Source organism: Clostridium aestuarii (genome assembly GCF_026735135.1).
Taxonomy (GTDB): Bacteria; Bacillota; Clostridia; order Clostridiales; family Clostridiaceae; genus Clostridium_H; species Clostridium_H aestuarii.
In genome coordinates, this window is the sequence record NZ_JAPQER010000006.1 from 1 (window position 1) to 57,671 (window position 57,671).

The 57,671-nt window shown below is 28.1% G+C and carries 52 protein-coding genes and 1 pseudogene (1 of these 53 running past the window's edge); 6 read left to right on the top strand and 47 right to left on the bottom strand.

Annotation, left to right across the window (positions count from 1 at the left end; translation table 11 throughout):
• Both OW763_RS12735 and OW763_RS12740 read right to left on the bottom strand, forming a co-directional pair.
• Nucleotides 1-157: pseudogene (locus OW763_RS12735) on the bottom strand (methionine gamma-lyase); the annotation flags it as partial.
• Nucleotides 158-422: 265 nt separating this feature from the next.
• Nucleotides 423-1,994, bottom strand: a complete 1,572-nt coding sequence (locus tag OW763_RS12740; RefSeq protein WP_268041529.1) for a sigma 54-interacting transcriptional regulator — start codon at nt 1,992-1,994, stop codon at nt 423-425.
• A 301-nt stretch (nt 1,995-2,295) separates the two neighbouring features.
• Between OW763_RS12740 and OW763_RS12745 the strand changes: the two genes are divergently transcribed.
• Nucleotides 2,296-2,874 (top strand): GDSL-type esterase/lipase family protein, encoded by a 579-nt coding sequence (locus OW763_RS12745; RefSeq protein WP_268041530.1) that lies wholly within the window; start codon nt 2,296-2,298, stop codon nt 2,872-2,874.
• 138 nt (nt 2,875-3,012) lie between these two features.
• Here the strand turns inward: OW763_RS12745 and OW763_RS12750 are convergent, their stop codons facing one another.
• The 9 genes from OW763_RS12750 to OW763_RS12790 form a co-directional block, all read right to left on the bottom strand.
• On the bottom strand, nt 3,013-3,294 hold the full coding sequence (locus tag OW763_RS12750; protein ID WP_268041531.1) for a DUF503 domain-containing protein: 282 nt from the start codon (nt 3,292-3,294) through the stop codon (nt 3,013-3,015).
• A 245-nt stretch (nt 3,295-3,539) separates the two neighbouring features.
• Entirely contained in the window at nt 3,540-5,141 is a 1,602-nt protein-coding gene (locus tag OW763_RS12755; protein ID WP_268041532.1) for a DEAD/DEAH box helicase, read from the bottom strand.
• Nucleotides 5,142-5,316: 175 nt separating this feature from the next.
• Entirely contained in the window at nt 5,317-7,059 is a 1,743-nt protein-coding gene (locus OW763_RS16925; protein ID WP_268041533.1) for a methyl-accepting chemotaxis protein, read from the bottom strand.
• Nucleotides 7,060-7,173: 114 nt separating this feature from the next.
• Entirely contained in the window at nt 7,174-7,743 is a 570-nt protein-coding gene (locus OW763_RS12765) for a hypothetical protein (RefSeq protein WP_268041534.1), read from the bottom strand.
• Nucleotides 7,744-7,935: 192 nt separating this feature from the next.
• Nucleotides 7,936-8,154, bottom strand: a complete 219-nt coding sequence (locus OW763_RS12770; protein ID WP_268041535.1) for a helix-turn-helix domain-containing protein — start codon at nt 8,152-8,154, stop codon at nt 7,936-7,938.
• A 177-nt stretch (nt 8,155-8,331) separates the two neighbouring features.
• Entirely contained in the window at nt 8,332-9,186 is an 855-nt protein-coding gene (speB, locus tag OW763_RS12775) for an agmatinase (protein ID WP_268041536.1), read from the bottom strand.
• Nucleotides 9,173-10,027, bottom strand: coding sequence for a polyamine aminopropyltransferase (speE, locus tag OW763_RS12780; protein WP_268041537.1), 855 nt, complete (start codon nt 10,025-10,027; stop codon nt 9,173-9,175). Before speE ends, speB begins: the two co-directional genes overlap by 14 nt.
• Nucleotides 10,028-10,080: 53 nt before the next feature.
• Nucleotides 10,081-11,535: an aminotransferase class I/II-fold pyridoxal phosphate-dependent enzyme gene (locus OW763_RS12785; RefSeq protein WP_336296897.1), complete on the bottom strand. Its 1,455-nt coding sequence runs from the start codon at nt 11,533-11,535 to the stop codon at nt 10,081-10,083.
• Nucleotides 11,536-11,646: 111 nt separating this feature from the next.
• Nucleotides 11,647-12,309 (bottom strand): HD domain-containing protein, encoded by a 663-nt coding sequence (locus tag OW763_RS12790; protein WP_268041539.1) that lies wholly within the window; start codon nt 12,307-12,309, stop codon nt 11,647-11,649.
• A gap of 171 nt (nt 12,310-12,480) precedes the next feature.
• Here OW763_RS12790 and OW763_RS12795 point away from each other — a divergent pair, with 171 nt between their 5' ends.
• The gene (locus tag OW763_RS12795; RefSeq protein ID WP_268041540.1) at nt 12,481-13,446 is read left to right on the top strand and encodes an AEC family transporter; all 966 of its coding nucleotides are present in this window, start codon (nt 12,481-12,483) and stop codon (nt 13,444-13,446) included.
• Nucleotides 13,447-13,502: 56 nt separating this feature from the next.
• Here the strand turns inward: OW763_RS12795 and OW763_RS12800 are convergent, their stop codons facing one another.
• The 21 genes from OW763_RS12800 to OW763_RS12900 form a co-directional block, all read right to left on the bottom strand.
• Complete coding sequence (locus tag OW763_RS12800) at nt 13,503-15,515, bottom strand: complex I subunit 5 family protein (protein ID WP_268041697.1); 2,013 nt, start codon at nt 15,513-15,515, stop codon at nt 13,503-13,505.
• Nucleotides 15,516-15,535: 20 nt separating this feature from the next.
• Nucleotides 15,536-15,706, bottom strand: a complete 171-nt coding sequence (locus OW763_RS12805) for a hypothetical protein (protein ID WP_268041541.1) — start codon at nt 15,704-15,706, stop codon at nt 15,536-15,538.
• Between the two features lie 63 nt (nt 15,707-15,769).
• A complete protein-coding gene (locus OW763_RS12810; RefSeq protein WP_268041542.1) occupies nt 15,770-17,785 on the bottom strand; it encodes a complex I subunit 5 family protein in 2,016 nt (671 codons plus the stop codon).
• 16 nt (nt 17,786-17,801) lie between these two features.
• Nucleotides 17,802-19,262, bottom strand: a complete 1,461-nt coding sequence (locus OW763_RS12815; protein ID WP_268041543.1) for a proton-conducting transporter transmembrane domain-containing protein — start codon at nt 19,260-19,262, stop codon at nt 17,802-17,804.
• A gap of 10 nt (nt 19,263-19,272) precedes the next feature.
• On the bottom strand, nt 19,273-20,745 hold the full coding sequence (locus OW763_RS12820) for a complex I subunit 5 family protein (RefSeq protein ID WP_268041544.1): 1,473 nt from the start codon (nt 20,743-20,745) through the stop codon (nt 19,273-19,275).
• A gap of 1 nt (nt 20,746) precedes the next feature.
• Nucleotides 20,747-21,112, bottom strand: coding sequence for a sodium:proton antiporter (locus OW763_RS12825; protein ID WP_268041545.1), 366 nt, complete (start codon nt 21,110-21,112; stop codon nt 20,747-20,749).
• Nucleotides 21,113-21,114: 2 nt separating this feature from the next.
• Nucleotides 21,115-21,534 (bottom strand): MnhB domain-containing protein, encoded by a 420-nt coding sequence (locus OW763_RS12830; protein WP_268041546.1) that lies wholly within the window; start codon nt 21,532-21,534, stop codon nt 21,115-21,117.
• Between the two features lie 20 nt (nt 21,535-21,554).
• On the bottom strand, nt 21,555-21,839 hold the full coding sequence (mbhE, locus tag OW763_RS12835) for a hydrogen gas-evolving membrane-bound hydrogenase subunit E (protein ID WP_268041547.1): 285 nt from the start codon (nt 21,837-21,839) through the stop codon (nt 21,555-21,557).
• Nucleotides 21,836-22,075 carry a hydrogenase subunit MbhD domain-containing protein gene (locus tag OW763_RS12840; RefSeq protein ID WP_268041548.1) on the bottom strand — a complete coding sequence of 80 codons (240 nt, stop codon included), beginning with the start codon at nt 22,073-22,075 and terminating at the stop codon, nt 21,836-21,838. Before OW763_RS12840 ends, mbhE begins: the two co-directional genes overlap by 4 nt.
• Nucleotides 22,062-22,382, bottom strand: coding sequence for a monovalent cation/H(+) antiporter subunit G (gene mnhG, locus OW763_RS12845; RefSeq protein WP_268041549.1), 321 nt, complete (start codon nt 22,380-22,382; stop codon nt 22,062-22,064). Before mnhG ends, OW763_RS12840 begins: the two co-directional genes overlap by 14 nt.
• Nucleotides 22,379-22,648: an MrpF/PhaF family protein gene (locus OW763_RS12850; RefSeq protein WP_268041550.1), complete on the bottom strand. Its 270-nt coding sequence runs from the start codon at nt 22,646-22,648 to the stop codon at nt 22,379-22,381. The genes mnhG and OW763_RS12850 overlap by 4 nt, the downstream gene beginning before the upstream one ends.
• 7 nt (nt 22,649-22,655) lie before the next feature.
• A complete protein-coding gene (locus tag OW763_RS12855) occupies nt 22,656-23,126 on the bottom strand; it encodes a Na+/H+ antiporter subunit E (protein ID WP_268041551.1) in 471 nt (156 codons plus the stop codon).
• A 259-nt stretch (nt 23,127-23,385) separates the two neighbouring features.
• The gene (locus OW763_RS12860; protein ID WP_268041552.1) at nt 23,386-25,380 is read right to left on the bottom strand and encodes a sigma-54-dependent Fis family transcriptional regulator; all 1,995 of its coding nucleotides are present in this window, start codon (nt 25,378-25,380) and stop codon (nt 23,386-23,388) included.
• A gap of 24 nt (nt 25,381-25,404) precedes the next feature.
• Nucleotides 25,405-25,587: a hypothetical protein gene (locus OW763_RS12865; RefSeq protein ID WP_268041553.1), complete on the bottom strand. Its 183-nt coding sequence runs from the start codon at nt 25,585-25,587 to the stop codon at nt 25,405-25,407.
• A gap of 96 nt (nt 25,588-25,683) precedes the next feature.
• Nucleotides 25,684-26,115 (bottom strand): SMI1/KNR4 family protein, encoded by a 432-nt coding sequence (locus OW763_RS12870; RefSeq protein ID WP_268041554.1) that lies wholly within the window; start codon nt 26,113-26,115, stop codon nt 25,684-25,686.
• A gap of 116 nt (nt 26,116-26,231) precedes the next feature.
• The gene (locus OW763_RS12875; RefSeq protein ID WP_268041555.1) at nt 26,232-26,924 is read right to left on the bottom strand and encodes a response regulator transcription factor; all 693 of its coding nucleotides are present in this window, start codon (nt 26,922-26,924) and stop codon (nt 26,232-26,234) included.
• Entirely contained in the window at nt 26,902-28,395 is a 1,494-nt protein-coding gene (locus OW763_RS12880; RefSeq protein WP_268041556.1) for a HAMP domain-containing sensor histidine kinase, read from the bottom strand. Before OW763_RS12880 ends, OW763_RS12875 begins: the two co-directional genes overlap by 23 nt.
• 53 nt (nt 28,396-28,448) lie before the next feature.
• Entirely contained in the window at nt 28,449-29,561 is a 1,113-nt protein-coding gene (locus OW763_RS12885) for a TolC family protein (protein ID WP_268041557.1), read from the bottom strand.
• Complete coding sequence (locus tag OW763_RS12890; protein WP_268041558.1) at nt 29,554-30,975, bottom strand: TolC family protein; 1,422 nt, start codon at nt 30,973-30,975, stop codon at nt 29,554-29,556. The genes OW763_RS12885 and OW763_RS12890 overlap by 8 nt, the downstream gene beginning before the upstream one ends.
• 152 nt (nt 30,976-31,127) lie before the next feature.
• On the bottom strand, nt 31,128-34,244 hold the full coding sequence (locus OW763_RS12895; RefSeq protein WP_268041559.1) for an efflux RND transporter permease subunit: 3,117 nt from the start codon (nt 34,242-34,244) through the stop codon (nt 31,128-31,130).
• Nucleotides 34,244-35,623, bottom strand: coding sequence for an efflux RND transporter periplasmic adaptor subunit (locus OW763_RS12900; RefSeq protein WP_268041560.1), 1,380 nt, complete (start codon nt 35,621-35,623; stop codon nt 34,244-34,246). Before OW763_RS12900 ends, OW763_RS12895 begins: the two co-directional genes overlap by 1 nt.
• A 602-nt stretch (nt 35,624-36,225) precedes the next feature.
• Here OW763_RS12900 and eam point away from each other — a divergent pair.
• A complete protein-coding gene (eam, locus tag OW763_RS12905) occupies nt 36,226-37,485 on the top strand; it encodes a glutamate 2,3-aminomutase (protein WP_336296898.1) in 1,260 nt (419 codons plus the stop codon).
• Nucleotides 37,486-37,598: 113 nt separating this feature from the next.
• On the opposite strand, the gene OW763_RS12910 is transcribed toward eam, so the two are convergent.
• Nucleotides 37,599-38,912, bottom strand: coding sequence for a sodium-dependent transporter (locus tag OW763_RS12910; RefSeq protein WP_268041561.1), 1,314 nt, complete (start codon nt 38,910-38,912; stop codon nt 37,599-37,601).
• 348 nt (nt 38,913-39,260) lie between these two features.
• The gene (locus OW763_RS12915) at nt 39,261-40,778 is read right to left on the bottom strand and encodes a BCCT family transporter (RefSeq protein WP_268041562.1); all 1,518 of its coding nucleotides are present in this window, start codon (nt 40,776-40,778) and stop codon (nt 39,261-39,263) included.
• Between the two features lie 347 nt (nt 40,779-41,125).
• Between OW763_RS12915 and OW763_RS12920 the strand changes: the two genes are divergently transcribed.
• Nucleotides 41,126-41,752 carry a GntR family transcriptional regulator gene (locus OW763_RS12920; protein WP_268041563.1) on the top strand — a complete coding sequence of 209 codons (627 nt, stop codon included), beginning with the start codon at nt 41,126-41,128 and terminating at the stop codon, nt 41,750-41,752.
• A gap of 42 nt (nt 41,753-41,794) precedes the next feature.
• Here the strand turns inward: OW763_RS12920 and OW763_RS12925 are convergent, their stop codons facing one another.
• The 13 genes from OW763_RS12925 to OW763_RS12985 form a co-directional block, all read right to left on the bottom strand.
• Nucleotides 41,795-43,669 (bottom strand): hypothetical protein, encoded by a 1,875-nt coding sequence (locus tag OW763_RS12925; protein WP_268041564.1) that lies wholly within the window; start codon nt 43,667-43,669, stop codon nt 41,795-41,797.
• Nucleotide 43,670: 1 nt separating this feature from the next.
• On the bottom strand, nt 43,671-44,732 hold the full coding sequence (locus tag OW763_RS12930; protein WP_268041565.1) for a S1C family serine protease: 1,062 nt from the start codon (nt 44,730-44,732) through the stop codon (nt 43,671-43,673).
• Between the two features lie 198 nt (nt 44,733-44,930).
• Nucleotides 44,931-45,899 (bottom strand): aromatic acid exporter family protein, encoded by a 969-nt coding sequence (locus OW763_RS12935; RefSeq protein WP_268041566.1) that lies wholly within the window; start codon nt 45,897-45,899, stop codon nt 44,931-44,933.
• 212 nt (nt 45,900-46,111) lie between these two features.
• Nucleotides 46,112-47,986, bottom strand: coding sequence for a molecular chaperone HtpG (gene htpG, locus OW763_RS12940; RefSeq protein ID WP_268041567.1), 1,875 nt, complete (start codon nt 47,984-47,986; stop codon nt 46,112-46,114).
• A 664-nt stretch (nt 47,987-48,650) separates the two neighbouring features.
• Nucleotides 48,651-49,814 (bottom strand): TolB family protein, encoded by a 1,164-nt coding sequence (locus OW763_RS12945; protein WP_268041568.1) that lies wholly within the window; start codon nt 49,812-49,814, stop codon nt 48,651-48,653.
• Between the two features lie 87 nt (nt 49,815-49,901).
• Complete coding sequence (locus OW763_RS12950) at nt 49,902-51,353, bottom strand: sensor histidine kinase (protein WP_268041569.1); 1,452 nt, start codon at nt 51,351-51,353, stop codon at nt 49,902-49,904.
• Nucleotides 51,343-52,038: a response regulator transcription factor gene (locus OW763_RS12955; protein WP_268041570.1), complete on the bottom strand. Its 696-nt coding sequence runs from the start codon at nt 52,036-52,038 to the stop codon at nt 51,343-51,345. The genes OW763_RS12950 and OW763_RS12955 overlap by 11 nt, the downstream gene beginning before the upstream one ends.
• A 223-nt stretch (nt 52,039-52,261) precedes the next feature.
• On the bottom strand, nt 52,262-52,741 hold the full coding sequence (gene rlmH / locus OW763_RS12960) for a 23S rRNA (pseudouridine(1915)-N(3))-methyltransferase RlmH (protein ID WP_268041571.1): 480 nt from the start codon (nt 52,739-52,741) through the stop codon (nt 52,262-52,264).
• Between the two features lie 116 nt (nt 52,742-52,857).
• Complete coding sequence (locus tag OW763_RS12965; RefSeq protein WP_268041572.1) at nt 52,858-53,361, bottom strand: SEC-C metal-binding domain-containing protein; 504 nt, start codon at nt 53,359-53,361, stop codon at nt 52,858-52,860.
• Nucleotides 53,362-53,488: 127 nt separating this feature from the next.
• On the bottom strand, nt 53,489-54,055 hold the full coding sequence (locus OW763_RS12970) for a GerMN domain-containing protein (protein ID WP_268041573.1): 567 nt from the start codon (nt 54,053-54,055) through the stop codon (nt 53,489-53,491).
• A gap of 15 nt (nt 54,056-54,070) precedes the next feature.
• A complete protein-coding gene (locus OW763_RS12975; RefSeq protein WP_268041574.1) occupies nt 54,071-54,859 on the bottom strand; it encodes an MBL fold metallo-hydrolase in 789 nt (262 codons plus the stop codon).
• Nucleotides 54,860-54,888: 29 nt separating this feature from the next.
• Nucleotides 54,889-56,145, bottom strand: coding sequence for a UDP-N-acetylglucosamine 1-carboxyvinyltransferase (locus tag OW763_RS12980; protein ID WP_268041575.1), 1,257 nt, complete (start codon nt 56,143-56,145; stop codon nt 54,889-54,891).
• A gap of 337 nt (nt 56,146-56,482) precedes the next feature.
• Complete coding sequence (locus OW763_RS12985) at nt 56,483-56,641, bottom strand: DUF1540 domain-containing protein (protein ID WP_268041576.1); 159 nt, start codon at nt 56,639-56,641, stop codon at nt 56,483-56,485.
• Between the two features lie 184 nt (nt 56,642-56,825).
• On the opposite strand from OW763_RS12985, the gene OW763_RS12990 reads away from it, so the two are divergent.
• Both OW763_RS12990 and OW763_RS12995 read left to right on the top strand, forming a co-directional pair.
• On the top strand, nt 56,826-57,368 hold the full coding sequence (locus tag OW763_RS12990; protein WP_268041577.1) for a 2'-5' RNA ligase: 543 nt from the start codon (nt 56,826-56,828) through the stop codon (nt 57,366-57,368).
• A gap of 158 nt (nt 57,369-57,526) precedes the next feature.
• Nucleotides 57,527-57,671, top strand: partial view of a dUTP diphosphatase gene (locus tag OW763_RS12995; protein ID WP_268041578.1) — the 5' end (the start) only. The gene runs 341 nt beyond the window's last position; the window shows 145 of its 486 coding nt (coding positions 1-145); the start codon lies at nt 57,527-57,529; its stop codon lies off the right edge, out of view.

Sequence of the window (57,671 nt, forward strand, 5' to 3'; positions counted from 1 at the left end):
CTGCAAATCTTCTTCCACCTTGTTCTGCTGAATCAAATATAAATGTAGATGTTTGGAATATTGGAGTAGCTAATGATCCAAATTGCTTGTCTCCTGCATGTCCTCCGTGTATAGCTTGTGTTGCAACACCCATTTTTGCCATATGTTCTTTATTCATTTATATTGCCTCCTTAAAATTTATTCATAATATAATTCATCACTATATTAGGTAGCAAGTAATATGCCAATTTTTTTATATATATTCGTTCGTAAAACAAAAAAATTCAATATTATTTTTTAATCTTTATGTATAGCTAATAAAACTATTAATTTTACTGATAAATTAATTTGATAATTACACAATATATGTCTTTATATGAATTTTTTAAATGTTTTCAACCACATTTTGACGATTTATGTAAACTTTTTTTTACACCTGTAAATTATTCTTTCCACTTTATATTGTATTTCTTAATTTTATTTATTATAGTAGTATGAGAAACTCCTAGTGCTTTAGCTACCTTTCTACAACTTTTATACTTTTCCAAACCATTTATTATCGCTTCTTTTTCATGTATTTCAACAATTTCTTTTAATTTTAGCTCTTTTGGAGGTTCATAATTGTTACTCTTAACTTTAGATTTATGTTCAAAATTTATAATTAAATTATCTAGTATTAAAATACGCCCTTCACATAAATTCATAGCTCTCTCTACAACATTCTGAAGTTCTCTAATATTCCCTGGCCAATCATAGTTCATAAGTTCCTTAATAAACTGTAAATTTGCACCAGAGATATTTTTGTTAGTTGTTTTATTTAACTTATTTATAAAAAATGATACCAAAGCAGTAATATCTTCTAATCGTTCTTTTAATGGTGGAATATATATAGGTATTACATTTAATCTGTAATATAAATCTTCTCTAAATTCACCGTCTCTAATCATTTTTTCTAAATTTCTATTTGTAGCAGCTATTATTCTAACATCAACTTTTTCTTCTTTTGTACTACCAATTTTTCTAATAACCCCTTCTTGCAAAACTCTTAAAAGTTTTGCCTGCAAAACTATAGAAAGTTCCCCTATTTCATCTAAAAATAGAGTTCCTTCATTAGCCTCTTTAAAAAGTCCATCCTTTCCGGTATTACTAGCCCCAGTAAAACTTCCTTTTTCATAACCAAATAGCTCACTCTCAATTAAATTATCCGGAAGAGCTGCACAGTTTATAGTAACAAACTTTTTATTCTTTCTATTGCTTAAACTTTGAATAGCTCTTGCAAACACTTCTTTACCAGTACCACTATCTCCTCTTAAAAGTATTGTTGAATTACTTTTAGCAACAGCCGTAGACATTTTTTTTACTTTTTCTATAGCAGGACTATTACCAATAATTCCACTAAAAGCACCTTCTTCAGTAGAAGAAACAACATTTGCAAGTTCTATAGCCTTTTTAATATCTCTTATTGAAGCAACTGCTCCAATAGTATGACCATTATCATCATTTATCGGTCTTCCAGTAGTTAAATAATGACTTTCTCCTCTACTATTTTTTAAGTATACTTCAATGTTGTCGTATTTTTCCCCAGTTTTCATCAAAGTAATCATTGGTGAATCTGATTTTAAAAGTTTTTTCACATTTTCACCTAATACTTCTTCTCGTTTACAATGAAACATTTCCTCACAGTAACTATTAAATATTTCTATTTCTAGATTTTTATTTACAGCTAATATTCCCTCATCTACAGAATCAATAAAAGCAAGAGTTTTTCTTTCATTTTTTTCATATTCTAAAAGTCCAACTTCTCTAATATCAATAACACCATCTAACCGTTTTATATTCGCTATTAATTGTTCCTTTTTATCATTATCTACTTGTTCAATTTTAACTATTGTTTTTGCAAAAAATACTTCCAATGAGTCAATATCTATCTTATACTTACAAATTTCATTTAATATCTGTAATGCCATACCTACTTTATTTATTGTAGTTACTTCAAACCTAATCCATTCTTTCATACTTTCCCTCACTTATAATAATAATTTAATTTGAAATAGCTTAACTGAAAATTTGACATTAACCATATAATTATGTTATTTACTTATTTATATGCTACTCTAAAAAACATATTATATCAAGTAAAGACTTATTATCCTACATTAACACCAATCAAATTTTAAAATAATATATAATCATAAATTTTCAGACTTTAAAGTTTCATATAACTATAATTAAAAAAACATTTTACTAACACAAAGCTTTAATTAAGTTAATTTTTAATATAACAAAACTATATATTAAAATTGGAGGATTTTTTTAATGAAAATTGTATGTATAGGAGATAGTTTAACTTTTGGATATGGAGTTAATAAAAATTATCGTTGGACTACATTAATAAATAACAGTTTAAATAATGTAGAGCTAATAAACAAAGGGGCAAATGGTGATTCTACTGCTGGAATGCTTATGAGATTTCATACTGAGGTTGTTTTAAACGCTCCATCTAATGTTATTATAATGGGAGGAACTAATGATTTTCTTATAAACTCTTGTTTAAATAATGTAAAGGAAAACATTAAATTAATGATTAAAGAAGCAACTACCTATAATATACAACCTATTATAGGTATACAAATACCTATCAAGCCAGACATAGCAAAACAACTTTGGGTTTCCAATATTAATTATTCATTAATAAATGAAAAACTTAAAGAGTACAGAGCCTGGGTAATAAATTTTTCAAAAGAAAACAATATACAATATATAGATTTTTATAGTGCATTTATATATAGTGAAAATACAGCAGATCTTTATGTAGATGGAATCCATCCAACTTCTGTGGGTCATACACTAATGGCTGAAATTTTACTTAAAGTTTTAAATAAAATTAGGAACTAAAAATATTATAGTATATACTTTTCTATTGATACAATTAGAAATTATAACGAATATTAAAATAATGAAAGTCTAAATACAAAACTGTATTTAGACTTTCATTATTTTAAATTAAATCTTATATATATCATTTGAACTTTTTCATAAGATTTCTATATCAACTTTTTCTACAAATGCTTCTGTATTTGTTTCAACATATTCTATTACATTTTGTATAATACTATTAGCTTGTCTAGTAGAATTACTTACACAACCAACTCCTATTACAATTGATTGATGATAATCTTGATTTTCAACTTCTGCAATAGATACATTAAATCTATGTTTAACCTTAGCTATAATACTTTTTACAACCATCCTTTTTTCTTTGAGTGAATGAACCCAATTTGCATATAAATAAATTTTTGCAGTTCCGACAATCATAATTCACCACTCCTAATAATCTAATATACTATTATATTATTAATATATTTGATATTTATACATATGTTTTTTATGTATACTTCAAATAGTAAAATTAAGTTTGGATAATGATTTCTTATATATAAGTTGTCTAAAATTATATGATTATAATTACAGAAGGATAAAAGTTAATATATTTTAAGTTTTGCCAAAACATCCTTTATTGTCAGTAATATAGAACTTCACTTTTAAATTTTATGATTATATTATTTTGAATTAGCTGGCTCTATATTGATTTTTTTACCTTTTATAGTATTATTTTTCATTATATTTAATACTTCTCTTGCATTTTCCTTAGGAACTTCTACAAAAGTATATTTATCATAAATATCAATTTTTCCAATAACCTTACCTGCAATACCCGTTTCACCAGCTATAGCTCCAATAACATCTTTAGCTCGTATTTTGTTAATACGACCTGCATTTATAAACAATCTAACCATACCTGTTTCCGCACCAGTTGTTCCTGTATCAAATTCACTAAAATCATCTCTTAAATCTACTACTTCTTCTTTTTTTTGTTCCCCCATAGACATTTTTAATAGTGCTGCTGCTATATCTACAGAAGTAAAATCTTCATCAAGTAAATTTTCTACAAAATCTATATATTTACCTAAGTGTCCTTCTTCTATAACATTCTTTATTTTTTCAAGAAATACATTTATCTTAATTGCTTCCACATCACTAGCTGAAGGAATCTCCGCTCTTCTAATTTTTGTTTTTGCATATCTTTCTATATCTTTTAATTTACGACTTTCTCTTCCCCATATAAATGTATAAGAAGTTCCTGTTCTACCTGCTCTACCTGTTCTACCAATTCTATGAACATAATATTCCTCATCTTGAGGCACATCATAATTAAATACAACTTCAACATCTTCTACATCTATTCCTCTTGCAGCTACATCTGTGGCTACTAAGATTTCTACAATACCACTTCTAAATTTGCCCATAACTCTATCTCTTTGATGTTGCTTTAAATCTCCATGAAGTGCATCTGCAAAATACCCTCTAGATTGAAGTTGTGCTGTTATCTCATCAACACGTCTTTTAGTATTACAAAATATTATTGATAGCTTTGGATTACGTATATCTATTAATCTTGATAATACCTCAAGTTTATCCTTTTCTTTTACTTCTAAGTATTTTTGTTCAATATTAGGAACTGTTAATTGTTTATGACCTATCTTAACTATTTTAGGATTTTTCTGATATTTCTTTGTTAAATCTAAAATTGCTTTAGGCATTGTAGCTGAAAATAAAAGAGTCTGTCTATCTTTAGGCATATCTTTAATTATAGTTTCAATATCCTCTCTAAATCCCATATCAAGCATTTCATCAGCTTCATCTAAAGTTACCATTTTAACATTTTCTATTTTTAAAGTTTTACGGCGTATATGATCTAAAACACGTCCAGGAGTTCCTATAACCATTTGTACTCCTCTTTTTAGCGCCTTAATTTGACGATCAATCGATTGTCCTCCATAAACTGCCAAAACTTTTGTATCTTCTTTATATTTTGAAATTTTATTTACTTCCTCTGCTGCTTGAATTGCTAGTTCTCTTGTTGGGCATAAAACTAAAACCTGTAGTTCTTTACTTGAATAGTCTATCATTTCTAACGCTGGAATACCAAAAGCTGCTGTTTTTCCTGTTCCTGTTTGTGCCTGACCTACTATGTCTTTTCCTTCTAATACAAAGGGAATAGCTTGTTGTTGAATTGGAGATGGTTCTTCAAATCCCATATCCTTAATTGCTTTTTTTATTTCTTCTGATATTGGCAAATCTTCAAATCTTATTTTTTCCATAGTTCCTTCCTTCCAAATCTTGATTTTTCATACATTCCAAATCTTAATTTTTTTTATATATTTAAATATTTATTCTTCATATCCTTAACTTAACCATTATATATGTATTACATACATTATGCAATATTATATTTTAAAATTAAATTCTAACTTTTTAATTGAATTTTTAAACCTTTTAACTTAATTTTAATTTTGAAAGCTTTTCTATTAAGTTTGTTGAAATATCATTAAGTTCATTTGACATTTCTTTTAAATTTTCAATAGTTTGTACTTGGCCATCAATGCTTGCTGCTACTTCTTCTATAGAAGAAGTATTTTCTTCAGAAATACTAGCTAAACTTTCTATTTCTTCAGTAATCATTTCAGTATTAGCTGACATTTCTTCGGTAGCAGAAGATACTTCTTCAATTCTATTTGAAACATGATTTACAGACTTAGCTATTTCCTCAAATTTTTCTGTAACTTCACCTACAAATTTATTTTGCTCTAAAGTTTTTTGTGCTACATGTTCCATAGAATCCCCTGCATTTTCAATTCCATTTTGTACTTCTTGAATAAGTATAGAAATTTCTTTTGTTGATTTAGCAGATTCTTCTGCAAGTTTTCTTACTTCTTCTGCAACTACAGCAAACCCTTTCCCTTGTTCCCCAGCTCTTGCAGCTTCAATGGATGCATTTAATGCTAATAAGTTTGTCTGAGAAGCTATTGAAGATATAGCATCAATAATACTATTTATTTCATTTGATTTTTCAACTAAATTATCAACTAACTTTGATGTTTTATCTACAACTGATATAATTTCATTTGAATGAGATTCCAACTCATTCATTACTTTATTTCCTTTAACAGTATTTTCATTAGTTTTTACAGATTGTTCAGTTACTAATTGAGAATTTTCAGCAACTTGTGCTACTGCATCATTTACCTGGTGAACTTTATCTGAAGCATTTGAAATTTTTTCCGTTTGCTCAGTAATCCTTGTTGTCATATCATTAGTAGCCATATTCATTTGTTGAAATTCCAATACTGTATTGCTAAATACATTATTCAATTTCTCAGCGCTTTTATGAAAATTTTGTGATGCATTTCTAAATTTCAAAAACATATCTTGAAAAGTATCTAGCATTTTATTTGTATAATCCGCCAATTCACCTATTTCATCATTACTTTGGATTTCAATTCTTTGAGTTAAATCTCCTTCTAAATTAGCTATATCTCTCATCTTCTCCACTAACAATTCAACGGATTTTGTTTGCCTCTTAGTCATTCTACCAATAATAATTCTTACTATAATTAAAATTAATATAAAACTTACTAAGAATATCCCTGCAAATATGGACTCAGCTCTTACCATAGTTTCACCTTTTAAATTAATACATAACACTGCATTTATATTATCTTTAAGTCTTACAGGAATATACACACTTTTTGAAGTTAATCTACTCTTTATACTTCTTTTATTATTCTTAACTAATATTTTTTCATTTTTAAGCACTTTGTTTATTGTATCTACTTCTTCTTTATTGTTAAACGTATCACCAAATTGTGCACCACTTCCTTCTTTTTTTTGTATTACATATGTCCAATTTTTATTATCTGTTGACACTATTATGTACATATTATCAATCATATCTCTTGATTGTGAATAAACCTTTGTAAATACTTTATCTATTTGATTATATATTTCTTTATTATCTTTATTTTTTATAATCTCTGCATAATCTTTGCTTTTAAGTTCATCCACTATAGCCTCAGTAATAGCTGGTATTGATTTTTTCGCCATTTGTTCCATTAGATCATGAATAACTAACAACTGTCCAATACCTATAGTCAGTAAAATACAACTAACTAAAATCATAATGTTCTTTGTCCATTCTTTTCTCATTGTTGTTTTCTTTTTAACTTTTATCCTCCCCACACCTAACACTCCCTTATTGTTCCTATAATTCCATAACGTGTACCTAATTATAGCATATATTTCTATATAACTTTTTAAATTTTCCGTTAATTCAAAATTTCTATACATTTACTCTTATAACTTAAATCCTTGATTTTTTAAATATTGTACTAACATATTTTCATTTCCTAATTCAAATTTTTTAAGCATTTTTTCTGCTTCTTCTATCTTTTCCACTAATAATTTCTTAGGTTTTAGTTCTTTGGCCTTTTGTAGATGTTGTTTTACTAATTCAGTATCATTAATCGCCATACAAATAACAGCTAACTGAAAATAAATAATTGCTTCATCATTAGCTGTTCTTAGCCCATTTTTTAAAGCATTATTATAGCTTTTTACTGCTTCAGACAACTCACCTTCACCTGTTTGTACATAAGCTAAAATCATATAGTAATAACCTCTAAAAGATTTACTTAACCATTCAACTTTATATGTTTCATTTAATAGTTTTTTGGTTTTATTTATATCGTTTTTTTTCATGCTTCTAAAAGCTGCACTAATAGAAGCATACTTTATATCTGCTAAAATAATAAGTGTCGCTGCTACTATTAGCCACATTCCTCCTGTATTTATTTTAGTTATGAAAAAGAACATTCCAACTAAAGCATAAGTTGTTAATAAAATTATTCGAATCTTTCTATTCATTTTTTGCCTCCTATTCTTTTTACTTATAATATCCTTTTATTTTTAAAAATCACATAATTAAAAATTTAAAATACCTGTTTTATTATGAACAACACCTTGAATTTTCAATAAAATAAAAATCAGGTCATATAAAATTCATGACCTGATCTAATTTATATATTATATATATTTTTTCCTTAGTCATTAACATTTTTAGTTTACTACTAGTTCATCTATTTTGCATCTTAATATATCTGCAAGTACTACTATTTTATTAAAGCTTGGATTTGTTTTATCCCCTCTTTCTAATTCCTCTAAGTATGACTTAGAAATAGACGTTTCATACTTAGTGCTTTTAGTAAGTTTCTCTATATCTCGAGTCGTATACCCTAAATCCACCCTAAATTCTCTGATTTTCTTACCATTTAACATGTCAGGGACCCCCTTTAAAATATATAAAGTTTTACTAATTAAATTATAATATTTTTTCCTATAAAATAGTAGTGCTTTAATTAGAATTTAACAAAATTTTATAATTTAGTTTTTATTAAAATAAATTCATAATAAAAATAACGCAGATATAGAAAACCTATACTTGCGTTATTTTTATTATTTAGCCGTAGCCAGCACTAATTCTCTAAGCACCTTGCAGGCAACTGCATTTGAAACCCCACTATTATCATAATGTGGTGAAAGTTCAACGACATCAGTCCCTACTATATTTAAGTCTTTTATTGTTTTTATTGCTTCCATCATGTCATTAAAGAATATTCCCCCTGGTTCAGGAGTACCTGTTCCCGAGAAAATAGATGGATCTAAAATGTCTAAATCAATAGTTACATACACAGGTTTATCTCCAATTTCTTTAACCGCTTCTTTAAGCCCATCACAACAAAATTTAGTAAGCCTTGTATGTTGTTTTGCCCATTCAAATTCTTGTTTTTCTCCTGATCTTATACCAAATTGATATATTCTATTATCACCAACGAACTCCCATATTCTTTTTATAACCGATGCATGAGATAATTTTTCTCCCATATAATCATCTCTAAGATCTGTATGAGCATCAAAATGTAAAATATACAGCTCTTTATATTTATTATATACTGCTTCTACAGCTGGTAATGTGACCAAATGTTCTCCACCTATCATAACTGGAATTTTATTATCTTTAACTATATCTGCTGTAAATTCTTTAATATCAGTCAATACTTTTTCTGTATTACCAAATGGAAATTCTAAATCTCCTGCATCAAATATATTAATATCCTCTAAGTCTTTATCTAAATATGGACTATACGTCTCGAGTCCATAAGATTCATTTCGCATTACATTAGGAGCAAATCTAGTACCTGGTCTAAAAGAAGTCGTTCCATCAAACGGACTACCAAACACAACTATTTTAGACTCGTCATATTCATTATCAAACCCTATAAATGTAGAAACATTTTTAGCAAGTTGCATCTTCAAGCATCCCCTTAACATAAGTTGGTAATGCAAATGCTCCTACATGAATATCTGTATTGTAATACTTAGTTTTAATTCCTAGACTATTCCATCTATCTGTATCTAAATCTTTTATTGGGTCTAATTTCTTTGATGCAAAACCAAATAGCCAATGTCCTGATGGATAAGTTGGCATATGATATTGATAAGCTTTAGCTATTGGGAATATTTCTTTTATTTTAGTATGAGCTCTCTTCATTTCTCTAGCATCTCTATCATAATATGGACTTTCGTTTTGATTTATTAATATTCCATTTTCAGTTAATGCATCATAACAGTTTTTATAAAATTCTCTTGTAAATAGACCTTCTCCTGGTCCTATAGGGTCTGTTGAATCAACTATAATTAAATCATATTTATTTTCTTTTCCTTCTACAAATTTTATACCATCTTCAAAATATAAATAAACTCTTTTATCATCTAATTTACTTGCAGTTATAGGTAGAAACTGCTTAGAAGCTTTAACTACTAATTCATCTATTTCAACCATATCTATATGCTCAATAGTACTGTATCTTGTAAGCTCTCTTACAGTTCCTCCATCCCCAGCTCCAATAACTAAAACATTTTTTATATCAGGGTTAGTTGCCATAGCCACATGAGTAATCATGTCATGATAAATAAACTCATCTTTTTCTGTCACCATAACAAGCCCATCTATTGTTAACACTTTTCCAAATTCATATGTGTCAAGTACATCTACTTGCTGAAAAGAACTTTTTTCAGAAAAAAGATGTTCCTTTACTTTCATTGAAAATCTAACATTTTCTGTATGCTCTTCTGTATACCATAATTCCATGTTTATTCCTCCATTCTTATTGAAAATCAAACCATATTAATTCTCTTTAATAATTACACTCCTAAAACTTTAATATGCTCTACATATGGATCCTCTGTGTCAGTCAGCATACTATGCTGACTTTTCAAAAATTTTATATAATTTATAATTTCCTTACTTATTTTTTCCCCTGGAGTAACTATTGGAATGCCTGGTGGATATGCCATTATAGATTCTCCACTTATTTCTCCTACTGACTCATCTAAATCTATAATTCTCTTTCTTGCATAAAATGCATTTCTTGGAGATACAATAATTTCTGGATTTTCTAAAGTTACATTACCAAAATTCATTTTACTACCTCTATATTTTAGGCTAATATCCTTTAGTGCATCTATAAGTACACTAAGAGATTTCTCACTATCTCCTACACTTACAATAGCAAGTATATTATATACATCTCCAAGTTCAACTTGAATATGATATTCATCCCTAAGAATATCATATGCTTTAAATCCAGTAATTCCAAGACCTGTTACATTAACTCCTAATTTAGTTTCATCAAAATCGAAGACACCTGGATTTCCAACTAATTCTTTTCCAAAAGCATATAATCCATTAATTTTGTTTATTTCACATCTAGCCTCTCTTGTAGTATCTAATATTTTAGAAAACATTTTATAGCCTTTAGTAGCTAACATTTTTCTGGCTATATCCAAACTTCCCATTAATAGATATGATGCACTAGTTGTTTGTGTTAGATTTAATACTGTTTTAACTGTATTTCTATCAATTAATCCTTCATTCAACAACAAAACTGAACTTTGAGTTAATGAGCCTCCAGTCTTATGTAAACTGACTGCCGCCATATCAGCTCCTAATTCCATCGCTTCTTGTGGAAATTCATTATGAAAGCTAAAATGTGCCCCATGTGCTTCATCAACCAAAACAGTTATTCCATATCTATGAGCTAATTTAATTATTTCTTTTATATTGGATACAGCACCATAATATGTTGGATTAATTAAAAATACGGCTTTGGCATCTGTATTTTCGGCTATAGCTTTTTTCATATTCTCTACAGATACTCCCATAGCTATTCCAAGCCTATCGTTAATTTCAGGCTGCACATAAACAGGTACAGCTCCACTTAATATAAGTCCATTTATAGCTGATTTATGAGCATTCCTAGGCATTATGATTTTATCGCCTGTACTGCACGCACTCATAATCATAGCCTGAACACCTGATGATGTTCCATTTACTAAAAAAAAAGCATAGTCTGATGAATAAGCTCCAGCCATTAATTCCTCTGATTCTTTTATCACACCAATAGGATTACTTATATTATCAAGACACTTCATAGAGTTAACATCTATTTCTAAAGCTTTACTTCCAATAAATTCTGTAAGTTCTGGTATTCCTACTCCGTGCTTATGTCCTGGTACATCAAAAGGAACAATATTTTTCTTATTATATTCTTTTAAAGCATCAAATAATGGAGTTCTATTTTGATTAACTATCATCATTAACCACCTTTTCTTAAAAATATATGACTGCAAAATATGATACAACACATCTTATATTATGCACATATCCATTTAATGCATTATTTGCCTATAATCTGGGCCTAAATCTTCTCAATACTTTTCATCAACATATTCTCTATTATTTCTACTCACATATTCTTCACATTTATGTAAAAACTCCTTTATGTTATTTTGTTCCTCAACATATTTATCCATTGTCATATTTCCACGTCCCAATCTATCACATAAAGACAAAAGCGCAACTTCACTAACTGAAACCTCTTTTACCATTTCACCTATATTAGCAAAAGGTAAGTCTTTTACAACAAACAAAATTTGCATATGCCACCTTACTAAGAATGATACTTTATTTATAAACTCATCTTCATCAGTAAGTTCTTTTAAAAAATTCACAGATAAAATTTTTCCTTTCTTATCATGATCATAAGATGTTATTCTGCCTTTTCTAATCTTCGTAGTAGGTGCTTTCCCTAAATCATGTAATAATGCAGCCCACATAAATACTCGTGGTTGTTCACTTAAAACTTTTTTTTCAGAAGCAATATCTACAACCATCATTGTATGATTCCAAACATTTCCTTCTGGATGATGTTTTGTTGATTGAGGAGTATCTATTAAATCACTTAACAAATTAAAAGGGTATATTTTAGGAAATTGGTCTTCTTTTATTAGCTTATTAAAATACTCTGATGGATTTTTATCTTTCATCAAATGTTCATTAAACTCATAAAACAACTGTTTCTTGTATTCCATATTCATTGTTACCTCCTAACATCTGTAAATTTAAAATATTAGACCTGTGTACTATGTTATTTTGTGATTAATTTTTAAAATTTATTATATATCTTTTAAATAGACAACCTTAAAAATACTTGATAATATAGAATGAATACCATGTATTATAAACTAGGAGGATTGAGTTATATGCAAATATTTTCTTATATTTTAATTCATAATATAGTACCTATATTTTTCCTAATAATTTTAGGATATTTAATAGATAAAAAATTTGCTTTAAATATTTTTACACTAAGCAAACTAAATTTCTATATTTTTGTACCTGTATTTGCTTTTATGCAGCTTTATACAACTAAAATTCCTGGGGAAATGTTAAAAGTTACTGTATTTGCACTTTTACTAATATTAATAAATTATATAATCAGCACATTAATTGCTAATTTACTAAAATATGATATTAGTTTGAAAAATGCTTTTAAAAACTCAATTATGTTTTATAATTCTGGTAATATCGGAATTCCTCTTATAACTTTAGTCTTCAGCAGCACTCCATTTATTATAAACGGTGAAACTCCCTACCTTAACTTAGCTTTAACCACTCAAATAGTAATTTTAGTAACGCAAAGTATTTTTACAAACACTGTAGGTTTTTTTAACGCTGGACAAGGAACAATGCATTGGATAGATTCAATTAAAAGTATCTTTAAAATGCCTACCATATATGCTATTCCACTTGCAATTATTTTAAAAACTTTCCCATATAATATGCAAGAAAATCCTATATGGCCTGCTTTAACTTACATTAAAGATGGAATGGTTCCTATTGCACTTTTAACACTAGGTATTCAATTATCTAAAACTCAATTTAACTTTAAAAATTCACATGTATATCTTTCTAACATGTTAAGATTAGTAGGAGGTCCAATTCTTGCATATATTTTAATTAGCCTTCTAAATATTAATGGAATAATGGCTCAAGCACTATTAATTTCAGCTTCTGTTCCTACAGCTGTTAATACTGCTTTAATTGCTGTAGAATTCAACAACAAACCTGATTTCGCATCTCAAGCAGTTATGACTTCTACACTATTCAGTACAATCACCTTAGTTTTTGTAGTTTATATTTCCAGAATTTTATTTCCAATAGCTTAGATTATATATAAAGGGCCTCCTTTAATAGGAGACCCTTATCTAATAATATATATTTTTTAGTTAATCATAACAAACAAACATATTACAAGAACAATTCCAAAAATAAATATAGAATATGTTATACTACTAGCCATTTCAATTAGTTGACCAACTTGATCCTTTATACTTCTCATTCCTTGGCTACTGCTTTCGGATACATTTTCATCATAATTTTTCTTATCAAATTTAGCTACCACAGCTAATACATCTGTAAATTTACCTACAATAGATTTTTGGCAATCTACTTCAACTCTGCTTAATTCTCTCAATGCATTATTAAAGAATTCAACTGTTTTAACTAAACCTACATCAATAATGTTTAATATCACCGAACTAATATAAAATACTGATTTACCTACTGGTATATATATTCTTTTTTCTAAACTAAACCAATTTAATGCAGAATTTTCATACCACCAGTTCATTCCACTTCCTTTTCTTAAATATCTTCTTACAACTCCAATATACATTAAAACCCCAAGCGAAATTGTAAATAATGAAGATTTAATATTTTTAAACGAATAAAAATCAGTTTCTATATGATGAAATTCTCCAAAAGGTTTCAATGCTCCATCAAATATATTCAAAAACATATTTGGTTTAATACCAATATAAATTATAGCTAAAGATAATATCGCCATTGGTAAAATCGCTTTTTTAGTAATTTTCATTTTTTCATTTTTAATATCATGATTACTTTCTTCTATGAAAACAGCAAAGAATATTTTCAATAGATAAGCAATTGTAAAACTGCTACTTACAGTAAATATAACTTCTGCAATAGTAAACCATATGCCCCCATATATATGATGTGCTTCACTCAACGCTTCATGTAATAATGTTTTACTTGCAAACCCATTAAATCCTGGCATTCCAATTATTGCACATAAGCCTATAAAAAACACAAGCTTTAATGCCTTTTTATTTCTTCCAAAGCCCCCAATTTTATTTATACTAAGTTCATGCAATACCATATAAATAACTCCTGCTACCATAAATAACAATGTTTTGAAAATTGCATGATTAGCTATATGATACAATGTTCCATAAATAGCTATTGCTTTGTGTCCTTTTAGTATTCCCATAAGACCTATACCAACAAGAATATATCCAACCTGACTCATACTGCTATAAGCAAGAATTCGTTTTATATTCCTTTGATATATAGCTAATAATCCACCTATAAACATATTGATAAATCCTAAAATCATAATTGCAGTAGAAACAATTAAATCTCCGTTCATTATCATTTGTGCTGTAATCAAAATTCCAAATATACCTGTTTTTACGAGTATACCAGATAAAATTGCACTTGCAGGAGCAGGAGCAGCCGGATGTGCTTTAGGTAACCATATATGAAAAGGAACCATACCTGCTTTTACTCCAAACCCCGCTATAATAAACATGCTTATTAAATATTTTATATTTCCTATATTCTGTACAGCTACTTGTAATTTTGAAATTTCTAATGTATTAGTATATTCATATAAAAGAAACAATCCCATAAGAAGAATTAAACTTCCGCCAACTGCCATTGATATATATGTTTGCCCAGCTTCATGAGAATAATCATCCTCATCATGAATAACCAACACATATGATGCTAAAGACATAATTTCAAAGAAAGTAAATAGATTTAATAAGTTTTCTGATATAAAAATACCAATTGTACTTGATAATGTAATCATAAAGAACAAGTAGTATCTATTTCTATTCTTATAACTTGTTAAATACTGAGTAGAATAAATCGTTGTCAAAAACCATACAAACGTAGTAACCCAAACAAAAATATATCTAAAAATATCTAATTTTAAATAAAGTCCTACTCCCATAATATCTGGAATCCATATCTGAATTGTTTGCACTGCAACATACTTATATAAAAGCGTTACAATTCCCAGAACACTTCCAGTCATTATAATATTAAAAATATCTCTATATTTTTCACTCTTTATCCCCAAAACAAATCCTATAAAAGCTCCTATCAGCGGAAAAACTAAAATAAATAATAATAAATTTTTTGGATTCATCACAATAACGCCCCCTTCTTTTATAATAAATCTACAGCAATTTCTTTTATCTCACTAATTTCTGTTTTATGTGTGGTGTACATAATAGTTCCTACACAGAAGTATAGGGTTATTTTTATAACTGCATGGTTAATTAAATGCAGAAATCCTCCAACCAAAGCGTTTTTATTTAAAAGTATTATTTCTAACATTATAATCCCATCATATATGGTACTTTATTACTTTAACTTATAAATAATTTAATTTTACATATTTTAGTTAATCATAACAAACAAACATATTACAAGAACAATTCCAAAAGTAAATATAGAATAAGTTATACTATTCGCCATTTGACTTAATTGACCAACTTCATCCTTTATACTTCTCATTTCTTCACTACTGTTTTCGGATACATCTTCATCATAATTTTTCTCATCAAATTTAGCTATCACAGCTAACACATCTGTAAATTTACCTACAATAGATTTTTGGCAATCCACTTCAACTCTACTTAATTCTCTCAATGCATTATTAAAGGATTCAAATATTTTAACTAACCCTACATCAATAACATTTAATATAACTGAACTAATATAAAATATTGCTTTTCCTACTGGTACATATATGTTTTTTTCTAATCCCAACCAATTTAATGCAGGATTTTCATACCACCAGTTTATTCCACTTCCTTTTCTTAAATATCTTCTAACAGCAAAAATGTATACTAAAACTCCAAGTAAAATTATGAGTATTGACGATTTGATATGTCCAACTGAATAAAAATTTGATTCTATATAATGAAATTCTCCAAAAGGTTTTAATGCTCCATCAAATATATGCAAAAATGCATCTGGTTTAATGCCAATATAAATTGTAGTTAACGATAATATTGCCATTGGTAGAATTGCTCTTTTAGTAATTTTTACTTTTTCATTTTTAATATTGTGATTACTTTTTTCTACAAAAACAGCAAAGAATATCTTTAACAAATAAGCAACCGTAAAACTGCTACTGATAGTAAATACTATTTCTGCAATAGAAAACCATATACCACCATATATATGATGTGCTTCACTTAAGGCTTCATGTAATAACGTTTTACTTGCAAAGCCATTAAATCCTGGCATTCCAATTATTGAACACAAACCAATAAACATCATAACCTTTAATATTTTTTTATGTCTTCCAAAACCGCCGATTTTATTTATACTAAGTTCATGTAAAACCGTATAAATAACTCCTGCTCCCATAAATAGCAATCCTTTAAAAATAGCATGGTTTACTACATGATATAAGGTTCCGTAAATAGCTATTGCTTTATGCTCTTTTAACATTCCAGCAAGCCCTATACCAACAATAATATATCCAATCTGGCTCATACTACTGTAAGCAAGAATTCGTTTTATATTTCTTTGACATATAGCCAATAATCCGCCTATAAACATGTTCATAAATCCAAGAACTATAATTACAGTAGAAACAATTAAATCTCCGCCCATTATTACTTCTGTTGTAATTAAAATTCCAAATATACCTGTCTTAGCAAGTATTGCAGACAAAATAATAGTGGCTGGAGTAGGGGCAGCTGGATACGCTTTTGGCAACCAAGTATGGAGTGGTACCATCCCCGCTTTCACTCCAAAGCCTGCTATAATAAGCGCACTTATTACATATTTTATATTTCCTATCCCCTGTACTGCTACTTGTAATTCTGAAATTTCTAATGTCTTAGTATAATCATATAGAAGGAATAATCCCATAAGAAGAATCAACCCACCAGCAACCGCCATTGATATATATGTTTGCCCAGCTTGTTGGGAATAATCATCCTCATCATTAATAATCAACACATATGATGCTAACGACATTATTTCAAAGAACGTAAATAAGTTTAATAAGTTTTCTGATATAAAAATACCTATTGTACTTGCTAAAGTAAGCATAAAAAACAAGTAATATCTATTTCTGTTTTTATAATTTATTAAATATTGAGTAGAATAAATTGTTGTTAAAAACCATATAAACGCAGTAATCCAAACGAAAATGTATCTGAACATATCTAATTTTAAATGAAGTCCTATTCCCATAATATCAGGAATCCATATCTGTATTGTTTGTACTGTAACATATTTATATAAGAATGTTACAATTCCAAAAATAATTCCAGTCATTATAATATTAAAAATATTTCTATGTTTTTCATTCTTTATTCCTAAAACAAATCCTATAAAAGCTCCTATCAACGGGAAAACTAAAATAAATAATAATAAATTCTTAGGATTGATCACAGTAACTCCCCCTCCTTTATAACAAATCTGCAACAATTTCTTGTATAAACTCAAGAACTGGATTTGGAAATAATCCTAATAAAACCGTTATCACAGTTATTGAAACTATGGGAACAAGCATCTTCATTGGTGCTTCCTCTATTTTAACCACTTCTTCCCCTTCTTCTTTTTTAAAAAATGCAACTGCTACAATTGGTAATAGATACAAAGCTGTTAATAATGCACTTAAAAGTAATATTGCTACAAAAAGTGCTTTTCCTTCTGCTAATCCCCCTAATGCTAAATACCACTTACTTACAAATCCATTTGTTGGTGGAATACCTATAAGCGATACAGATGCAATTGCAAAGCACCACATTGTAACTGGCATTTTTTTACCAATTCCCTTTATCTGACTAATTTCTGTTTTATGTGTGGTGTACATAATAGTCCCTACACAGAAAAACAGCGTTATTTTTATGACTGCATGATTAATTAAGTGCAAAAGACCGCCAACCAAAGCCTCTTCATTTAAAAGTATTATTCCTAACATTATATATCCTAATTGGCTAATTGTTGAATAAGCTAATCTCTTTTTCAAATTTTGTTGATTTAATGCTAAAAGTGATCCTAGTAATATAGTGATTCCAACCAAAATGCTCATATAAACATTTCCTTTTGTTGCTTTTACAGCGTCAGCTCCAAATACAAAGAAGTTCATTCTAATAAGTGCAAATACACCAGATTTCACAACTGCTACAGCATGCAGAAGTGAGCTAACAGGAGTAGGCGCAACCATAGCTGCTGGTAACCATGAATGAAATGGAACCAATGCAGCCTTCACTCCAAACCCTATAAACATAGCTATATAAATACCCAAACATAGCTTTATATTATCTTGATAAATTCCTGATAATATTCCACGAGGAACAAAATTAAGATTATTGGTAATACTAAATAATAACAGCATACCTAATAAAACAAGAGTTGCTCCACCAAAGGAATAAATAAGATATTTTTTCCCACTTTGAAGTGCCTGCTTAGTTCCACTATGAATAACTAAAGGAAAAGTTGCTAAAGTAAGAAATTCATAAAAAACATATAGTGTAATAAGATTTCCTGAAAACCCTATTCCCAACGTTATACCTAAAGTAAAAGTAAAAAATGCAAAAAATCTATTTTCTCCACCTTCATGTTTCATATATTCCATTGAATAGAAAGCAGTAAATATCCATAATATCGATACTAATAAAGAAAACAATACTCCTAATTTATCTATTTTTAAGTAAATATCTAAAAAGTTATTGAACTTCAATAAATGAATTTCTCCATATTTAACAGAATGAAAAACATATACTGTTAAAATAAAATTGAAAATAACTCCAGTACCAACAAACAAATTTCTTTCTTTATCTTTCTCAAATTTTGTTATAGCTATTATTGCCGCTAAAACAAACGGAAATACAATTGGAAGTACAATCATTACATTATTCAACATAAACTCTCCCCTATCCTAAGCCTAATTTTATTAATGATATTATCCATTTTGACGCAGCACCTACATAAATCATTGCCGCTATCAAAGCAATAACTGGAATTTCTTCTCTCAACGGCTTACTTTTTGACTTATAAACTTTATCTTTAAGATTTTCTTCACCAAAAAATCCATTTATAATAATAGGAAAGTAATATGCTACATTTAACAAACTACTTGCTAGTATAATTACAATTAAGCCCATTCTATTAATTTCTATGCTTGCTAGTGCTAAATACCATTTACTTATAAACCCTGGTAATATAGGTATCCCAACCATAGATAATGCTCCTAATGCAAAAAGCCCTAATGTAACTGGCATTTCTTTACCAATTCCTTTTAATTCTTTTAGCTTTTTGTAACCTGTTTTTTCAATCATAGAGCCAGCTGATAAGAACAATGCTGATTTAGTAACTGCATGACCTACCATATGAAAGATTGCCATTGTAAGTCCCAATTTTGTTCCCATTCCTATCCCTAAAAAAATATATCCTACCTGTGCCACACTTGAATAAGCTATTACTTTTTTTATATTCTTTTGGAATATAGCATATACAGAACCCATAATCATACCTATACTACCTAATATCATTATAATATCTAGTATGTGAAATTGCCTTATGATATCAATTCCAAAAACTCTATATAACACCTTAATTAAAAGTAAAATAAATGCTTTTAAAACTAAAGATGATAATATCGCACTTGATGGAGCTGGAGCACTTGCATGCGCATCTGGAAGCCATGTATGTAGGGGAAACATTGCACTTTTTACTCCTAATCCTACCGTGAATAACCCCAACGTAATTAATATAGCATTAGGATAATTACTATAACTTTTCATTAATTCCCCATGAATAAATCTCATGTTTAAATGTCCTGTCATTGAATATAAGAAAGCTATTCCCATAAGAACAAGTCCTGAACCCAAACAACTCATAATTAAATATTTTAAAGCTGCTTTTAAATTATCTCTTTTAGTCTTAATTACTACAATTCCACAAGAAGCAAGAGTACTTATTTCTATAAACACATAACTATTAAATATATCATTTGTATAAGTAATGCCTAATAAAGATCCCATTATAATATTAATCATTAAATAATATAACGGAATTTTATCTTCTTTTATTTCTTTATCAATACTGTAAATTGAATACCAAATAATCATCGCTGCTACAAAAGTAAATAAAACTCCCATTATAACTTCAATTATACCTATATGAAATTCAATTCCCCATGGCGCATCGAAATGACCTACTCTATATATATAGCTTCCATTATTTATAACATAATTCATGTTTATGATTGAAAGAATCATCGAACATATTATAGAAACAAAGCTTATTGCTTTTACAGTGCTTTTTTTATTTATTATTGGCATAACAAAAGAAGTTACAAACAAAATCAAGATTACCAATAACGGAAAACTCTTAATAATCAACACTCTACCTCTCCTTCATCATTTTAATAATTTCATCCAATTCAATAGTTCCATATGCTTCGTTTATCTTAATTGTTAATGCAAGCGCAAAAGCTGTTGTACTAACTGCAACTACAATACCTGTTAACATAAGCGATGTAGGAATTGGATTTATATATCCTTCAACACCTTTATAGCCATTGACGATAATGGGTGCTTCTCTTCCTTCTATATATCCTTTTGCAATGAAAAACAAAAATACTGCTGTATCCATAATATTCATGCCAATAATCTTTTTAATCAAATTATTATGTAACAGCAACATAGCAAATCCTATTCCAAACAGAATAACTGAAGCTACTTCATAATAATTTGTTATTAATCCTTCCATATCTATACTTCCCCTTCATTAAATAAGCTGTAAAAAACATACATTGTTATTGCTACAATAGCACCTACCAAAATATTTAATGGCAACAAAAATCCACCACTTAATATTTTTCCTGGTGTACCTAGTGGAGGTTGCGGCCAGTGCAAGTGACTTCCCCCTGAAACAAAACTATAACCTTTAAGCATTCCATATAACATTATTGAACTACAAATAAATATTATTAATTTTCTATATTCAAATTTTTCCTGAGCCTTATCTTTTCCATATGCAATTCTATACAGTATTAAACTAGCTCCGATAATAGTTCCTCCTGCAAAACCACCTCCTGGACTTAAATGTCCATGGAAAATAACATATATACCAAATATCTGTGTAAAAGGAATAACTATTTTGCTTATCTCTTTTAAAAGAGTATCTTTCATAAAATCACTCCTATTAGTATTTATTTAACTTTCTCTTTATCCTTTTTTAAGACAATCAGCACTGTAACCGCTGAGGTGAATAAAACACTTGCTTCAACAAAAGTATCAAAGGCACGATAGTCTAATATAACACCTGTTATAATATTAGTAGCTCCAGTATCTTTTACTGTATTTTCTATATAATATTGCGCTACCTCATTATTTGCTGGTGTATCTGGACTACCAAACTTAGGAAGTTCATTAACTCCTAGAAGTAAAATTAAAATTAAACTTAATGTAACTAAAAAAGCAACTATTTTTCTCATTTTTTTACCCCTTTAATTCTTTTTAATGTAAGTATGAATAAAACCGTGGTAATTCCTGCTCCCACAGCTGCCTCTGTAATTGCAACATCAGGAGCATTTAGCTGCTGCCATAAAATGGCCATTATCAAGCTATATACCATAAATACAATTACTGCTCCTAATAAGTTTCTTATAAAAGACACTGCTATAGAAGCCCCTATCAAAATCAAAAGCATAATAATACTAAATAACTTCATCTTTACTCACTCCAACATCAGATTTTTCTAAATTCTTAATTTTATATTCTGCTTTAGTAATTAAATGAGTAGCTGTAGGATTAGTAGTCCATAAAAAAACTATAATAATTAACATTTTTAAACTGACAATATTAAACCCATTATATATAATTAATGCTATTAAAGATAAAATTGCACCTAAAGTATCACATTTTGCTGCACCATGTGATCTTGTGAACAAATCCGGAAATCTTAATATTCCTATTGTTCCAACCATGAAAAAGAATAATCCACCACAAAGGAAAATTCCTGTTATAATCGTTTTCACTTATTTTTCCCTCCTGACTTCATGATAAAGTTAGATATAACAATGGAAGCAATAAAACTAATTAACGCATATACTATTGCCACATCAATGAAATACGTTTCATGTATTAAAAATGATACAATGAGAATTAGAATTATTGTTTTAGTTCCTATAACATTTATAGCTACAAGACGGTTGGCAGCACCCGGTCCTTTAATAGCTCTAAACAAACATAATATGATAGTTACTGCCAAAAACAAGGTGGCAAAAACTAATAATTTTGTCATAATACCTTTATCCCTCTACTTTCAATAAAATTTTTTCAAATTTAGAATCTAGTAAGTCTTCTTTATATTCTGATTTTAAACAATGAACAACAAGTTCATCATTTTCCATCAAAACAGTAATTGTTCCTGGTGTCAGTGTAATAGAATTAGCAAGAATCGTTCTACAAAACTCAGATTTTAATTTAGTTTTAAATTTAACTATTTGTGGAGATATTTCCATTTTTGTACTTAACACAATCTTGGCAACCTTAAAGTTCGCTATAAAAATTTCTTTTATCAATACTCCAATATAAACAATCCAATATTTCAATTTACTAATGGAAAACTTCCCTTTTATATCACTAGAATGTATTAATTCTGTATTAAAAATAGCTATCATTAAGCTTAATAATACTCCTATTGTTACTGTTTCTATATTTACATTTCCTGATAAAACAGTCCAAAATAATACATATAATATAATAACTTTAAATATCATATATAATACCTCCTTTTCTTGTTATCACAACCTTATATAGCAAAGTTTATGCCAAAAATAATTTAAATATAAGTATGTTTCCCCTATCTCTTTATTTTAGCCATGTACAAAACATCTTTTTTTTATGAAACAAAAAAAAGATTACAAATTTTTTTTGTAATCTTTTTTAGTGTTTCATTTTGAAACACTGGTCTGACTTTTGACAAGTTTCATGTGCCATAATGAAACGTGCGTTTCATTATGGCACATATAGACTGATTTAATCATATTCTATGCCATATTTTTTCATTTTCCTATACATTGTACTTCTGCCAATTCCCAATATTTTAGCAGCTGCCGCTATATTTTTATTAGATTCTCTTATTGTTCTTTCAATAGCAATTTTTTCTAGTTCATCTAAAGTAAACAATTTTTTTTCTTGCTTAATATCCTCTATACTTATAGTTGGTTTTATATAACTAGGTATATTTTTATCAGTTAATACCATACTATCAACAGCCATATTTACTACAGTTTGCATAACATTCTGTAATTCTCTAACATTACCAGGCCAATTATAGTTACCCATACCATTATAAAAACTTGGTTCAATATTTTTTATATTTCTTCCTGTTTCTCTGCTAAATTTTTCCACAAAATGGTCAATAAATATTTTTATATCTTCTTTTCTTTCTCTTAAAGAAGGTGTATATATTTGCATAACATTTATTCTATAAAATAAATCTCTTCTAAAATTACCCAATTCTACTTCTTTACTTAAATCCTTGTTGGTAGCTGCAATAACACTTACATCGATTGGAATAACCTCATGTCCTCCAACTCTAACTATTTTTCTATCTTCAAGTACTCTAAGCAAACTAACTTGAGCGTCAAGAGGCATATCTCCAATTTCATCAAGAAAAATGGTACCTCCATCTGCTAATTCAAACTTTCCTGGATGTCCACCTCTTTTTGCTCCTGTAAAGGCCCCCTCTATATAACCAAAAAGCTCACTTGAAACCAATTCTCTAGGTATAGCCCCACAATTTAAAAATACAAATGGATAGTCTTTTCTATCACTCTCATTATGAATTGCCTGTGCAAACATTTCCTTGCCTGTACCACTTTCACCTTGTAAAAGTATAGTAGTATCTGTATTAGCTGAAATCCGAGCTAGCTTTACAGCATTTTCAATACTTTTACTATTTCCTAGAATATCATCAAAAGTAAACTTAGCATTTGCACCAACTATTTTATTTACCAAACTATGTATCGATTTAGCTTCTACAAAAGTAATAACTACATCATCCGAAGTTTTTTTGTATACAGATTTAATAGGAATTATACTCGCAATAACTGTCTTTTTTCTACCACTTCTCGTTTTAAAATAAAGCTCTTCCTCTGTATATTTTTTCCTTTTACTTATACCTTCAATAATTTCATTACGATTATTATGAGATAAAATTTCACTGAAATTTTTATTAATAATGTTTTTCTGAGTATACCCAAGTATTTTACGTCCAAACCTATTCATGCTTATAATATTACCTATTCTATCAATCCTTATAATACCTTCTGAAATAGATTCTGTAATCTGAAAAATCCTCTCATTGGTAATAGTTAATTCTTTGTTTCTTTCTTCTAGTTTCATTTCTTTTTCTATAGCTTCTGCCGCTGCTACTATCATGCCTAATGTATGAGGATGAACAAGCTCACAATTTCCTGTTATGCTTAAAACCCCCATAATACTTCTATTTTTATCTTTTATAGGGCACGCAGAAGATGTTAGATTATGATATTCTTTAATATAATGTTCTCCACCTAAAACCTGTATGGGTTTTCCCGTAATCAGTGCAATACCTATAGCATTCGTTCCATTAATCTCCTCTTTTACATTATATCCATCATATAATCCTGACATATAGTACATATTTACAACTTTTTCATCACCTATATGCTCTAAAACATATCCATCTCTATCCGTTAATCTTATTATAAAATGTGTATCCTTAACTAACTTATATAGACTATCCATAAAAGGCTTTGCAGTATCTAATAAAGGTTTAAATTCTTCATATCTTTTTTTAAATTCTTTTTTTAAAAGTCTATTAGGCAGTTTTTTAACAAACGGATCTATTCCATAAGTTTTACTTCTTTTCCATGATTCTGCAATAACATCTCTAATCCCATTTTTATCAAACTCTTTATCTTTTATGAACAATTTCCACTTATTAATAATATTCTGATTTTTACTAAGTAGCTTTTGTACAGGCAAAAAATTTCCTCCAATCATACTATTTTACTCTTTATCTTTTTCTTTTTCATTTTCTTTAGATTTATACCAATCTTTTGGATCCTTTATTTCAAAAGGAAAAATATTAGCATTAAACTCTTCACCAGAATCATCCATAGGATTTTTAGTAATAACTACAAACACAATAATTACTGAAATTATTATTAGCAACCAAATAAATAATTTCACTCATCTCACCTCTTCTAATATAACATCAGGTTATAATAAGATTTTTTAATATTAAACTATTATATTTTTAGTGAAAAATATATACACTTTTAAATATTAATAAAGCTTTAATAAAAATTTTGTAAAGGTATCACAAATATACACTATACAATTTTCACTATTAGCTTCTTTATTATCCCAAAACACTATTATTGGTTCTTCTTTATTTGTTCTATAATCAAAGCAAATATAATTACCAAATGGATCGGCTGCAAAAGGATATACCTTTGATGGCAAGCTATCTTTAACCCATTTATAAACTTCTAGTATGTTTTCATATTCATTTAAATCAAAACTAAGTAATACTTTTATAACCGCTCCTTCTTTTTTTGTAAAATCAAATAAGTTTAAAGATGGATATCCTCCATTGTTCTCCTTTACACATTTTAAATAATCTTCTGGAAATTTCACTCCTAATTTTTCCTGTACTCTATTTATAGTTTCCTGTGATATTTTCTTTGAGGTAAAATCCCATTCTAATTTACCCATATGAAAGCCCCCTAATTAAAAAATATCTATACATTAATTATACACCTTATTTATATTTTTATATGCATAATAAAAAAAGTGCAACGCACTTTTTTTAAGTTAAAAACAAACATTATTTAAAATTTTTCAAACCTATACCCTACTCCCCAAATAGTATGTATATATTGTGGGTTTGATGCATCAAACTCTATTTTTTCTCTTATGTTCCTTATATGAACAGTTACAGTAGCAATTCCCCCTAAGGAGTCTGTGCCCCATATTCTTTCAAATATTTCTTCTTTAGTAAATACTCTATTGGGATTACTTGCTAAAAGTGTTAAAACATCAAATTCTTTTGTAGTAAAAGCAACTTCCTTATCATTTACATAAATTCGTCTTGAAGTTTTATCTATACATAACCCTGTAATTTCTATCATGTTTTTATTTGGTTTTTCACTTCCCAACAAACGCTCATACCTAACAAGATGTGCTTTAACTCTTGCAACTAATTCACTCGGACTAAAAGGTTTTGTAATATAATCATCTGCACCTAATCCTAATCCTCTAATTTTATCTATCTCTTCTTTTTTTGCCGAAACCATAAGAATAGGGACTTCTTTTTCTGCACGAATTTGTCTGCATATCTCAAAACCATCAACTCCAGGAAGCATTAAATCAAGAATAATTAAATTGTAATCTTTATTTTTTGCAGCAATCAATCCAGAACTTCCATTGTTATCTATATCTACAAAAAAACCATTGATTTCCAGATAGTCTCTCTCAAGTTCAGCAATACTGACATCATCCTCAATAATTAAGATTTTTTTCACCACCATCGCCTCTTTTACTATACTTTTTTAGTTTAAAGAATACACTAGTTCCTTTATTCATTTCACTCTGTGCCCACATTTGTCCTCCATGTTCTTCTATTATCTGCTTAGCAATAGCAAGACCTAGCCCATTTCCACCAATAGATGTATTTCTTGATGGATCAGCTCTATAGAACCTGTCAAATATAAATGTAAGTGCTTCTTTAGAAATACCTTGACCATTATCTTCTATTTGAACCATAACATCTTCATTTTCTTCCGTAAGCTTTACATTTATCTGAGGTATTTCTTTATTCATATATTTAATACAATTTCCTAATATATTCACAATAACTCTTTTAAGTTTTTCTCTATCCCCTCTAACCTCTAAAAGATTAGTGCTAACACAATAAAAATGAATCTGTATATTTTTCTTTTCCAATTCAAATTTCGTCTCATCTATTATATCCTCAAGATAAGCTTTAATATCTATTATTTCAAATTTAAAAGGTACCTTCTTTAAGTCAAGTTTAGAGAAAAGGAATAATTCATCAATTAGGTTATCCATATAAACAGCTTTATTATATATTGTATTTATATATTTATCCATTTTATCTGGAGTATCCGCTATTCCATCTTTAATTCCTTCAACATATCCCTTAACAGCTGTAATAGGTGTTTTTAAATCATGAGATATATTTGAAATAAGTTCTTTTCTATTTTTTTCATATTGTATATGGCATTGTGATACTTCCATTAATTTTTTTCGCATTTCTTCAAATGACATACACAATTCCCCTATTTCATCATTTGAATTATACTTAATTTTTTCATTAAACGTCCCTTTTTTAATATCATTTGCTGCATTTTTTAGTTTTTCTATAGGTCTTATAATACTTTTAGATACTATAAATGTTAATATACCATTAGTTAATGCTAATATAATAATCATAGATATATGTAAAATAGTATCGTATTTTTTAACAATACTAATATTACTTGATAAATCCATTATAACAAACAAACTTCCCTTAATATTTTGTTTGAAATAAAAATCTTTTTGTTGTAAAAGAACAAATCGTTTAGGAGTGCTTATATAATGTTTTTGATCTGTAAAGGTAGCTCCAAATTCAGGTAAATACTTTTGTATCTCAATATTTTTTAGTTTTTCAGAACAATATATAATATCATTACCTTTTTGTATAACTACATTTGCATTTATTTCTTTTAATTTTTCATCTAAATTTTGAAGATAGTTAATATTTTCCAAGCGTTTAGCATTGTCTAATAACTGTATATCTACTTCCCGTGCTATATTCATATATTGCATTAAAATTTTTGCCGCCATCACATCCTTTATTGATGACTCATATCTCATAGGCCTTCTACCTAAATAATGAAAAACCATAATATAATTTACTATTAAAGTTAAAATAACAGGTATTATAAGCATAGCAATATATGATTGTCCTAATCGTTTTTTTATAGACATTTGTTCCTCCTATTTATTAATATATTTAATAGTAAAAGAAGGGACGGATTTTATTATTGAATAAAATCCTTAAATTTTTCAGCTGCTATATAATAATCTATTTCGGATTGTTTATATGCACATAAAGCTTTTTTGCACTCTTCCTCTGCAGCTTTATATTCTTTATCTGTGGTAAGCCCAATTTGATATTTTGTTTTAGCTGCATCTAATAATTTTAAATTTTTATCATAATCAAGTTTTTTACTTTCCATATCATCTTTTATTTTCAATATATTATTATAATCATTTCTTGCTTTAAATTCTAAGTCTGTTTTTTTATCTTCAATGTCATATTCTAGCTGAATTATTTCATCTTTTAAATCTTCTACTACATCATCTTTATATTTTATTCCTTCTATTGGAACATCATCATCAGCATTTAAGTCTACTATATTTTTTTCTTGAACTTTTATCCTTATTTGCTTTTCTAAAGATTTTACTTCATAACTATTTTTCTGTAAATCTTTTATTATATTTGGTAAGTTAACATTTAGTTTTACTTCAGGAATTTCTTCTTCTTTTAACACAAGTTTATTATTAACATCATTTCCAGATTTCATATTTAAATCCATCATCAAACTTTCTTGTTCATGTTGAATCTTTTTTAATTCATTTTGAGCCTTATCTAAATCTAATTCATAGTTTATTAATATATTCTTAGACATAGTGCCTAATTCTATCTGTCTTTTTACATCCTTTAGCTGTTTACTTACCCTCGTTATTTTACTTTTTTGAACATTAATAACTTCATTTTTTACTAATATTTCGTAATATAGCTTTTTTACATCTGCTACTAATTCATCTTGTTTATTATTTCTTTCCCATTTAACATTATTTACTTCTAGTTCTTTTTGCATCGGATAAACTTCTTCTCTTTTAGCTGTTTCAACATCATTAGCTCCATCTTCATTCTTTTCATCTAAAGATCTACTATATTTTTTTTCTGCAAGACGAATTTTTTCATTAATTAAATTTAATTCTGAATTTCTTCCTGTAGTAGATAAAATCATATCTGTCAAGTCCACTGTATTAGATGTATTCGATGTTCCTGATGCTGGTATAAACTTTAAAGCTAACATACCAGTTAATACAAACCCTGTTACAATTAATGCAATCTTCTTATTCACGACTTGAACCTCCTTTAGGTAAATATGAACTTCCTATTCCACTTGCAGTTTCCAGCTGATTTAATGCACTTTTATAATCTCTTATAGCCTTGATATAATCAACTTTTGCATTATTATATCCAACTTCTGTATCCCATAATTTAGATATAGGTGCCATGCCTTGCTCATAATATACTTTTATATCCTTACACATTTTTTCCATATTTTTTAAGTTCTTATATTTTAAATCTATATTTTCTTTAGCATCTAACATATGCATATATTTTTTCCTAGTATCCTTCGTTACACTTTTTATTGCCGTATCTAAATTCATCTGTGCTTCTGTAAGGTTTTTATGCACTTCTTTCCATTCAATTTCATCATCATCTATATAATCATCCGTAATATCCAATTCTCTTTGTTTTGTATCCAAATCTATTTTAGCTGACTCTATTTCCGCTCTTTCTTTAAGTGCTTTATTTAAATAGAAATCATATTTTAAAGGTTTTTTCTGAAATTTGCTTTCTTCTTTTATTTCTACGTCTTGCGATGCTTGTAAACCTAATTGTTGTTTTAATATCATTTTCATGTTATCTACTTGTTTTTCAAAACTACTTATACTAAGTTCTAATTTTTTCAATTCTATTTCTGCTACATCTCTTTCAAGTTTAGATACTTGTCCGTTCTCAAATTTAATTAAAAGCTGGTGGTATTCTTTATTTTGAGTATCATATAGTTCTTGCTGAAACTTAAGTCCATCCTCCATAGCAAGTAGCCCATCATAAATCTGTTCTACTCCTGATTTTATTGCTTCTTCCGTACAAGTTTTCGCCATTTTTAATTGTGTGATTGCCCCTTGAAGAGCATACCATGTAAAATCTCTTGGTTTAATAAATCTTTGAAATTTTTCTTCTTCTGTATAATCTGGTGGTTCTGATCCAAACATTTTCTGATATGTTTCAAGCTCTACTTCTTCTTTAGGTGAAAGTTCTAATTTATCCTTTTCTGCCTGTAATTCTGATTTTTTAGCTATTTTTTCCTGTTCTTCTTGTGTTAATGTTTGTCCTTCATTTTGTTTTTGCTCTAACACTTGAATTTGATCAAGTTCTTTTTCTATTTCTTTAATCTTGTCTAAATTTTTCTTGTTTTTTTTGTAAAGTTCTTCATAATCGTCAATAGCATCTAATATATCATCCATATTATCACTAAGCTTTTTAGAATTATTAAATTGTCTTACTATACTATTCATCATAAAATCTAGTTTGGAAATTTTATGATTATCATTTAAAGCCATATCAACAGATTTTTGTTTTGTTAATACTACTTTTTTATTATTTTGCTGTGTAGATGCATAACCTGAAATTACAGGTAACCCTATTAATGCTATGAGTAGCACTCTCGATATTATTTTTTTTATCAGTTTATCTTTTGCCATCAAATCACCACCTACCCCTTTTTTATAGATAACAGTTGACAGATAACAATTGAAAGTAAGAATAGTTTTTCTACTATATGATTTCTAGTTTTGCACTAGCAAAATATCTTTAACTTTCATCTGTCATCTATCAATTGTCAACTCAATTTGAATTAAACCGCCAAACTTTTATCTACTTTTTTCTTTCCTACTTTATTTCTTAAATCATCAAACAAAGTATAAATTACAGGTATAAATATAAGCGTTAATACGGTGGAGAATAACAGCCCTCCTATTACTACTGTTGCCATTGGTGCTTGAGTTTCTCCTCCTTCTCCAAGTCCCAAGGCCATAGGTAGAAGACCCAAAATAGTTGTTGATGCAGTCATAAGTATAGGTCTAAGTCTTGTTGGCCCTGCAGCAAGAATAGCTTCTTTTCTACCTTCTCCTTTACTTCTCCTAATATTTATATAGTCTATTAAAACTATAGCATTATTAACTACTATACCAGCAAGAACTATAACTCCTATAAAAGCTGGTACTGATAAAGGTCTTCTTGTTATAAATAATCCTAATGCTCCTCCTGCTACTGCTAGTGGTACTGAGAACATAATAACAAATGGATTTAATAAAGATTCAAATTGTGAAGCCAATATCATATATACTAGTACTACAGCTAGTATTAATGCTAGCAACAAATCATTAAAAGCTTCCATCATATCTTCATTTTCTCCACCAATTTTATAGCTATAGCCTTCTGGCATATTAATTTTACTTATATTAGCATTTACATCCTTCATAACACTTTTTAAATCTCTTCCATATAATTGTGATGTTACAGTAACTAATCTTGTTTGACTATCCCTATTTATACTTGAAGGTCCTCTTTTAATTTCCAAATCTGCAACTAAATTCAAAGGAATATTAATGCCTGTTTGTGTTTCAACATTAACATTTTCAAGGTTTGATATACTTTGTCTATATATATCATCACCTTTTACCACAACATCTATTTCATCACCATTATCTAATTTATATGTTGTAGCTTTCTTACCTGAAATTATTGAATTTACCTGATTTGCTATTTGTCCTGCTGTAAGTCCATATTGTGAAGCATTTTTTCTATTTATTTTTATTCTTACTTCAGGATTTCCATCTCCAAAACTTGATTCAACTTGTCTTGTTCCTTCAACTGAAGCTACTACTTTTTTAAATTGTTCACCTAATTTCCTAAGCGTTTCTAAATTATCACCTTTTATTTCTATAGAAACTGGTGCAGAACTCGCTCCCATTCCCATTCCACTATTTGAGCTAAATTTTATTTCTGCTCCTGGTATGTCTTTTGTTTCTTTTCTTGTCTGATCCATAATATCTTTTACACTTCTGTCTCTTGATTTTATCGATACTAATTTAACATCTAAAGATGCTTTATTTGTACCAGCCTTTGTTATTCCATTTGAACTTCCACCTATTTGTGTAAATATGGTATCAACTTCATCTGCTTTTCTTAATGTTTTTTCTACTTTATCTACAATTTTATTAGTATCAGCTAAACTTGCTCCATTTGGAAGATTTATATTAATTGTAAATTCACCCATGTCATTTGATGGGAAAAATTCAGCACCCACTTTAGTTAAAGATGCCATACTTATGACAAAAACAAGTATTCCTATGATTACTGTAGATTTTCTATGCCCTAATGACCAGTTCAATATCTTTTTATATCTCATCTCTACAGCAAGGAATCCTCTTTCAAATATATCTGCAATCTTTCCAAAAGGTCCTTTTTTCCTTACTACGTCTACACCCTCTACTATTTGTTCTTCTTTTAAAAGCTTTGACGAAAGCATAGGTATAAGTGTAAGCGCTACTACTAATGATGCTACTATTGAAAATACAACTGTCATAGCTAATTCTTTAAACATCATTCCAGTAATACCATTTGTAAATGCAATTGGAAGAAATACTGCTACAGTTGTAAGAGTAGATGCTACAACTGACATAGTAACCTCGGATGCACCTTCTATTGCTGCTTGTTTTACTGGATATCCTTCTTGTATAAATCTATAAATATTTTCAAGCACAACTATAGAGTTATCAACTAACATACCAATTCCCAATGCCAATCCACCAAGTGTCATTAAATTCAACGTTATATCATTTGAATATAGCAATGCAAACGTTCCTATTATAGAAACCGGTATAGCTGTACCTATTATTAATGTACTTCTTATATTTCTTAAAAATATTAATAAAACTATAACTGCAAGTATACCACCTTGTATAGCAGTATTGCTAACATTAGATATTGATTTATTTATATATTCTGCTTGATCAACTAATATATTTATTTTTACATTCGGATAAACTTTTTTTAATTTCTCTATTTCTTTTATTAAGTTTTTTGAAACTTCTACTGTATTGGCATCAGATTGTTTTTTTATACTCAAACTTAAACAATTTTTACCATTAGTTGTTGCTATTTCAGTTATTTCTTTGGTATTACGTGTTATAGTAGATATATCTTTTAAATATACTACTCCACCTGTTTTAAGTGGTATAGGAACTTCTTTTATATCATCTATTGATTTGAATTCTCCTACTGTTCTTATTAACAGTTCTTGATTCCCTTTATCTACTTCTCCACTTGGTAAATTCAAGTTTTCTCCACGTAGTATTTGAGAAATGTACTCTATACTAATACCATATCCATGCAATTTTTCTTCATTAATCTTTATCTCTATTTGTTCTTCAACGCCTCCATTTATATTAACTGAGGCAACACCTTCGGACCTTTCAAGCTTATTCTCAATATTATCTTCTACAAAAGCTTGAAGTTGTGATAATTCTTTATATCCGGTTACACTTAAAATCATAACAGCTTGTGCATTAGGATCTATCTTTAAAACCATAGGATCATTTGTATCTTCTGGAAGATATCCTTTTATCATGTCTATTTTTTCTCTCATATGCAGTGTGGCAAATTCCATATCTGTTCCAAAATTAAATTCTGCTATAACAACAGAATTTCCTTCTGAATTCATTGAACTTACATTTTTAATTCCTTCAACAGTTGCCACTGCCTGCTCTATTGGTTTGGTTACGAGTTTTTCTACTTCTTCTGGTCCTACATTTGGATAACTTGTAGATACAACCGCTACCGGTACTTCTATTTTAGGTAGCAAATCAATAGATAACCTACTTAAAGATACTGTTCCCAACACTATAATAATAAGTATCATCATAATTGTTGTTACAGGTCTTTTAACTGAAAGCTTAGATATTTTCATTATTTATCGCCTCCAGCCTTTTTTGCCTCTGAGGATTGTTTCACATCTTCTTTTTTATCATTTTCTTGTTTAATTTCTTCATTATCATCCTTAATAACTTTTATTTTTGAATTGTTTTCTACATAGTTTTGACCTTTTACAATTATCACATCTCCAGCTTGTATTCCACTTTTTATCTCTACATATTGACCATTATCTAATCCTACTTCTACTTCTTTTTCTTCAGCCTTTCCATTGTTTATAACATAAATAACTTTTTTTTCATTATTTACCGTAACTGCTTCACTTTTAATTAATAATACATCTTTTTTAGCATCAGCATTAAATTGAACCTTTGCAAACATTCCTGGTTTAATTTTATGATCTTTGTTAGTAATTTCAACTTTTATAGTATATAAATTTGTTCTAGAATCTGCTGATGGACTTACTGTATATATTTTTCCTATAAATTCACTTTCACCTGCTGAAGGTATCTCTAGTTTAACTTCGCTACCTTTTTGTAATTTATTAATTAACTTTTCTGTTACATTAACTTCAAGATATACTTTGTCCATATTAACAATAGTCACAGCTGGCTGTGCACTTGAAGCTATTTCACCTTTTTCAATATTTATACTTGCTACTATTCCTTGTATAGGTGATGTAACTGTCATATCATTTAAAGCCTGTACTGCTTGATTATGACCAACCTGTGCTTGATCATATCCTGCTTGAGCTTGTTTAATTCCAATTTGCGCATTAGCCATTGAACTTTCAGCTTGTTTAAGTCCTTGTTGTGCCTGAGATAGCTGTGCTTTTAATGCATCTAATGAACTATCTGATGCTGCAAGTTCAGCTTGTTCATATTGTGCTTTTGAAATAATTCCTTCTTCATATAATTTTTTATTTCTTTCTAAATTTAACTTTGCATTTTGAATTTTTTCATAATTCAAATCATAGTTTGCTTTTGAAGCCTCATAACTTGCTTTTGCTGAATCTAAACCTATTTCTGATTGTTGTACACCTAATTTAGACTGCTCTATTTGTGCTGAAGCTGAATCCAATCCAACTTTTGCTTGTTCTACTCTATTTTGAGAATCTGTTTTTTCTAAAGTAAACAAAACATTTCCCATGCTTACCTTGTCTCCTACTTTTACACTTACATTCTCTACTTTTCCTGGCATTTTAGGTACAATCACTGTATCTTTATCTGCTACAATTTTCCCACTAATTACAAATGAATTAGATATCATTCCTATCTTAGCTGCCTCTGTGTTAACTGGAATATAATTTTCCTGTTGAACATTTTGACCTGCCTTAGGCTCACTTTTTCCACATCCCGTAGCTAAACCCATTGCTAAAACTACTGTCATAACTATTAGTAAAACTCTCTTTTTCATTCTTTCTCCTCCTATAAATAACTAACTATTTACATTTTATATCACATTAATCCCTTTATACCAGCTAAACATTAAAAAACTACCCATAATAATTAAAGTAATAGCCCAATAGCAAACTAATCTATTTTCTTTCATATTATTACCTCCTTAATTCCTAATTTCCAAAAACACTAATTATTTTATATTTTTATTTTATATCATAATTGTAAATTTTAAATAAAGCATTTCTAAAGTTTTTCTAAAGTCTACATAAATTTTTTATTAAACTCATACAACTTCATCTTATGCAAGAATTTGCCTGCGTATCTATTCTTGTAATGCTTTCAGATAAATGCATTGAATTATTCATTTTTTTGTTGTACTATATATATATATGAAGTTATACTTTCCGATTTCGCACTTTTGTTTCTATACTTGTATGCTTCTATTTTTTTGCATATTTAGTATCACGGTTTCAGTTCAATATTGATTAAGTATATTGGTTAATTCCATTAGTTATACTACAAATATATACTTATCATCAATAACAAATCAAAACATCGTAAATATACCATATAAAGTCATATGAAATTTTAAAAATTCTAATAAAGAAAGAGGCTGATATATTGAATAACATTAACAAAAGGGATATTTCATTGAAAAGAGCTGCTGAATTAAAATCCAGAATTGATGACTATCTTAACATAAAAGATTTAATCAAAAAAGGAACTAGTGTGCAGCAAAAAGAAAACATTGCTAAAATGAAAGAAACAATACTAGAATTTTTCAAAGCTACCGAAGATGATTGGCAAGATTGGAAATGGCAATTAAAAAATAGAATAAGTGATGTCGATACTCTCTCTAAATTACTAGATTTAGATGAAAAAGAAATTGAAAACATAAAAAAAGTAGGTGAAAATTATAGATGGGCTGTTTCACCTTATTATCTTTCCTTAATAGATAAGGATAAGTTTAATCCTGTAAGACTTCAATCAATACCAACGGGTTTAGAACTTGATGGTGAAGGTGAAAAGGATCCTATGGCAGAAGAATTTACTAATCCAGCTGGCTCAATCACAAGAAGATATCCAGATAGACTTATAATAAATGTTACAAATGAATGTCCTATGTATTGCAGACACTGTCAAAGAAGAAGAAACATAGGTAGTGTAGACTCTCATAAATCTAAAGAAATTTTAAAAGAATCTTTAGAATATATTAGAAATAATCCTGAAATTAGAGATGTATTAATCACCGGTGGAGATACATTAGCTTTATCAGATAATATGATTGATTGGCTTCTTTCAGAATTACGTTCTATTCCAAGTGTTGAAATAATAAGACTTGGTACAAGAACATTAGTCACAATGCCTCAAAGAATAACTGATGATTTAGTTAATATATTAAAGAAGTATCACCCACTTTTCATTAATACTCACTTTAACCATCCATTAGAAATAACTGAGGAATCTAAAGCTGCTTGTGAAAAACTTGCAAATGCAGGAATACCTCTTGGAAATCAAGCTGTTTTACTAAATGGAATAAATAATGATAAATACGTAATGAGATTATTAAATCATGAATTATTAAAATGTAGAGTTAGACCTTATTATATCTTCCACGCTAAACACGTGATTGGCACAACACACTTTAATACTTCAATAGATGATGGAATTGAAATTATGGAATACTTAAGAGGATATACTTCTGGACTTGCTATACCAACTTACATAGTCAATGCTCCAAATGGTAAGGGTAAAACTCCTATATTACCTCAATACTTATTATCTAGAGCAAAAGATTCTGTGAAAATTAGAACTTGGGAAGGCGAAGTAATAGATTATCCTAATCACCCTACAATTGATATAAAATCATTACTATAAGATAAAAAATTTAAAAAACTTCAAAATAAAAGCTGTGCTTTAAATAAGTTTTTCTTTTAAAGCACAGCTTAAAAATTTAATTTTAATCAATATAAATTATTACTATTTTAAAATTATCCAATTCCATTATAAATAACTCCAAGTATTAAAACTACAATACTAGCCGCTGTAAATAAATATTTTCCCACTGGTTCAAACCATGCTCCTAAAGGCTTATTTGAACCTATATTTATGTCGTTTCTAGCTTTATTTGAGCCATAAATCCAAAAGAAAGCTACCGATGCAATAATGGAACCTAAAGGTGCAAGGTAAATAGTAATAAAATCAGCCCATGCCCCAAACTTCTCCATACTTAAATCCATTGGAATTGCTATTAGAAACGCTGTTATTGCTATAATTAAAACTGCCTTAATTCTTGTTAGGTTAAACTCGCTCATAATGGCTTCTGAACTAGCTTCAAGCATATTAATTGCTGAAGAAATAGCTGCAAATATAATACTTAAGAAAAACAGTACACTAAAAATGTATCCTAAAGGCATAGCTTTAAATATAAATGGCATAGTAATAAATAATAGTGAAGGACCTGCTGTAGGATCTAATCCAAAAGAGAATACTGCTGGCATAATAATAAATGCTGCAAGTAAAGCTGAAATTGTATCAAAAACAGCGACATGCATTGCAGAAGCTGGTATATCCACATCTTTCTTCAAATAACTTCCATATACAACCATTCCAGCTCCATTAAGGGATACTGTGAAAAACGCTTGCCCTAATGCCATAATCCAAGTTATAGGTTTTAATAAATACGACCAATCTGGTATCAATAAGTATTTAACTCCTTCAATAGCACCTGGTAATGTAAGTGATCTTATTAATAAAATAATAAATATTATAAAAAGTGATGGCATAATAATTTTATTTATTCTCTCTATTCCCTTAGTTACACCTACTATAACAATACATACTGTAAATAGTAGTGCTATAAAATGCCATAAAATGCTGGCTTGTGTTCCTGCAAAGCTATTAAAATATTCAGGAATATCTACATTATTAAAAGAACCTTTTAATGCAGCATAAAAATACCTGAAAACCCATCCTGCAACTATAGCATAAAATACAAGTATACCCGAAACTGCAAGAGTAGGTATTATACTAAATGCTTTACCAAATTTCAATCTTTTTTCCTTAAATACTTCTTGAATACCTTTTAAAGATCCACTTCCTCTAGATCTTCCGAACCCAAATTCTCCTACTAATCCAGTTACTCCTAAAGTAAATACACAAATAAAATATGGAATAAGAAACGCTGCTCCACCATATTGACCAAGTCTCCATGGGAACATCCAAATATTACCTAATCCTATTGCTGAACCCAAACACGATAAAATAAATCCTAATTTACTTGAAAAGCTCTCTCTTTCTACCATACTACCTTCCCCCTCATATAAAAACATTAAATAAATATAAAAAGGGTTCCTCGCCTCAAAGGACGAGAAAACCCGTGGTACCACCTTTATTTACATAAATACTATGCCTCTATATCACTATATCGGGTTTCAACCGCAATACTTTCGCATTGAGACTCCAGAGTGTAATTCACAACCTTTTGCTACACATACTTTTCACCACCCAGTATGCTCTCTATATTAAAACAAAAGTGCTACTAAATCCTTCACAATCACAAATATTATTTTTTATTTTACTAAAATGATAATATAAAACAACCAAATATGTCAACAAAATTTAACTTTAAAATTTCATCTATTTATTTGACATCAATTATACATCTCTCTAAATTTCTGTTTTAACCTGCTAGTTTCTACATTTACACATTCATCTTTTAAGCTTTTCCTAAGCGAAATCATGGAAAGTATGATTATAAACGAAAAAGGAAATGCTGCTATTATTGATACCTTTTGTATCATTTCTAATCCACCTGCTAACAAAAACATTATAGTTAAAGCAGCTTGCATTACTCCCCAAACAAATTTTTTTGAATTTTTGGGGTTTAAGCTCCCATTAGATGATAGCATACCTAATACAAAGGTTGCAGAATCTGCAGAAGTTACAAAGAACGTTGCCAATAATACTATAGCCACTGTAGAAATAATTGCTCCATAAGGATAATTATTCATAACAACAAAGAACGCCGTTTCTGTTCTTTTTACAGCCTCTAATGCTACAGTACTATCTACATTAAATCCTATTGTTCCAAATACAGCAAACCATATAAAACATACCATTGATGGTACTAATAAGACTCCTAGTAAAAACTCCCTTATAGTTCTTCCTCTAGAAATTCTGGCAATAAATATTCCTACTGGAGGTGCCCACGCTATCCACCATCCCCAGTAAAAAATAGTCCAGTCCTTATACCACTGTCCTTTTACAAATATATTATTATTATCTATTAATAATTCTTTTGTATACGCTGAAAATCCTTGAAATAAATTCTGAAACATACTGAAAGTGGGTCCTATTATTATAGCTACTAATATCAAAATCCCAGCAATAGACATGTTTATATTGGATAAAGTTTGAATTCCTTTATCTAACCCAGTAGAAGCTGAAAGCATATAACAAATTGTAACTAAACCTATTATAACTAATTGTACCTTTATATTTTCAGGAATATTAAATAAATAATTTAAACCTGAATTAATCTGAAGAGCACCTAACCCAAGAGAAGTAACTACACCAGCAACTGTTGCAAACAAAGTAAATATATCTACTATATTTCCAAGCCATCCTGTTGCTTTTTCTTCTCCTATTAATGGAATTAATAAACTGCTTATTAAAGCTGGTTTGTTTTTTCTAAATTGCATATATGCTAAAGCTAATGCTAATACCGCATAACAAGCCCATGGTGATACTCCCCAATGTAAAAATGACTTTTTCATAGCAAAAATTTTAGCTTCTTGTGTAAACCCTTGCCCATTAAGAGGCTTTATATAATGATTTAATGGTTCTGCAATCCCCCAAAAAATTAACCCTATCCCCATTCCTGCACTAAACAACATTGAAAACCATGATAATAAACCATATTCAGGTTTTTCATCATCTTTTCCTAACTTTACATTTCCATATTTACCAAATCCTATTATTACACAAAAAATAAAAAAAGATATCATAACTAGTATGTAAAACCATGAAAACTTGTTTAACAAGAAATTAAGAGTATTATTACATGTTTTTTCAAAATCTTTAATATTGAAAATTGACCAAATTAAAACACTTATCAAACTTATTATAGAAATAAAAAACACTCTATCTTTTTTTAACTTATTTAACATCTACATCCTCCTTATTGGCATTGTAACAACTTTCAATAAATGTAAATATGTCACTTTAGCCAACTCAATTATAGCATATGAGTTGTTAGTTGTAAAATAACATTTTATTTATTACAATATTTTGTGCTATTAATAGATTTTTTTGTTATAATATTGTTGCTGATTCATAAACAAAATTCTTTGTTTCAAGTAAAATGTTTACTCCATCTGAAACTTAAGCAAAAATCCCTATTTATAATTTGGTATAGATTGCTTAATTCTCTGAAAATGAGAAAAAGAATTTCATATAATATGTGAACAACATAACTCTATATATCAGATAAAATAATATAATAAGGAGAATACGAATGGAAAAGAAAGGAACTCCAAGATACATAAAAATAGCAATAGATATAGCTCATCGAATTTACAATAATGAATTCAAAGTGGGCGAAAAACTGAGAGGACGATCTACTCTTTCTAGTAAATATAATGTGTCTCCAGAAACTATAAGAAGATCTGTTTCTCTACTTCAAGATATGGATGCAGTAGAAGTTTCCGAAAAAAGCGGAATCTATGTAAAATCTGCTGAAAATGCTTATTTGTTTATACAAAGGTTTAATGCAAAAAATAACGTAAAACAGATAAGACAAAAAATCAAAGAACTTCAAAAAGAAAAATTAAGCATTGAAAAAGAACTTAATAAAAATTTAGATATGCTTTTAGAATACTCCATTCAATTTGATACAGAAAGTTTAAAAGATTCATATGAAATAAAAGTAGCTGAAAATTCTAATATAATTGATAAGACTATAGCAGATACACAATTTTGGAAATTCACTAATGCTACTATAATTTCTGTAAAAAGAGGAGAAAAGATGTATATATCTCCCGGTCCATATTTTACATTTACAGCAGAAGATATTATAAACTTTATATGCAGTGAAGACAATGTTTCCAAAGTAAAATCTTATATAGAAGATAGTGTTAACTAAATTAAAAAGCCTAGATTTTTCTCTAGGCTTTTTATTATTAACTTACTTGTTTTTAGCTTCCTTTTTGTCCTTATCAAACTCTTCAAGCTTATGTTGCTTCCATTTAATATCCTTTGTACTATAATTTACATTCTTAGTATAAGTATTTTTCCATACATTATTTGCTTTAAGTTTATTTTTAGATGTCATATTAGCAACAGGAACAGTTATTGTTTCTCTATATAAGTCTTTTCCTATCTTTATAATATATAAATATTGATTTTCAAGTTCTTCTAAATCATATTTCTTTGTCTTATCTTCTTTTACAAACTTATTAATAGCATCTAAATCATACTCTTGTGCAATATAATATATTTTAGCTCCATCACATTCACCAGATTTAATATTAATCTTTGATAATCCCATACGAATTTCATCATCTTTTAAATAGAACTCAGCTCTATTTTCGATGATTTTATCTATTTCCTCTGTATCAAGTCCAGCAGACATTTCTACACGAATATTACTTTTAGGTTCAAAAGCACCTGCATATTCATTATTGCTTATATCCCGTCTATATCCATCATCCTCATAAAAATAATCATCAAAATCATCATAATAGAAACCATATCTATTATAAGAAATATTCCAGTTCTTTGTTATCTTTGTCTTGAAATTATATTTTTTCATTTTTAATTCTTTTGAAGCACTTAAATTCATTACAGATTTTGCTGTAATTATTCTTCCTAAATATTTACTTAAACATTTTTTATCCAATGTAAATGAATTTAACATATCTTCAAAGCTTTTTCTTTTTTCAGCATCTTTATATTTATCTTCCATCATCGTAGCAGATACAAGATACTGATATCCATTTCCTACAGCATATAAATTATGAACAATATATGGAGTTTTAGTAACTGTATTATAACGAATAACTACATGTTGAACACTTGTATCTCCTTGCTTTTTAGATTCATTTTTTAATATCTTATAAACATTTTTATTATAGTTATTTTTTAATATTTCTATCTCATTCTGTGCCCAAATTGAAGCTTTTTTATAACTTTCAGCAGAACTTACTAATTTAACAGTAATTCCTTCAGGTATTTTAAACTCATCATCTTCTTCATCTTTTTTATTATTAAGTTCTTCATCACTATATACAGGACAGAAAGTTTGGCAACGAGTATTCGGAGATCCTTCTACCTTCCAATAAGGACTCATTACTATTTTCCATCCATAGTTTTTATTTTTGTACTCTCTAGTAGTACTTACTGAATCTGATAACTCTTTGATATATGGATTTTTTTCATCAAATGAAAGTTTAAAAGAAGATACTAACTTATCAAACATTTCTTCATGCCCTCTATAAAATTCTCCATCCATATCTATTTCTAAGTTATATATATATCCATTTACTACATACATTCTGTTTTCAATATAATCTTTAAATTCATCTTCTTGTTCTGGTTCCTCCATCATAAAGAAACCATAATCTCTATTTGTTTTTATTATTTTAATATATTTTTTCCCATAACTATCTTTAGCAATATCTATAGTAAATTCTTTATTTTCACGACGTCTCCATGAACGGCGATGTCTTGAACTATTCTGCATTTTATAAAGAAGCTCTTCTAATGTTAAATCATCTTTATTTTTAGTAACGCTTAGATCAACAGAAGAATTATAGCTTTTAGTAGACATATTAAATTCATTTGCTCTATCTGATTTATAAACAATAGCATCATCTGGAAGATGCATAGACCATTTATATATTCTACTTCCGACCTCTGTTTTCATTCTATCATTTTTATCTGAAAACACTTCATATAAATCTATATTTCCACTATCAGTTTTTGCATATGCTACAGGTGCTATTATCCCTACAGTCAAAAATGCACTCATTATGATTGCAGCTATCTTTTTCTTTTTCATATTAATCCTCCTTTCCTGCTTCTTTTGATTTGTCTTGTTTTTCTTTTAGCATAACTTCAACATCAATTTTTTTATCTTTTCTACTAAAAGTAAATTTCACTTTGTCTTCTGGTACATGTTCTTTTAATATTTCGTTGTATTGAGCTATAGAAGTAATAGCTTTTCCATCTATTGCTTCAAGCATGTCACCTTCTTTTACTTGGTTTAAATTTACTACTGCACCCTTTTCAAGTGCTACCACCTTTAATCCTTGATTCGTTGGAATTCCAAGCATTGCTGCCCAGTTTTCTTCAAAATCTATTCCTGTATAGCATCTTCTTATTTTTCCATATTTATCAAATTGTTCTATAAAATACTTAACATGATCTATTGGAATTGAAAAATTCATTCCCTGAAAAAACATAGTTCCTAAAGTATTTATACCTACAAGTTCCCCCTTCATATTAACAAGAGGTCCTCCACTGTTTCCTGGATTTATTGCCGCATCTGTTTGAAGATAAGTATACATACGGTCTACAGGTCTATTTAATCCACTTACAATCCCCTTGGTTGCACTATTTCTATATCCAAAAGATAAAGGTGTACCAATTGCTATTACTTCATTGCCAACCTTTATTTTTTGTTCATCTGCCATTTTCATAGGTTTTAAATTATCTTTGTTTATTTTTAGAAGTGCAAGATCAATTTCCTTATCTGTATATAAAAGTTGAGCTTTATATACTTTTCCATCGTACATTACTACATAAATATTCTTTAATCCATCTACCACATGGTTATTAGTAATTATTCTTCCTTCTTTGCTTACTATAACACCTGATCCATGTTGAAGATTTTTAGGAAATTTTGCAAATATATGTTCTCTTTCTTTAACTTTTGTGTTCTTACCTATAACTGCAACTACAGATTGATTCACTTCATCAATTACTTCAGGTACATTTTTCTTCTTTTCACTCTGCACCACTTCTTTTTTAATAGCTTCTTGATTACCTTCTACTGCAAAAGCCGTTGTAGTTGTTGCAAACACCATACTCAATCCTAAAATAAATATTAAAAACTTTTTCATAATCCCCCTCCTATATTTATAAGCTTCATATTTATAAGCTTCATATTTATAAGTTTCATATTTATATTATCACTAAGTATATTATTTTACAACAATTGTAATTATTGTGATTTATTATAAAATATTACAATTTGCTTGTTATATATTTATTAAAACTATAAAAACACATCAGCTTACCCGATGTGTTTTTATAGTTTATTAGGATTCTTTTATTATTAAGTTTCTCTTAAATTCATACTTAATTTTTAAAAACTGTTCCATGTCATTTAAAAATTGAAAAAGCATTGCTCGATTCTCGAATTCTTCTCTTGTTAAAGGAAGAGACATTTTTCTAAAATCATCTTTTAATATATATAAACAATCAATTAATTGCTCTGCTGTATTTTCTTCATACAATGAATGAGCAACTTTCTCTGTAAAATTAGCTATCATAATCGTCTGATCATAAGTCATAAAAAACCGTTGAAAATGTTCTTTCATTCGTTTGATAGCTTCATACTGCTGCCTTCTCATTTCCATATAGTATACATAGTAACTTGCATCTAAAAGAAAATAATTGTTAAAATTAATATATGACCGACTTAACGCCTTGTTTAACCTAATTTCAAGATTATTAAACAAATTATCTTCTTTTAATGATACTTTATGCTCTCTCAATGCTATTGCCATACGAAATAAAATTTCTTTCATAGTTTCTTCAATATAAATTTGATCTTGCTTAATATCTTCTTCTATACTTGGGATATAAAGATTTAATATTAATGCCACACCAATACCAATTATCATAAGTGCTAACTCGTTTCCGATTAAAAATATATTCACTGATTGTTTAACTAATAGATGTGTTACAAGTACAGAGCTTACAACTATCCCTTCTCCTATATTAAATTTTACTGCTGCGGGAATAAAAACCACTAAAAAGATACCAAAACTTATTTCATTATAACCAAATATTCTAAAAAAAACAGAAGAAATAAATAATGCTAAAATACATGCACCTATTCGATTAAGTGCTATTTTAAAAGACTGTTTTTTTGTATTTTGAATACTTAAAATTGTAATAATCCCAGCAGATACAGCATATTCTAATCCTAGCTGTTTTGCAATAATCATTGCAATTGAAGCTCCAATTCCTGTTTTTAATGTTCGATAACCAATAAATTTCATAGGTACTCCTTTATATATAATTAAATTCCTATGTTTTTTATCATTGTTTTATTATATATTTTTACTATCCTTTTTATTGATTGGATGATTCTACCTATATAAAATATATAAGGTTTTTAATATAACGTTATTAAAAACCTTATATTATTTATGAGGTGCATCCATAAATAATATAATTTTTTATTATACTTTTACAAATGCACCTCATAAATTTATTTAATTAAACAGCACACATCATTTGCAAATTGTACAGGATCCTCTATTGGAAGTCCTTCAATTAACAACGCCTGATTATATAATAGGTTTGCATACATTTTTAATTTATCTTTATCATCTACAAATGCTTTTTTAATAGAACTAAACATTTCATGATTTGTATTTATCTCCAAAATTTTATCAGCCTTAACATTTTGACCATCTGGCATCATATTAAGTACTTTCTCCATTTCAATAGATACTTCACCTTCATTAGCAAGACAAACAGGGTGTGTTTTTAACCTTTTTGATACTCTCACTTCTTTAACTTTTCCATTTAAAGCATCCTTCATAAAACCAAATAGTTCTTTATTTTCTTCTGTTTCTTTTTCATTTTCCTTTTCATCGGATTCAAATCCTAAATCTTTACTTGAAACAGATCTAAATTCTTTTTCCTTATATTTAGCAAGCATTTTGATTGCAAACTCGTCAACCTCATCAGTAAAATATAATATTTCAAAACCTTTGTCTTTGATTACTTCAGTTTGTGGTAATTTTTCGATTTTATCTATATTCTCTCCTGTAGCATAGTATATGTACTTTTGATCATCTTTCATTCGAGAAATATATTCATCCAGACTTACAAGCTTATTTTCTGTAGAAGAATGGAAAATTAATAAGTCTTGTAATTCCTCTTTATTCATACCAAAACCAGAATAAACACCGTATTTAAGTTGTCTTCCAAAACTATTATAGAACTCTTCATAATCTTCACGATTGTTTTTAAGCATTAATAAAAGCTCATTTTTGATTTTATCTTTTATTTTTTTCCCAATAAATTTAAGTTGTCTATCATGTTGTAAAAGTTCTCTTGAAATATTAAGCGAAAGATCTGCTGAATCAACTAGCCCTTGAGCAAAACTAAAATAATCTGGCAATAGATCCGCACATTTTTCCATTATTAATACACCATTTGAATAAAGTTCTAATCCTTTTTGGAATTCTTTTGTGTAAAAATCATAAGGTGCTTTCTTAGGAATAAAAAGTAATGTAGTATAACTTACTCGCCCTTCAACACTTGAATGAATTGTTTTAATAGGTTTTTCATATCCAAAATGCTTATCCATATAAAATTGATCATAATCCTCAGACTTCAATTCATTTTTATTTCTTCGCCAAATTGGCACCATACTATTTAAAGTTTCATCTTCAAAATAGTCTTCATGTTCATTCTCGGTACCTTCTTTTAATTTGCTTTTCTTCATCATCATCTTAATTGGATATTTTATGAAATCAGAATACTTTTTAATTAAAGATTTTAGTTTATATTCTTCTAAAAAATCATCATAATTTTCATCATCAGTATTTTCTTTAATCTTTAATATAATCTCAGTTCCCATTGTTTCTTTTTCGCAAGCTTCAATATCATATCCTTCTGCCCCATTTGATTTCCATTCATATGCCTCATTTGAATCAACCGCACGACTCTTTACAGTAACCAAATCAGATACCATAAAAGAAGAATAAAACCCAACTCCAAATTGCCCTATGATATCCACTCCATCTTTTACTTCATTTTCATTTTTAAATGCAAGAGAACCACTTTTAGCAATAGTACCTAGATTATTTTCAAGCTCATCTTTTGTCATACCAATCCCTGTATCACTAATTGTAAGTGTTCTCTTTTCTTTATCTGGAGTAATTCTGATATAAAAATCATCTTTTACGAAACTTACATTTTCATCAACAAGTGATCTGTAATAACTTTTATCAATTGCATCACTTGCATTTGATATAATTTCTCTCAAAAATATTTCCTTATTTGTATAAATTGAGTTAATCATTAAATCAAGTAATCTTTTAGATTCTGCTTTAAATTGTTTTTTAGCCATATTATCATTTCCTCTCATCATAATATTTAATGTAAGTAGATATACAAAATCTTTAATTTTATGATAACACTTACTTCATAGTTATGTTATAAAAAAGATCTATTTAAAACTTTTTGTTAGCACTCTCAATAAATGAGTGCTAACTTTATTTTAGCAATTATTTTTTCTTTGTCAATATATTACTTATATTTTAAAATATATACTACTATATAAATAAAACTTAAGAATTACTAGAAACTATATTTTTTCTTGCTCTACTTAAAGTTACCTTTATGTTATCATATAAATATTTATCTCACTTTTATGTACCATATTAAATCAAATTCTTTAAATATTTCTATATAAAAATTGTATAGCAACTTTTTAAAATTTATTATACAATAATCATTTTAGCCTATTTTTATAGGTTATATTAAAGCTATAATAAAAAATATACCTATTTTCTATTTATAATACAGTTCAGCATTTGCTTTAACTGCGGTTTTTATTCACTTAAGGAGTAGATTATTCGTAAATAAACAAACCTCTTAAGAAATTTATTTTCTCTTAAAAGATTTATGTAAATCCTATTTAGAATGACCTAATCCTTGACACACTATAATTCTTTTCTTTTTTATCTATCCCTTGTTCTTGTTTAAAAATTATTTTTTTAATATCCCTTTCATTACTTTAAAGTAATTACATTCGTAACATCAATTTCATCAAATGGTCTTCCATTATTTTTTTGCTTTTTACTATGCATCATTATTTTTTCACCAGATGGACTCCATGCAATAGGCATATAATATTCTCCTGCACAAATCAATGATGCTTTCTTTGTTTTTACATCTACTACATAAAGCCCTTCATGTCCTTCTTCATTTGATATATAAGCTACCTTTGTTCCATCTGAAGACCACCTTACACCATATATATATCCTTTAGCTAAAACATCTCTTTGTTTTCCTTCTATATCTGTCAATACCAATTCATTTACATCTTTCTCAAGATTTGATGTAAGCATAAGAAGTTGTTCTTGATCAGGAGATAAACTAAACTCTTGAACATCATCTTTAACTAATTCTTTCTTTTCTTTTTTATTCATATCATAAACTTTTATTTTGTCATCATCATCTGCTCCACGATGTATTGTTACATAATATATTTTATCTCCAACTTTTATTGGGTTTGTAATGCTAAGTCCATTTAATGGGTCTTTTATTCCCATTGTTCCCTTTTCTACATCTTTTATTTTTTTTATATTTCCATCAACATTTATAATAGCAAAACCCCTAATACTGTGGCAAGGAGCAATTAGCTCTTCATCATTAATCCATTTAGCTTCACTCAAATCATATTCATCTATAGCATTATCTGAAATTTTAACTATTGTATTTCCTTGCACATCTGCAATATAGCCCGCAGCCTTTTCTTCAAATTCATTTCTATAAAATATATATTTATTACTTGGCGAAGCAATTGCCCCATCTTGAAATTTTAATTGATCACCAATTCCTTTTTCTTCTTTAGAATTTAGATCATATAAATAAATATTTTTTACTTTAAAATCAGCCTTAAGTTTATCATTATCAATTTTTATTGGTTCTAATCCTTTGTTTTCCTTTGTGATTGCTATTTTGTTTTCATCTACCCAATCATACCCTATTATCCCTTCATAAGTATCAATTTTAGATGCAACCAACTCAGTTGCTAAAATATCTTTTGTATCCTTTATAATCGTTATGTTTTTATTATTTTCTTTTCCTTCTGCTTTGTATTGTGTATATCCAAAAGTTCCTACTAAAGTACTAAACGCCAACACACCTATTAATAATTTTCTTTTTATCATTTTTCAATTCCTCCTTATTTTCTATAATAATACTATACCTAATTGATTTTTCAAAAGTATATCTAATTGTTTCAAAACTGTAAAATTTTATAAAGATGGAAAAGAAATTAAAAATGTAGTTCCTTTTTCTTTTGTATCTAATAACAAAATGGTTCCTTTTTGTTTTTCTATTAATTCTTTTACAAGAGAAAGGCCTAATCCTGTTCCGCCATGATTTTTGGATCGATCTTTATTAACCGTATAAAAAGGTTCAAATATCTTCTCTCTTGCTTCTTTTGGAATCCCAATTCCTGTATCTGCTACTTCTATAAATACCTTTTTATCCTTCGTATAGCTATTAATAAATATTTCTCCATTAACCTTATTATATTTTATAGCATTGTCTATTAAATTAATAAAAATATGCATTAAATTTTCTTTATCGCCTAGAATAAATACAGATTGTAAGTTTTTTATTAAGCTAATATTAAACTTCTGAGCTTTCCCTTGCATACGGCTACAAATTTCTTCTAGTATCTCTTTCACATCTATTTTTTCATATTGAAATTCAAAATCATATTTTTGCAATGAAGATAAATGTAAAATTTTCTCCACCATCTCATAAAGTCTTTGTGTCTCTTTTACAATATTTACTTTTGCATCTTTCAGCAAATTAGGATCGTCTGAATAGATATTCAATAGATCCATATATGTTTTTATAACTGTAAGAGGTGTTTTAAATTCATGTGTTATATTCCCAATAAAAGTTTTCTGCTGCTTTTCTAATGCTTTTAGTTTTTGTACTGCTAGTCTAAGTTTTTGCTGTTCTTCTTCCATTTTTTTTATATTTTTTTCAATTTGACTGCTCATATAATAAATTCCTTCACTCAATTCTCCAAGTTCATCGTTTCTTCTAAGAGGAACAATATCATTATATAAGCCACTCTTAATGTCTAGTGTATCTTTTTTGAGTTTAACAATACTTTTAGAAAATGTATTAAAATAAAAATATGCACCAATAAAACTAAATACAAATACAACTGCTCCTATCTTCATAAAAAGAGCTTTTATATCATTATAAAAATCAATATTTTTTTTAAGTGAATAATGAAATTTAATCACTCCTATTTGATCTACATTATAAAGAGGCGCGATATATTCTGCATAATCTCCTACAATTTGATACGCTATTTGATCCTTCAGGGCGTGAGAAAGCAACTCTTTAACATCTGTTCTATTATTATATGGCATAGAATTTGTTATTTCTTTTCCATTCATATCATAAATTGCAGTATACATTCCATTTATTGAATTTAACTGTGCTACAAGTTCTTGTGCACTTTCTTGTAAAAATTGTTTTCTATCTTCTATTGATTTTGTAAGATACATCTGTCTGATATATGTGTTTGCAATTTTAACCTGCTGTGCTAAATACGTTTCATAATCTTTCTTTTGATTGTTTGTTATTCCACTTAGTACTAGTTTACTCAGTATACTCATTGTTAAAAGTAAAAGAATTGCTAAAAATACACTAAATTTTATCTTTATACTAACCTTCATAGATTTCACCTACAGCTTTATATCCCACTCTATATACTGTTTGTATTATATTTTCATATAATTTTCCTAATTTTTTTCTAAGTCTTTGAATGTGAATATCTACAGTGCGGGTTCCCCCAATGTATTCCATTCCCCAAATTAAATCTAAAAGTTCATCTCTTGTATATACTCTATCTAAATTTGATAATAAAAGAACTAGCAAATCAAATTCTTTAGGCGTCAATTGCAATTCTTCTCCTTTTATAAGAACTTTCCTTTGTTTTAACATAACCTTCAAATCTTTAATTTGTATATCTGTATCTTCAGATTCATTTGTATTTTTATTTAACCTTCTAAGTAATGATTTAACCCTTGCTATCACTTCTCTTATATCAAAGGGCTTTGTTATATAATCATCAGCTCCTAACTCTAAACCTAATACTTTGTCTACAATATCATTTTTTGCAGTAAGCATGACAATCCCTAAATTTTCTCTATTATCTAATTTCCTACATACTTCAAATCCATTCATTTTAGGCATCATCACATCTATAATCAATATATGTGGGTTAAAGTTTTTTATTTTATTTAATGCTTCTTCTCCATTATAAGCCGTTTCAACACTGTAACCTTCTCTTTTAAAAGCATATGCAATTAAGTCCGCAATACTTTTTTCATCATCTACTACTAATATTTTTTCTTCCATGCATTCATCACCCTCTCTATCTATATCACAGTATAATATATCTAATAAGCAATTAAAAATTATTTATTGAGGTAATTTTAGTATTTTTTATTAATAACAAAAGACACCATATGAAGTTATTATCCTCTGGTGCTTCTCTCATTTTCATTTCTTTATATAAGATTTATTCTTATAATATACACTTAAATATATTGTTCTCACTTTATTTCAGGAAAAACCTCACTTATTTATGGTACGGTTCACCATTATTTATCCTATAACTTCTATAAATTTGTTCCAACAACATAACTCTAAAAAGTTGATGTGGAAAAGTCATCTTAGAAAAACAAAGCTTATAATTTGCTCGTTTTAAAACTTCTTCTGCTAACCCTAACGAACCACCAATTATAAATACTATATTACTATTACCTCTAACCCCTAAATCATTTATCATATCAGCCATTTCTTCTGATGAAACCATATTACCCTTCAAGTCTAATGCGATTACATATGTGTTGTCTTTTATATTATTTAAAATTTTTTGTCCCTCTTTTTGTTTTATCTGAAGTTCTTCCTTTTCTGATGCATTATCTGGAGTTTTTTCATCATTAAGTTCGATTATTCTAAATTTGCAATACCTACTTAATCTTTTACTATATTCATCAACTGCTGCCTTTAAATATTTTTCTTTTAATTTTCCTACAGATATAACTGTTATATTCATACACTTATCACTCTTTCTATTATATTTTTCATAGTTAAGCTCATTTACTAGTGTCAACCTATGCCTATAATAAAAGCCTTACATTTTCATGTAAGGCTTTTATTATGTACTATGAATTATGCGTTTTTTCCACAACATTTTTTATATTTCTTTCCACTTCCGCATGGACATAAATCATTTCTTCCTATTTTCATTGGTTTAACTACTGTTTTAGATGCTCTCCACTCTTTAGTTATTTCTTTTCTTTTTTCTTCTGATAATATTCCATTCCATTGTGGAAGACTATACAAATAATCTGCTTTAGCATCTAACATGTTAAAATATAATTTTTCAAAATCAATATTTAATTCAATTTCTGTATCTGCTTCAACCGCTTCTATATCTAAGTCATTTTTAAGACTTTCATTTATTCCGTCTAAAAATCCCATAAAAAACTTTATGTCTGCATCGTATTCTTTTGCTAAATCTTCAATTTTTCCTTTAATAACATCTTTATGATTAGCTAACATTTTACTATATACATCTTTTTCTACTTGGCCATATTCTTTCCAAAAAGCAGCTTCACCTTTATGCTTTACGTAATCAACAACCATATCTGTCCAACCTTTATACAAACTCATACTTCATTCTCCTTTTATCAATTTAATTAGACTACGACACACTATAACATTATAATAAACATATTACCTTTTTTCAACATTATATTCTCACTTTTTATAGGTATATATGATATTATAATTACCTGTGTTATTTTTTCATATTTGTAATATCCTCTACACTAAAAGGCTTTGATATGTCAAAATTTCCACCTAGTACATCTACATTTTTATTATCTATTAATATTTTAACTTTATCAACAGACTCTAATTGGGTTAAAGATAAAGTTAAACTTTTTAAGCAAGCCTCTTCTCTAGTAATTTCCATTAAATTTTTAGCTTCTGCACTTAAATTCACATAAACAATTTTATCTTTAATTGAAACACTAATAAGTCTCACATCTTTAGGGAAAATAGGTTTTAACTGACTTTCCATTGAAGGCCCTTTTATAAGCTCTTGCATAATAATTTCACCTATTAACTCTTCCTTTAGAATTATTCTTTCTTCTTTTCCAACCTCAGCCTTACTATCGTTTTCTGAACCATCAAAATATAAATTTAAATTAAGATACGCTTCATTAGTATCATCTAAACTCAATTTCTTCATTATTTTTTCATTACTATTTGCTACAGCCTTATTCTTCTTAGTACAACCTACAAAACTTATGACGCCTAATATTACTAATACTAATAAAAACACATTAAATATTTTCCTCATATCATGCGCATCCTCCTAAAATTCAATATAATCACTAGGCATGTCCCTCTTAGCTAAACCTAATATTATATCTTCATTTATTTTTATTCCATTTTCTCTAAGAATATTAATTACTGTTTGATATGCAAGTTCTGGATAATTATTAGTTTTACTTAGATGACCCAATATAACTCTTTTACAATTGTATTTTATCATATCGAGTATAGCCTTTCCACAATCATCATTAGATAAATGACCTATATCACTTAATATTCTTCTTTTTAAAGTATACGGATAAGGTCCAAACTTCACCATTTCCACATCATGATTACTCTCAAGTAAAACAACATTTGAGTCTTTAATGGCTTCTTTTACTTCTTTTGAAAAATATCCCAAATCAGTAGCAATACTTACTTTTTTATTACCATAAGATACTGTATATCCTACAGGATCAGCTGCATCATGTGGTATTCTATAGCTACATATATTCATGTCTTTAACATTTATATTTTTATTTTTTTCTGCTATTTTTATATTTTCTTCTTTTATTTTTCCTATGTTTTTAGCCATTCCTTTCCATGTTAATTCATTTGCATAAATAGGTATATTATATCTTCGCGACATTACACCTACCCCTTTAACATGGTCTATATGTTCATGTGTAATAAATATTCCATCTACATCATTTGGGTCTTTATTAATATCTTTTAAGGCTTTTTCGATACTCTTACCTGATAGACCTGCATCTATTAAGATATTTCCGCGTTTTGAAGAAATAAATATGCTATTTCCACTACTTCCACTATACAAAGGACAAAATATCATTATGTTATTCTCCATTCATATATAAGTTTCTATTTTTCAATTCTTGTTATTTTAGCACCTAAAGAATTTAACTTATTTTCAATGTTTGGATATCCTCTATCAATATGTTCAAGATTAGTAACTTCAGTAGTCCCTTTTGCAATAAGTCCTGCAATAACCATTGCCGCTCCTGCTCTTAAATCTGTTGCTACAATTTTAGCACCAGTAAGACATTCTACACCTTCAATAACTGCTAAATTACTTTCTACTTTCACCTTAGCACCCATTTTTTTCAATTCATCCACATGCTTAAATCGACTTTCCCATATGCTTTCATTAACTATACTTCTTCCTTTTGCAGTACTTAGAAGCGTTGTCATAGGCTGTTGTAGATCTGTTGGAAATCCTGGGTAAGGAAGGGTTTTTACATTTACCCCCTTTAATTTTCTTGAACTTTCTATTGTTATGCTATCTCCATTTTCAGTTATATCAACACCCATTTCAATAAGTTTTGCTGAAATTGATTCTAAATGTTTTGGTATAACATTATTTATATTAACCTTTCCCCCACAAGCAGCCGCTGCCATCATATATGTTCCTGCTTCTATTTGATCTGGAATAACACTATAGTTACATCCTTTTAGTTCATTAACCCCATTTATTCTAATTACATCTGTTCCTGCACCCTTTATATTCGCACCCATTGAATTCAAGAAATTAGCTACATCAACAATATGAGGCTCTTTAGCACAGTTTTCAAGTATAGTTTTACCTTCAGCAAATACAGCTGCCAACATAACATTTATTGTAGCTCCTACACTAACAACATCAAAATATATATTTGTCCCTACTAATTTATCTGCCTCAGCAATTACAGCTCCATGTTCAATTGTCACTTTTGCTCCTAGCGCTTCAAATCCTTTTATGTGCTGATCTATAGGTCTTACCCCTATAGCACATCCTCCTGGCATTTCTACTCTAGCTTTTTTAAATCTTCCAAGTAAAGCCCCTATTAAGTAGTATGAAGCTCTCATTTTTTGAACTTCTTCAATATTAGCATCATAACTATTTATACATGTACTATCTATTGTAACTAAATTATTATCTGAAACTACTTTTGCACCTAAGCTTTCAATTATTTTTTTTATACATTCTATATCACTAATTTGAGGAATATTATCAATAACACAAGTGCCTTTGGTTGCCATAATAGCTGATGGCAATATAGCTACTGCTGCATTCTTAGCACCACTAATTTCAATATCACCATTTAGAGGATTTCCTCCTTCAATAATTAGTTTTTTCATATGATTATCCATCCTTACTATTTATTTTTTATATAATGATAGTTATTAAAACTTAATTTTTAGATTTTTTGTTATATTTGCCACAACCCTAATTATAACATAATCCCGTATATTTTTGGCACTTAATTTTATATAGCATAGTATTGTTTTTATTGTAATAATATGTATAATTTTGTTTTTATAAATTTTAAAAAATAAATCTACCTATTAGTGTAAGTATATTTTATCCAGTATATTCATTATATACTTTTTATATATAATAGATCTAAAATCTTTAAAAGGATATAATGCTAGATAAATTACATTATATCCTTTTAATATTGTATTATATTATCTTTTATTTTTTTTGAAAGCTTCCACAATCAGTACATTCTATTGAACTTGCTATATTAATATTCTTTACAACATTTATTTCTGATAAAACACAGTAATTATCACTATTGCAATGGAACTTACATTCTGTTACTGTACAATGTATACTATTATTATGTTGCATAGCATTACCTCCCCTTTAAATTTACTTACATATATAGTATTAGTTTTGAATAAATTTTTATTCAAAATGCATACTATAAGATTAAGCTGTTATTTTTAATAAATAGTATTTATAGCTTAAAAATGTACAATTATAATAAATATGGTATAATATCAGTAAAAATTACTACGTATGGGGGATTAATATGAAATACCGTTTAGTTGCTTTATTTGATGATGAATCTAGTAAACATCTTCAAACAACTCAAAGAAATTTATGTAAAAGGTATAGAATTTATAAGTCGAATCAACAACTGCATATACCTATACAAACAGTGATAGACCCTGATATAGAAAAATTTGATAAAATAATTACTGATACACTAGGTCCATATAAAAAATTCAAAGTACAAATAAAAAAAGACATATATTTAGATAAATTTTCGAAATATGTTAATTTAAGAGTTCAAAATAAAGGCTATATAAACCGAATAGCTAGAAACATCTCTGATACTCTAATTTTAAGTGGATTTAATATAAAAAATAATTATAACGATTTACATATATATTTAGCAAATTCAAATTATGCTCTTCGTAAATCATTAAATAATTTATCATCTGTTGCATTAACTACAAAAAATAATAATATAGACTTTTATTTCGCCAAAGTAAACAAACTTGAACTTTGGAAATTGTTAAATAATAAAAAAGAAGTATTAATAAAAACTTATTCTCTACGAGATTATTAATATTTTAAGTAGATAGTATATAAACCTTTTTTAATACTATTTACTTATTTTTTTACTTTAATTTTCATGTAAACGTTTTGTTAATCTTTTAATATTTCTGAAAATAATATAAAATATATTTATACCTATACCAAGTTTCAGAAAGGCGGAATTATTAAATGAATTTACCTGATTTATTCCAATTACAAAGTAAATTAGACAAAAGAATTATAGAAGAACATGCTTTACACCAACAATCATTATTTTCTAAAAAAGTTTTAGCTCTTCAAGTAGAAATTAGTGAACTTGCTAATGAAACCCGCT

What these genes read in the sequence shown, in the direction of transcription:
- OW763_RS12740 (WP_268041529.1), bottom strand. Translation starts at nt 1,994, where the DNA reads ATGAAAGAATGGATTAGGTTTGAAGTAACTACAATAAATAAAGTAGGT.
- OW763_RS12745 (WP_268041530.1), top strand. Translation starts at nt 2,296, where the DNA reads ATGAAAATTGTATGTATAGGAGATAGTTTAACTTTTGGATATGGAGTT.
- OW763_RS12750 (WP_268041531.1), bottom strand. Translation starts at nt 3,294, where the DNA reads ATGATTGTCGGAACTGCAAAAATTTATTTATATGCAAATTGGGTTCAT.
- OW763_RS12755 (WP_268041532.1), bottom strand. Translation starts at nt 5,141, where the DNA reads ATGGAAAAAATAAGATTTGAAGATTTGCCAATATCAGAAGAAATAAAA.
- OW763_RS12765 (WP_268041534.1), bottom strand. Translation starts at nt 7,743, where the DNA reads ATGAATAGAAAGATTCGAATAATTTTATTAACAACTTATGCTTTAGTT.
- OW763_RS12770 (WP_268041535.1), bottom strand. Translation starts at nt 8,154, where the DNA reads ATGTTAAATGGTAAGAAAATCAGAGAATTTAGGGTGGATTTAGGGTAT.
- speB (WP_268041536.1), bottom strand. Translation starts at nt 9,186, where the DNA reads ATGCAACTTGCTAAAAATGTTTCTACATTTATAGGGTTTGATAATGAA.
- speE (WP_268041537.1), bottom strand. Translation starts at nt 10,027, where the DNA reads ATGGAATTATGGTATACAGAAGAGCATACAGAAAATGTTAGATTTTCA.
- OW763_RS12785 (WP_336296897.1), bottom strand. Translation starts at nt 11,535, where the DNA reads ATGATGATAGTTAATCAAAATAGAACTCCATTATTTGATGCTTTAAAA.
- OW763_RS12790 (WP_268041539.1), bottom strand. Translation starts at nt 12,309, where the DNA reads ATGGAATACAAGAAACAGTTGTTTTATGAGTTTAATGAACATTTGATG.
- OW763_RS12795 (WP_268041540.1), top strand. Translation starts at nt 12,481, where the DNA reads ATGCAAATATTTTCTTATATTTTAATTCATAATATAGTACCTATATTT.
- OW763_RS12800 (WP_268041697.1), bottom strand. Translation starts at nt 15,515, where the DNA reads ATGAATCCAAAAAATTTATTATTATTTATTTTAGTTTTTCCGCTGATA.
- OW763_RS12805 (WP_268041541.1), bottom strand. Translation starts at nt 15,706, where the DNA reads ATGTTAGAAATAATACTTTTAAATAAAAACGCTTTGGTTGGAGGATTT.
- OW763_RS12815 (WP_268041543.1), bottom strand. Translation starts at nt 19,262, where the DNA reads ATGTTGAATAATGTAATGATTGTACTTCCAATTGTATTTCCGTTTGTT.
- OW763_RS12825 (WP_268041545.1), bottom strand. Translation starts at nt 21,112, where the DNA reads ATGGAAGGATTAATAACAAATTATTATGAAGTAGCTTCAGTTATTCTG.
- OW763_RS12830 (WP_268041546.1), bottom strand. Translation starts at nt 21,534, where the DNA reads ATGAAAGATACTCTTTTAAAAGAGATAAGCAAAATAGTTATTCCTTTT.
- mbhE (WP_268041547.1), bottom strand. Translation starts at nt 21,839, where the DNA reads ATGAGAAAAATAGTTGCTTTTTTAGTTACATTAAGTTTAATTTTAATT.
- OW763_RS12840 (WP_268041548.1), bottom strand. Translation starts at nt 22,075, where the DNA reads ATGAAGTTATTTAGTATTATTATGCTTTTGATTTTGATAGGGGCTTCT.
- OW763_RS12850 (WP_268041550.1), bottom strand. Translation starts at nt 22,648, where the DNA reads ATGACAAAATTATTAGTTTTTGCCACCTTGTTTTTGGCAGTAACTATC.
- OW763_RS12855 (WP_268041551.1), bottom strand. Translation starts at nt 23,126, where the DNA reads ATGATATTTAAAGTTATTATATTATATGTATTATTTTGGACTGTTTTA.
- OW763_RS12870 (WP_268041554.1), bottom strand. Translation starts at nt 26,115, where the DNA reads ATGGGTAAATTAGAATGGGATTTTACCTCAAAGAAAATATCACAGGAA.
- OW763_RS12880 (WP_268041556.1), bottom strand. Translation starts at nt 28,395, where the DNA reads ATGTCTATAAAAAAACGATTAGGACAATCATATATTGCTATGCTTATA.
- OW763_RS12890 (WP_268041558.1), bottom strand. Translation starts at nt 30,975, where the DNA reads ATGGCAAAAGATAAACTGATAAAAAAAATAATATCGAGAGTGCTACTC.
- OW763_RS12895 (WP_268041559.1), bottom strand. Translation starts at nt 34,244, where the DNA reads ATGAAAATATCTAAGCTTTCAGTTAAAAGACCTGTAACAACAATTATG.
- OW763_RS12900 (WP_268041560.1), bottom strand. Translation starts at nt 35,623, where the DNA reads ATGAAAAAGAGAGTTTTACTAATAGTTATGACAGTAGTTTTAGCAATG.
- OW763_RS12910 (WP_268041561.1), bottom strand. Translation starts at nt 38,912, where the DNA reads ATGGTAGAAAGAGAGAGCTTTTCAAGTAAATTAGGATTTATTTTATCG.
- OW763_RS12915 (WP_268041562.1), bottom strand. Translation starts at nt 40,778, where the DNA reads ATGTTAAATAAGTTAAAAAAAGATAGAGTGTTTTTTATTTCTATAATA.
- OW763_RS12920 (WP_268041563.1), top strand. Translation starts at nt 41,126, where the DNA reads ATGGAAAAGAAAGGAACTCCAAGATACATAAAAATAGCAATAGATATA.
- OW763_RS12925 (WP_268041564.1), bottom strand. Translation starts at nt 43,669, where the DNA reads ATGAAAAAGAAAAAGATAGCTGCAATCATAATGAGTGCATTTTTGACT.
- OW763_RS12930 (WP_268041565.1), bottom strand. Translation starts at nt 44,732, where the DNA reads ATGAAAAAGTTTTTAATATTTATTTTAGGATTGAGTATGGTGTTTGCA.
- OW763_RS12935 (WP_268041566.1), bottom strand. Translation starts at nt 45,899, where the DNA reads ATGAAATTTATTGGTTATCGAACATTAAAAACAGGAATTGGAGCTTCA.
- htpG (WP_268041567.1), bottom strand. Translation starts at nt 47,986, where the DNA reads ATGGCTAAAAAACAATTTAAAGCAGAATCTAAAAGATTACTTGATTTA.
- OW763_RS12945 (WP_268041568.1), bottom strand. Translation starts at nt 49,814, where the DNA reads ATGATAAAAAGAAAATTATTAATAGGTGTGTTGGCGTTTAGTACTTTA.
- OW763_RS12950 (WP_268041569.1), bottom strand. Translation starts at nt 51,353, where the DNA reads ATGAAGGTTAGTATAAAGATAAAATTTAGTGTATTTTTAGCAATTCTT.
- OW763_RS12955 (WP_268041570.1), bottom strand. Translation starts at nt 52,038, where the DNA reads ATGGAAGAAAAAATATTAGTAGTAGATGATGAAAAAAGTATTGCGGAC.
- rlmH (WP_268041571.1), bottom strand. Translation starts at nt 52,741, where the DNA reads ATGAATATAACAGTTATATCTGTAGGAAAATTAAAAGAAAAATATTTA.
- OW763_RS12965 (WP_268041572.1), bottom strand. Translation starts at nt 53,361, where the DNA reads ATGAGTTTGTATAAAGGTTGGACAGATATGGTTGTTGATTACGTAAAG.
- OW763_RS12970 (WP_268041573.1), bottom strand. Translation starts at nt 54,055, where the DNA reads ATGAGGAAAATATTTAATGTGTTTTTATTAGTATTAGTAATATTAGGC.
- OW763_RS12975 (WP_268041574.1), bottom strand. Translation starts at nt 54,859, where the DNA reads ATGATATTTTGTCCTTTGTATAGTGGAAGTAGTGGAAATAGCATATTT.
- OW763_RS12980 (WP_268041575.1), bottom strand. Translation starts at nt 56,145, where the DNA reads ATGAAAAAACTAATTATTGAAGGAGGAAATCCTCTAAATGGTGATATT.
- OW763_RS12985 (WP_268041576.1), bottom strand. Translation starts at nt 56,641, where the DNA reads ATGCAACATAATAATAGTATACATTGTACAGTAACAGAATGTAAGTTC.
- OW763_RS12990 (WP_268041577.1), top strand. Translation starts at nt 56,826, where the DNA reads ATGAAATACCGTTTAGTTGCTTTATTTGATGATGAATCTAGTAAACAT.